A 45,983-nucleotide genomic window follows, 5' to 3' on the forward strand; every position below is an offset into this window, starting at 1 on the left:
CATCTAAGCATCGGATGACTGACCACTTAATTTCAACACGGTACTTTAACAGAGCTTTATTGTTAAAGAAATTATAAAATTTTATATTATACCTTAGCGAAAGATAGCTGCCATGAATGGACATATTCATCAAGTACTTTATGAAGGACTTCTCCTATCTTTGAGTAGGCTTCATCGCTAAGATTTGCTAGAGAAATTCTTATAGACCACTCAGGTCCATAGAAACCACTTCCGCTTAGAAGTACGATAGAAGATTCTTCTGCTAAGCGAAATAAAATATCAACAGGTTTATGATTTCTTTGAAGATATTCTGCAAATTCATCTCCATAGTAATGGCAGGCCCATTCTAATAAATCAAATTCAGTATAATAAGCAGCATCATATGGATCTTTTCTTAGTTCCAGACCTAATCCATCAAATAATAGTTTTTGTCTGCGATGACATATGTCAATTGTTTGCTTTTTATAGATATTATCTTTATCTAATAGAGCAAATATACAGAAAAATGCCATTTGAACCTGTTGAGGAGTAGAAAGCCCAGCAGTATGATTTAGCGCAACTTGACGACTGTCAGCAACAACTCTATCTATAAAAGGAATATTGTCAGGATCGGAAGATAAATCACCATATCTTAATCTAAGTTCCTCTTTAATAAACTCAGGCTGCATTCTAAGTAGTTTATCAAATAGATTTTTTTCATGAAGAGCTATGGTGCCTAATCGCCAGCCAGTTACACCAAAATATTTGGAGAAGGAATAGACTCCAATTGTGTTGTAAGGTAGATCCGCCATAATAGATCTAAAACCTGGAACAAAGGTACCATAAACATCGTCAGATATTATCATCAAGTTAGGATTATCATTTTCTACTATATTCATTATTACCTTAACTGAATCATTTCTCATGGCTACAGAAGGTGGATTGCTTGGGTTTACTACAAACAAAGCCTTAATTGATTTATCCTTTAGTTTTTCAAGTTCAGATACTGGATATTGCCATGTATGAGTTCCATCCTCAGTGAGTTCAGTAGCTCTTATCTTTATCACTTCAAAGTTATATCTAGGTAGAAGAGGAATCTCTAAATATGGGGTGAAAATTGGAGTCATAAGTGCTATCTTATCGCCTCTTGAAAGTAATTCGTTTGCGATTAGTGAGTCAAAAATGTAGCACATAGCTGCGGTGGCACCTTCGACAGCAAAAACATTAAATCTTCCTTCAGGAGGTTTGTTATAGCACATTTCTTGAACAAGATATTCATTGACTACCTGCTCTATATGAAAAAGCATTCTATCTGGACAAGGGTAATTGTCACCTATTATTCCATCAGCTAGCTCTTGAACCCATTCATCTCTATCAAAGCCTTTTTCTAATATTCCATAATCTATTATTCTTTTTAATAAATCTATACCTGGAGTGTTTTTATTATTTTCAATATAGTTATAAACTCTATTTGCGATACCTTTCTTTTTAGGCATCCCAGCTAAATCGCCTTCATTCCATGTACTTCTAGTTTCTTGAACAGCAAATAGCCCAAAGTTAAAAAAAGCCTCTCTTGGAGTAGCTGCAGTCCAGTTTGGATTTCCTCTACCTGCATCTAATAAAGTATGAGCACTTTTTTCTCTTTGTCCATTAGCTAAGCTAATTAACCTATTCTTAAATTCAAAAGGACTGATTTTTCCATAAATCTTTTCAAGTTCTTCTCTTTGAATATTGTAATTATCCATATTTTTCACCTCTCATGAAAATTAAGCTACAAGTTATATAAATTATGGCTATGTTAAACATAGTACTTTAACAGTGCAATAAAATCCTATGTCTTATAATTACCGATAACCATTGATATTATTAATTAAATTTATAATTTAAATTGAAGGGTTGAGATGAGTGGCCACTTAATTTTAAATGGCTATTTTAGTAGAGTATAAATTTTATTTATTTGTTCTTAGAATTTGGATAGATAAGATGACATATATTTTACTAAAGATGTACCTATCCAAGCTAAAAACTATTTTTAAAGCTCCTCAGGTTTGTGAGAGAAGAATTAAAAAATATAATTAAGCTTCCATATAGGAACTCTTTATATAGGACTTAGAAAAAATAAGAACTATTTAATTGTGAGGTGTTAAAATGAAACAGCATTTACTTGGAAGACAGTTAAAGGAAATTGAATATGAAGACAGGATAACTTTATTATCATTGGTTACAGGTTTAACAAGGGAATACCTTATGGATGAGTATACAAAGGATTGTAAAAATGAAGAGGAATTGCTTTTAAAATATGGATATGATGTTAAGGTTGGTGAGCTTATTGAAATAATTCAAGATTACACTGGCACATTTCCAGCACCAAGTATAAAAAATAAAAATTATGAAGTAATGGTAAGGGTTCAGGATAGTAAGGATTCAGACATTGAAATAAAATCAGGGGTTAAAGAAACTTATTGTGATGCTTTATATGAAATAGTAAAATTTCTTCTAAATAATGATTATATTGAACTGGTATAGTAATAATATGAAAATGTATATAAAAATTCGCTGAAATTTCTTCGGCGAATTTTTATAAGCTTAACACCATTAATATTGTTTTATAAATCCGAAATTGATATGCAAACAGGATTTGGTATGGTTAGTTCCTCATCTAGCTTAGTCAGCAAGCCAGTTTCAGAATTTACTTCATAGAATATAACAGAGTCAGTATTTTGGTTTGCAACAATTAAAAACTTTCCGCTTGGATCCAAGGAAAAGTCTCTTGGTCCCTTACCAAAGGTCGACACATGGTCAATAAAACTAATTAGACCTGTATGGTCGTCTATCTTAAAAATAGAGATGCTATCACTACCTCTGTTGGAGGTGTATAGGAATTTTCCGTTAGGAGAAATCCTTATTGCGGCTCCAAGATTAGCACCTGAAAAATCTTTAGGAAGAGTATTTACAGTTTGTAGCTTTTCTATGGTACAATCTTTTGGATTATAAGCATATGCTTCAACATCAGCACTAAGTTCATGGATAATATAGAAGTAGTTCAAGCTACAATGGAATACTAAATGTCTTGGTCCTGAGCCAGGTGCAGAAGGAATAATAATTTTATTATGTTTGTCCAAAGTTCCGGTAAGTTTGTTAAATGGATAGAATATTGTAGCATCTAATCCAAGATCTACAACTGCTAAAAACTTTTCATCTGGTGTTAATGCACAGTAATGTACATGAGGCTTTTCTTGACGATCAGCAACTACTCCAGAGCCTTTTCCTGTATGTGTTACAACTTCTGTAGGTTCAGATAAGCTGCCATCCTCACATATTCTCATTATAGTTATAGTTGCTTCATGGTAGTTCCCTGAGAAAACATAATTAAACTTTTTATCAAAGGAAAGGTGACAGGGAGATTTTCCTTCTGATAAGATTGTATTTATTTCACTAAGAGTGTTGTCGATATTTATCTTAAAGGCTCTTGTGCCTCCTAAATCTTCTTGTTTTATAACCGAATATAATAAGTTCTTTTCTCTACAGGTGGCAACGTAAGTTGGATTAATTAACTCTGCTACAAGCTGCAGATTACTTGTCTTACAAGTTTCGTGATTCAATTCAAAAGAGTATAAGCCCTTACTATCACCGTAGGTATAAGTTCCTACGTATACTAGGGAATTATTTCTATAATCATTCATAAATTTACCCTCCAATTTAATCTTCAATGTAATAATAAACTACCTAATAAAATTATAACTTAGTATAAATAGGTAGGTAAATGAAATCTTTACGCTACCTATTTTCTAAAATTGAAAATCTAGCCAAGAAACTCTGGCTTATCTTGATAATCAGAGCGAATAGCTTTTTGAATAATAGTAAACTCAACTTTATCACTTATATCCCCAACAGAAAATTCGTATATTGCCCCACAGTTCTTGCAGTGTAAAAAATCTTTTTCTTTAACTTTTTCTCTATTGTCAAACATAAAAGGAGTCTCTTCAGTTCTTTTTATTGCTTTTTCAGAATTTGAACTACTTATATCGTAAGTATAAACATAAGTGGCTTCACGTTTTATAACAAAATCTTCACTAGCGCATTTTTCGCATTTTAAGTTTCCATCTATAATCATAATAACGTCCCTTTCTTTTAATTCTAAAATATCTTATAGAAAAATTTTAACATTTTAATTTATATATATTATTGCTTTAAAAGAGTACTTTTAAACAAATTATATATTTTATATCTAAATGTATTTAAAGAATAATGCATATAATAATCGATGAAAGAAAAGGTTTTAATACGATTGATGATAAAATCCATATTTTCCAACTGTCCTTTATGGAATTATATGAGTGTTGAAAATATTTTACGAATAAGGTTTTGTTATATACGTAGATTTAGTATTGCAATTGTACAAATAATTTGGTAAATTGTTCAATATGAACAAAGGATAGATATTATTATATCTATGTGTAGGGGGAATTATGAAAAAATTATACTATTTACTTATTTTTATACCAATTTCATTTTTATCAAAAGATGTTTTTCACTTAAGCCCAATACTATCATTTATTTTTACTGCTCTAGCTATAGTTCCTTTAGCTGGACTTATGGGAGAAGCTACAGAAGAACTTTCAGTGTATTGTGGTTCAAGACTAGGGGGATTCTTGAATGCTACTTTTGGAAATGCTACAGAGCTAATACTGGCATTTTTCTCGTTAAAAGCTGGACTTCTTGAGGTAGTTAAGTCATCCCTTGCAGGATCTATAATAGGAAATATTTTGTTAGTACTAGGAGCAAGTATGTTTTTAGGTGGGACTAAATACAAGGTTCAAAAGTTTTCTAGAAATAGCATTAACTTTTCTCTAAGCATGCTTACTTTTGCTATAATAGGAGTAATGATACCAGCATTCTTTACAGATAATATATCTATTAAAGATGCCAATCCTGTTAATTATGAAAGCTTGAGCGTAATGATTGCTGTAATAATGCTACTAATATATTTAAGTAGCCTCTATTTCTCTTTCTTTACACATAAAGATATCTTTGGAACAGAGCATGAACCACTAACAGGTAAATGGAGTATGAAAAAAAGTATAATAGTTCTCGTACTGGCAACGATATTTGTAGCCTTTGAAAGTGAACTTTTAGTATCCAGTATAGAACCGATGACTGAGCAATTGCACTTAAGTAAGTTATTTGTGGGACTTATAATATTACCTATAATAGGCAATGCTGCTGAGCATTCAACTGCCATCGTTACTGCGTTAAAGAATAAGATGGATATAGCCGTTGAAATAGCTATAGGCTCTAGTCTTCAGATAATACTTTTTGTTACACCGGTTTTGGTACTGTTAAGTCTTTTCTTTACACCAATGGCTTTAATATTTAATAAATATGAGATGATTTCTCTGGTTTTGGCAGTTATAATTGCTAATAAGGTAGCCTATGATGGAGAGTCAAATTGGTTGGAAGGACTGCAACTAATAAGCGTCTATGTAATTCTTGCTGTTGCATGTTTTATAGTAGGGTAGGGCACATCTAAAGATGTACCACTTCAATCTGAAAACTATTTTCAGTTTTCCTCTGGTTTATGAGAATTAGTTTGAAAATATAAATTTTTAATGAAATGGTACGTCTATAAGTAAATCAATAGTTTATCTAAATATGTACCACAATAATTTTAATGCGATGTCTAAGACTAAGTTTGAAATTAAGTGGCACAGATAACAATATAAAATGAGGTGATAAACTTTGGCTAAGATAAATGCAAGAAATAATGATATTTTAAATACTGCAAAGAATAAGACTTCTCCAAAGATATATTCTATGTTGGTTGAGCTAATTAACAGCGGAGAGGATAGTTATGCAGAATTGGTTTTGAAGATTGACTATCTGCTGGAATATGCTAGCTCCTGTATAAAAGACAAGGATTGGGAAGAAGCAAGAGAAAGCTTGAGTAAAGCTAAAAGTAGAATAGAAACTTTAGAACAGAATAATATAGATACTGAATATCTTAGATATTTATATGAAGGAATACAAAATAAATGTAAAAGGTAAACTTCTTAATTGATGTTTTGATGGAATTATTATAGATTTTAGTACATATATATAAGTGATTAAAGTATTAAAGAATGCTTTTCTACCAGGAGGAGATAATATGCCTGATAAGGGAAAGAGTAAAAGTGGTTCATCAAAAAACAACGATAAGAAAAAAGATTCAAAAAAAGGTTCAAAGAAGAAATAAAAAAGCCAGCAGTTATGCCGGCTTTTTTCATTGCAAACAAACTTTAGGTATATTATAATACTTAACAAAACATTAAGGAAAGGTAGATATAAGGAAATGATAAAGGATCCTAAGGATACAAGAGTAGTGGTTGGTATGTCTGGTGGAGTAGATTCTTCAGTTTCAGCATTGCTTTTGAAGCAACAAGGCTATGAAGTTATAGGCGTTTTCATGAAGAACTGGGACGAAGAAGATGAAAGCGGAGTATGTACATCTGTGGATGACTATGATGATGTGAGAAGAGTGTGTCAAAAGCTTGACATACCATATTATACAGTGAATTTTGTTAAGGAATACTGGGATAGAGTATTTGAATATTTCTTATCAGAGTATAGAAAAGGAAGAACTCCTAATCCAGATGTAATGTGCAATAAAGAAATAAAATTTAAGGCTTTCTTGGAATTTGCAATGAAAGTAGGAGCGGATTATATTGCTATGGGGCATTATGCTCAGGTTGATTGTAAGGATGGAGAGTATAGACTTCTTAGAGGGAAGGATTCTAACAAAGATCAAACTTACTTCTTATGTGAATTGAATCAGTTTCAGCTTTCAAAGAGTATGTTTCCTATAGGACATCTTGAAAAGTCTAGGGTTAGAGAAATAGCCGCAGAGTACGGACTTTCTACTGCGAATAAAAAGGATAGTACTGGAGTTTGCTTTATAGGAGAACGTAATTTTGATAAGTTTTTAGATAATTATCTTCCAGCAAAGAAGGGGAAGATATTGACCTTGGACGGGGAACTAAAAGGTGAACATTTTGGACTAATGCATTATACTCTTGGACAAAGAAAAGGACTTGGAATAGGTGGAGAAGGTGAACCTTGGTTTGTAGCGGAGAAAGACCTTATAAACAACATACTATATGTAGCACAAGGTGAAAAAAATCCAAAGTTATACTCCTATGGATTAGTAGCTACTGAGATGAATTGGATTAGTGATAAAGAAATGTCCCAAAAGTTTAAATGTACTGCCAAGTTTAGGTATAGACAAAAAGATCAAAGTGTAACAGTTCATCTGAAGGAAGAAAATTCCTGTATAGTGGAATTTGATGAGCCTCAAAAGGCTATTACTCCAGGTCAGGTTGTAGTTTTTTATGATGGAGAAGTATGTTTAGGTGGAGGTATAATAGATACTTACTTCAAAAGTGAAGAACAATTAAAAAATATATTATAGTTAGTTAGATTTTTGCTAAAGAGTGGCTGTTAAAACAGTCACTCTTTATTTACGATTTAACATAAAAAGTGTTAATTATTTTTATATAACGTTAGGTTTTATCACTAATATTAAATAGAGGCGGTTTAATTAAGTAACAAGTTTGATTTTAACTTTAATTTGATTTTATTTACGACAAAAATACATAAATACTTGCAGTTTAAGTAACAAATAAGGTAAAATAAATGTATAATTATGTTGAAATATGATAAAAGGTGCAGAGGATAATCTTACAGCATTTGTAGGAGGGGTCTATATTAATAAAAGCATTTTTAAAAACACCATACAATTAATTGTTTTTATATTAGTAGTATCTATATTAGGTACTAAGGCTAAAGGCATTGAAAGCAACACAAAATTTAAAAGAGTAGAAATAGAAAAAGGATTGTCGCAAGCATCTGCACAGGTAATATTCCAGGACTCAAAGGGTTATATTTGGATAGGAACTTCTGACGGCGCTAATAGATATGATGGACAGCAATATAAAACCTATAAATATGAGCTTGATGACAGTAATAGTTTAACTTCTAATAATGTTGATGATATCGTACAAGATGACGATGGAGCTATATGGCTTGCAACTAGTAAGGGGTTAAATAGGCTGGATTCTAATACAGATAAAATTAAGAGGTATACAAGTAATTCAAATGATTCTAAGTCATTATCGGATAGCAATGTATGGGCATTGCTGAAAAGCAGAGATGGTAAGTTGTGGGTTGGAACAACTGCTGGCTTAGACTTATATGATAAAAATACCGATAGCTTCAATAGATATAATAACAATCCTTCAGATGATAATAGCTTGAGTAATGATTTTATAACCTGCTTGTTTGAGGATTTGGATGGAGTTATATGGATTGGAACAAAGAATGGTCTAAACTGTTATAATCCTAATACTAAGAAATTTACTCGTTATTATAGTAACCAATCTAATGATGCAGACCAGGATAGTAACTTTATTACAAAAATCTGTGAGGATAGTAGTGGAAACATATGGGTTGGTACTAACAGTAGCGGCATAAGAAAGTATAACAAGTACAAAGGAACTTATATAGAATATAAGAATAGTGAAGAGAAGAACTCTATACCTTCTAATAGTATCCAAGCTCTATTTAGAGATTCTCTTGGCAATATGTGGGTGGGGACTAAGAATGGATTGAGCAAATATGATAGCGTAACCAATAAATTCGCTAATTTCCAAAACAAGTATTATGATTCTACAAGCCTTGTTAATGATGATGTGGTAAGTATATATCAGGATAAGTCAGGACTTATTTGGATAGGTACTAACAAAGGAATAAGCACTTTTCAACCTCATATAAACTTTAAAAATTATACTAAGAATCCAGCTGAAGGCAATGGGTTAAGTGATGAAATGATTGGCGGGATATATGAAGATGAAGATAATATACTTTGGGTAGGAACCAACTCTGGTAAGCTAAACAGCATTAACAGAGACACTGGGGAAGTTAAATACTATAGTAGTCAATTAAATTCTAAGATAAACAGCTTAACTGGTGATAAGCAAGGGCACATATGGATTTCTACTATTGATGGACTTTATAAATTTGATAAAAATACATATCAATTTAAACTATATACAAAGACCTCAGATGAAAACTCCTTAACAGACAAAAATGTTAAGTATACTTATATAGGTAGGGATGGAGTTCTTTGGATTTGTACTAGGCAAGGGTTAGACTCCTTTAATGAGGTTACAGGTAAGTTTACTCATTATCAGGATATATTAAAAAAAAGCGGGGTATCAGATAATTTTATATCTTATGTTTTTGAAGATATGGATGGAATACTTTGGATAGGCTGTGGATTAGATGGTGGTCTAATAAAGTTTGACAAAACCACTAATAATATTAAGATATATAAAAGTAAAGATACTGACAACAATTCTCTTACATCAAATAGCATAAAGGCTATATCAGAAGATAAGCTTGGTAACTTGTGGATAGCAACAAATCACGGATTGAATAAGTTTAATAAAGAAAAAGAACAATTCGAAAGATATACTGAGAAAGACGGATTGGTTAATAATTATGTTTATGGAGTCCTATTGGACGACTATAATAATCCATGGGTAAGTACCAATGGGGGGATATCAAAGTTTGATGTAAATAAAGGTTCTTTTGTAAGCTATGATGAGTCAGATGGACTTCAAGGTAATGAGTTCAATGAATATTCCTTTTATAAAAGTAAGTCCGGAGAAATGTTTTTTGGAGGTATAAACGGTCTGAGCAGTTTTTATCCTTCTGAAATAATTGAAACAGGATATGTTCCGCAAACAATTATACAAAAACTTAAGGTTCTAAACAAAGAAGTAGAGATTTCCGATGAAATAAAGCTAAAATATAATGAAAATTATTTTAATTTTAATTTCTTCTTGGTTGACTATAAAAATACAGATAAAAATGAATATGCTTATATGCTTGAAGGTGTAGACAAGGATTGGGTATACTCCTCTAATAGAAATAGTGCGTCCTATACTAATATTGATAGTGGAACTTATGTATTCAAAGTTAAAGGGAAGAATAGTAGTGGAGTATGGAGTAAACCAGCAAGTATAAAGATTATAGTAAGTAAACCGCCATGGAGATCGGGATATGCTTATATGCTGTATTTTCTTGTCTTTGTTGTTATCGTGTACTTCATTTGGAATTACGTTAGTATACTTGAAAACTTAGTTAAGCAAAGAACTGTTGAGCTAAATAATAAGCTAAAGGAAAATGAAGTTCTATATGCTAAACTAATAGATAATGAGAAGATTAAGAATAACTATTTTGTTAATCTATCACATGAGCTAAAAACACCTTTAAATGTTATACTTTCTGCAGTTCAACTTATTAACAACTATGATGGTGACGAAAATAGGATAGGTAGAGAAAAGTTAAAAGATTACATGAATATTATTGATAGAAATTCTAATAGGCTTTTAAGGGTTATTAATGATATCATAGATTCCTCGAAAATAGAAGCTGGCCAATATAATATAAAAATAGAAGAGGTTGACATAGTTAATTTAGTGGAAGATACTGCACTTTCAATGAAAGAATATATAGAAAGTAATGGTATAGAGCTGATAATTGATCCTGAGGTTGAAGAAAAGAAAATTTTGTGTGATCCTAATGAAATAGAAAGATGTGTAGTTAATCTACTGTCCAATGCGACTAAATTTACAGATAAAGGTGGTAGGATAACGGTTTTACTAAATGATCTAGGAAATTCTGTTAGAATATCCGTTAAAGATACTGGTATTGGTATATCTGAAGAAAACCAACGCATCATATTTCAGCGCTTTGGACAAGTAGACAGTAAGAGTGTTAGAAATAAGATGGGTAGTGGCATAGGTCTTACTTTGGTGAAGCATTTAGCTGATTTACATAAAGGTACTGTAGAAGTGAAAAGTAAATTAAAACAAGGTAGTGAGTTTATAATAACTCTACCTGTAAATCCACAAGAGGATATATAGAAGACCTGTGAATATTCTAATAATAAGCACTTCAATGAAGAGTTGGAGTGCTTATTATATTTACTTCGATTTAAGCTGACGATGTTGTTAAAGGTGAATATAATTTGAATATAACAATAACAAATTTGAATTATAATAAATATAATATTATAATCAATTAAATCAGGGTGAGTTTGTTGGGGAAAAGAAGAAGCAATCAGATAAGTAGTGAATTTAGTAATATATATTACAATGAAAATAGAGTATTTGCTTTCTTGAGTGGTTATATCGCTAATGGTAATGCTATAGTGCCATTTGCAGCTTCAAACATACAAATAAGTTTAAGAAGTTTTTTAATTGGATTGGCTGTTCATTTAAAAGAAAATGATGGAGAACTTTTAGATTTTGATAATGATGTCATTACTGATGATCCTATAAATAGGTGCTTATTTCCTAGCGGAGGTCAAGATGAAAATAGATTTGTAGGAATATTATCAGTTTATAGTTCTAATGGTAATGCCATTGCACCAAGTCTCAACTACAACATACAGATAAGCTTAAAAACTTTTATAATAGTAATGTTGAGTTATTATAGAGAGGCAATTCCTCAGTTACACTTTAAGAATAATGACTATGTACTTCCGGAAAAAGTTAATAAGATACTTGAGAGATTATTTATAGTTGGATAGAAATTCTATTAGAAGTAGACTTTAAATAGTATAACTAAGGTTGATTATATTATTTCAAATTTTGTATAATGTATATATGATATTTTAAAGTATATTTTTTGTTAAGATATAAAGTTATAAATATGTAGGTAAATAAAAAACATAAGAATGTAGGATGGGTGATTTTGTGAAAGTTTCAACTAAAGGAAGATATGGACTAAAAGCATTGATAGATTTAGCTATTAACTCAGGTGAAGAAACAGTTACTATCAAAAGTATTTCTGAAAGACAAAATATATCAGAAGGTTATTTGGAGCAAATATTTTGTGTTTTGAGAAGAAGTGGTTTGGTTATAGGAAGAAAAGGGGCACAAGGAGGGTATTCTCTATCTAAGACTCCGGCAGATGTAACAATAGGTGAAATACTCAGAATATTGGAAGGAAGCTTAGTGTTAGTAGATATCAACCATGATAAGGATATTGATAGTTTGGACAAATGTATAAATGATAATCTTTGGGATATGATAAATAAGAAAATAAATAACTATTTTGATTCTATAACCCTTGAAGATTTGGTTAACAAATATAAGGATAGCACTGATAATATAGTGTATTTTATTTAAGATGAAAATTATTATGAGTTTTTGTAAAGGGCTTTATTTTAAAATAAAGCCCTTTAATTTTAAATGAAAAGTATAATAGTTCTTTGTTAAAGTATAATTGTAAACTATATTAAATGCGGTCTGCAATGAAAAAACAAGAGATGAAGTTATTTGGTAGGAGAAGATATGCTAAATATTTATATATGCGATAGTAACGAAAAGTCTAGAAAGAATACAGAAGAAGTTATTGATAGAATAATAAAAAAACATAATATAGAAGCAGTTATTGCTATTAGTACTGCTAAGCCTGAGGATATTATCAATAAAGCTTATCAAGCCAGAGAAAATAATGTGTATATAATTGACACTAAGCTTGAAGGCAATATGAATGGCTTTAGCTTAGGGAGAGAAATAAGAAATTTTGATGTTGAGGGATATATAATATTTCTTACAAGATACATTGAACTAATTATGCTAACTTTTGATTATAAATTAAGAGTATTGGACTATATAAATAAAGAAGACCCTGGGAAGGTTAGAACTAGATTGGAAGAGTGTTTAATAAAATGCAATTATGAAGTTATAAACATTAAAAAAAAGAGTGAAAGTAAAAATCTAAGAATAAAAGCTTTTAATAAAATTATAAATATTAGTCAATACGATATAGAATATATAGAAACTATTGATTCTAATCACAAGCTTAGAATAAGAACAGTAAGTAAGGAAATTGAAGCTTATGGGACTCTTAAGGATATACAAAAGCATTTAGATAATAATATTTTTGTTCGTTGTCACAGGTCCTATATAGTAAACATGAATCAAATTTTAGAAATAGACAAGAGTAAGCATGTGGTTATTACTAAAAGTGGTAGTTTATGTTATGTGTCTAAAAGTTTTATGAAAGATTTTATAGATAAGACAGAGGAGTTTTAAATATATATAATTATTTAGTGTTTTAATTATAGTTTTAATCATATTAATGTTTAGATTAAAATCAAATGTCTTGAAACAGCTTTATTTATACTTTATGCAAAAAATAATTTGAATTAAAGATGTAGAAAACCTTTACAAAGGTATACGGATGAAATTAATATTCATTACTGTGTTAATATTAAGAAAATAAATACGATATTAATAGTGTTGGATATTAAATTGAGGTGCTGAAATGAAAAAGGTAATGATTGTTGATGATTCAAGTTTTTTGAGATTAAGTTTAAAGAAACTATTAGAAAGTGCTGGTTTTGAGGTTGTTGCAGAGGCAGCAGATGGTCTGGAAGCCTTAGAAAAGTATAATACTTATAAACCAGATATAATGTCAATGGATATAACTATGCCTAACTTAAATGGTATAGACACTATAAAGGAACTTAAGGCAATAGATAAAAATGTAAAGATTATAGTGGTTTCTTCATTGGGTCATGAAGATCAAGTAAAGAAAGCTTTTTTAGCTGGTGCTGTCAATTTTGTTGTAAAGCCTTTTAAAGAAGAATTTATAAAAGAGGCCTTCAGTAAAGTCATATAACTGATTGGGGTGAATAGTTTAATGGGTGAGTCTTTTGATAAAGAAATAGTAGAGCTTTATATTTCTGAGACAAGCAGTCTTGTAGAGGGGCTAGAAAGAATATCTTTAGAAATAAGTGATTGTTCAGTGCTTTATGAGAATATTAATGAAATATTTAGAGTTATGCATACTATAAAAGGAAATTCAGCTATAATGAATTTTTCTGCAATAGCCAATTATGCTCATTCTTTAGAAGACTTGTTTGATAAATTGAGAAATCTAAAGTTAATGAATGTAGAGTGTTCAAAAATATCAGATTTTATATTGAGTTTTATAGACTATGTGTCTAGGCAATTAGAAGTTATTGAAAATGGAGATATGCCTTCTGAATCCTCAGAGGCATATGTCATTGATATAAAGGAGTATTTGGCTCTTTTATGCAACAATGTGTCAGAATATTCTGGAAAAGAGGCACCTTCCACATCTTCATTAACAATGGAGTTTAACATAAGCTTTTTAGAAGGATGTGGAATGGAGAATATTAGAGCTTTCACTATTGTTCACAACTTGAAAGATATGGGAAAGGTTTTAGAATATAAGCCTAAGGATATTGAAGAAAATGAAAAATCCATGGATGAGATAATAAAAGATGGATTTTATATTAAACTTCAATGTGAACATAGTGAAGAAAAGGTATTAGAAACCATAAATGAAATAGCTTTTATAAAAGAAATAAAAGTTATTAAAGACAAGGTTGATAATATAGATAATAGAAGTTCTAGTATTACAAAGGAAGTATTAGATAAAGAACAGAATAACAATAAGAATGAAGTTATAAGTACTGAAAGTTCAGTTGTTGAAAAAAATGTAGAGGATATAAAGACTGAAACGATTCCTTGTAAGTCTAATGAATGTAAGTCAGAAGAGCAAAAGAAGCACAAGGTAAAAAATGAAACATTAAGTGTGGATGTAGACAAGTTAGATTATTTATTTGATTTAGTAGGAGAAATAGCTATAGCTGAAGCTGCTGTAACAAAGAATAAATTAATTTCTGATATAGAGGCGGAAGAAGATGAAACTTTTAATAAAGCAGTTAGAAATTTAAGAAAGCTTATAGATAATATGCAGAATACTGTAATGGCTATAAGAATGGTTCCTCTTGCATCTACCTTTCAAAAGATGCATAGGTTAGTTAGGGACATGAGTAAAAAGCTTAATAAAGATGTAGAACTTGAAATAATTGGTGAAGAGACAGAAGTAGATAAAAGCGTCATAGAGCATATCTCCGATCCCTTAATGCATATTATTAGGAATTCAATGGATCATGGGGTAGAAGATCCAAAGGAAAGAGTTACAGCTAATAAATCACCAAAAGGAAAAATTACCTTAGAAGCTAAAAATATGGAGGGATATGTTTGGGTTGTTATAAAGGATGATGGAAAAGGACTGGATAAAAATAAGATATATGAGAAAGCAGTAGATAGAGGAATAACAAATAAAAATATAGAGGAGTTAAGTGATGAAGAAATATTCTCCTTCATATTTGCAGCAGGTCTGTCAACTAATGAAAACGTTACCGAGTATTCTGGAAGAGGGGTTGGAATGGATGTTGTAACTAAGAATATTGAAAAGGTAAGAGGAAAGGTAAGTGTTGAAAGCACACAGAATGTAGGTACCACTATATACATAAAGATACCTCTTACACTTGCAATAATACAAGGAATGTTTGTAAAAGTTGGACAAAGTCAATTTGTAATCCCAACCAATTTTATAAAAGAATGCTTTAGGGAGAGCACAAACGAAATAATTACTGACCATAATGGAAAAGAGATGGTCTATATAAGAGGAAAAACCTATGAACTTATAAGATTATCCAATTACTTTGCCATAAATGGTTTAAAGGGTAGGACTAAAGAAGGAATAGTTATAATGACCGAGTATGAATCGAAAGTAAAATGTATATTTGTAGATGAACTTTTAGGAGAACAGCAAATAGTAATAAAGCCATTACCTGAAATGTTTAAACATTTAAAATATATAACTGGCTGCACCATAATGGGAGATGGAACTATATCTTTAATTATTGATATGACTACAATTTAGCTATGGAGGTGGAAATATGAGTAACTATTTTGAAGAGCAAATAGAAGAAAATGATACTATTAGCGAAAAATATATAACTTTCTATATTGATAAAGAATTCTATGCTATAGAAATAAAATATGTTTTAGAGATAATAGGCATACAACCGATAACGGAAATACCTAAGACTCCAGAGTTTATAAAAGGAATAATCAATCTTAGAGGTAAGATAATACCGGTGATGGATGTGAGGACAAAGTTTAATAAAGAGTTTATTCAGTATCATGAAAGAACCTGCATAATCGTAGTTGAGGTGGATAGAATTCCTACAGGGCTTATAGTAGATGGAGTTTCAGAAGTGTTAAAAATAGAAGACCATATGATATCTGCTGTACCAAGTCAGGAGCATGAACATACCTATATAAAGGGAATAGGAAGAATTGGAGAAGATATAAGAATAATATTAGACTGTAAAGAATTAATAAATGGAATAGAAATATACTAAAGATAAAAAGGGGAAGGTAATTATGAAGTTTTTTAACAATCTTAGAATAGGTACAAAAATAATAGCTGGTTTCATAATTATAGCATTTTTAACAGCAATAATGGGAGTATTTACATATGTTAATTTCTCTAAGATAGATAAGGCTGATACTGAGCTTTATGAGAATAATACGAAAGCAATTTCAAGCTTAGGAAACGCAGAAGTGGCATATCAAAGAATGAGAGTAAATATAAGAGAATATTTGGACAACGATCAAGCTGGAAAAGAGAAGAACTTGACAAAGATAACAGAGTTAAAGGCAGAAGTAGAAAAGGATTTGACTGATTTTAAGAAGACAATAGATAATGAAAATAAGAATACACAACTAGAAGAACTTCAAAAAAGTATTAATAGTACATATGATTTGTGGAATAATGTTATAGCTATGGTTAAGGATAACAAAGTTGATCAAGCTAGACAAGAATTATTTGTAAATGGTAAGACTATTGCTTTAGCTACAGATGATCAATTCAATAAGATGGTTACTATTAATTTAAAAGAGGCTTCAAATAAATCTGATACAAATAGCGATACTGCATATAAGAGTAAACTTATAATAATAGTACTTTCTGTTTCAGTCAGTGCTATAGCATTGATATTAGGATGGGTTATATCAAGAAGTATAAGTAATCCAGTTAAGAAACTTACTGAAAATGCTAGAAAGCTTTCAAAAGGTGATATAGAAGTAGAGAAAGTTGTAATAGACGGAAAAGATGAAATAGCAGAACTGTTCAGAGCTTTCGAAAGTATGATAGAAAATATAAAAGATCAAGCACAGGTTACTGAGAAGTTAGCTAAAGGGGAATACTATGATAGCATAGAAACTAAGTCAGAAAAGGATGTGCTTGGCATTAGTTTAGGAAAGCTAAACACTAATATAAAAAATATATTAGCAGAGACTAATATGCTTATAGCGGCAGCTAAAGATGGACAACTTAGTAAAAGAGGAGATGGAACAAAGTTTAATGGTGGATGGAGCGTTCTTGTTACTGGAGTTAATGAATTGTTAGATGAAGTGTTAAAACCTATTAGCGAAGCCTCAGAGGTATTGAAACAAGTATCTAATGGAAACTTGAATGTGGCTGTCACAGGAGAATATAAAGGTGATCATGCTATAATAAAGAAGAATTTAAATACAACAATAATTAACCTAAGAGGTTATATTGAGGATATTAGCTATGCGCTAACAGAAATGTCTTCAGGAAATCTATCAATAAGCATTTCAAAAGAATACTTAGGAGACTTTAAACAAATAAAGGATTCTATAAACAACATAGTCCAATCTTTTAATGAAACTCTAAAAGAGATAAGTGATGTATCAGAACAGGTTGCTAGTGGTGCGGGTATGATCTCTAATTCAGCACAGTCTATGGCTTCAGCAGCTACAGAACAAGCCAGTGTTGTGGAAGAGATAACAGCTTCAATCACTGAAATAGCTTCACAAACTACAGAAAACTCTGCCAATGTAAATAGAGCTAATAGCATTGCTACAGAGGCTAGTGTAAATGCTATTAAAGGAAATGAACATATGAAGGAAATGCTTTTATCCATGGAAGATATAAATAGATCAGCTATAGATATATCTAAAATTATAAAGGTAATTGATGAAATAGCCTTCCAAACTAACATATTAGCATTAAATGCAGCAGTAGAAGCAGCAAGAGCAGGGCAACAAGGAAAAGGCTTTGCAGTAGTAGCTGATGAAGTTAGAAACCTAGCAGCAAGAAGTTCAAAGGCTGCAAAAGAAACTACTGAACTTATAGAGTCTTCTATATCAAAGGCGGAGTCTGGAAAGATTATAGCGAATGAAACTGCTAAGGTTTTAGATGAGATAGTAGGTAAGATTAGTTCTGTTGCTGAAATAATGGAACAAATATCAGAAGCTTCAAGTGAGCAGGCAACAGCAAGCTCACAAGTAAATCAAGCGATAGAAGAAGTGGCAGAGACTACTCAAGTTAACTCTACAAGCATTGAAGAAAGTGCATCTGCAAGTGAAGAACTGTCTCTTCAAGCTAATCTTCTTAAGGAAAAAGTTGCAAGATTTAAGTTTAAGAACTAGGTTAGTTTAAATATTATATTTATAAAAATTGCTAGTGGAACTTTCATTGGCAATTTTTTTTTTTTTTCTGTGTAAGAAGTTATAAAATTTTATATGTAGTGGTTTGTATAAAAAAAATGAATATAAGCCGAAAATATTTAATAGCATATTAAGTTATATTTGATATAATTATATAAAGATTATGAATTTACTAACATTTTAATGTAACTGAGTTAATGATAATTACTAAGTGCTGATACTTATAGGGCACAATCATATAAAATTAAGTTTTGAGAGGAGCTTTAATAAATGGATGATAAGATAGTGGATTTTAACGAGCTGAAGAATAAAGCAAAAGACAAGGATGTAGATAAGTTTGAAGAATACATGTATGGTTTATACTATTCTGTTGCAGAAGGCAAATTATCTATGGCTGACTTTACAAAGAATATTATGAAGTATATGGAAGATAATAATATTTCTCAAGAGAAGTTCTTCAATATGCAAAAAAAGCTTATGGAGAGATATGGATTTGATTCCAGTTTCTTAGAAAATCAAATGAAGGCCTTTGGTATTGATCCTAATTCTCTGGGCAATATTGGAGCAAATCAAAATTATGAAGTTATGAGAAAGACTATGAGTTTTACAGAAAAATATAATGGAAGAACAATTGCTAAAAATGTGGTTACCTATAGTATATTAAACGAAGTAAATGACTTAGAATTAATAATGGAAGGTAAAAATGTTTTACTTAAAAGCAGTAAAAAAATTGACTTGAAAGATGTAGAATTAAATGAGTTTTTATGTTCTTATAAGAAACTACAAGAAGATAATAATTTAAAGATATCTATTTGTGAAAATGTAGCTGAATATGATTATTAAAAGTTTTTGAAACACTGATGAATTTTCATTGGTGTTTCTTGCTGCTAAGATAATAATAAAATTTTTCTTATATAAAGATAGCGATAACAAGTAGTTATAGCAGCTTTTTAAGACTAATAGTAAAAGAAACTATGGAGTATGGCTCAATTTCTCATATGTATTTGAAAAGTCAGATGATAAAAAGAGCTAAGGAAAATAGTTTTAGAAAGTTTTCGATCTATACTTGGCTTTGTGAAAAAATATACAATTATATTGTAAATTTATAAAATTATCTTAGAAAACAGTATCAGAAACAATGATTTTTAGTTTATATTATAAATTTGAAAAAAAATATTAAAAATACAGACGAAATCAAGAATTTGTTATTGATATTTGCACTGTAATATGCTATATTTTTCTACAGTTATAAATCTATCCAGTTATGAATAATTATAACTACTGATGAATAAATATTTGTTTGTTTATTCCATCGCGTATTAAATAAAACTTCTTTTTTGGTGCAATGATGCCATTAAGGGGTTTTTCTTTTTTCTTAAACTTGTAAATTAAAAAAGAAGGAGTTGTTAAGGTGTGACAGAGGATGTTTTTCTTCAATTGTCAAATGTTAGTAAGAGCTTTGATCGAGGTGAAAATGTTATAAGTGATTTGAACCTTGATATTAGAAAAGGAGAGTTTCTAACTCTACTTGGTCCAAGTGGATGCGGTAAGACGACTACACTTAGAATGATTGCTGGTTTTGAGTCGCCAACTCACGGTGATATTACCATTGATGGAGATAATATGACTAATAAATCTCCGCATGAAAGATGTGTAAATACTGTATTTCAAAATTATGCATTATTTCCACATATGAATATTTTTGATAATATAGCCTTTGGGTTGAAAATGAAAAAAGTGCCTAAAAGTGAAATTAAGAGTAAAGTAGAAGAAATGCTAGTAATGGTCCAACTAGAAGGTTTTGAAAATAGAATGCCTTCGCAATTAAGTGGTGGACAGATGCAGCGTGTAGCTATAGCTAGGGCTGTTATAAATAACCCTAAGGTATTACTCTTAGATGAACCGCTAGGCGCATTGGATTTAAAGCTTAGAAAGCAGATGCAATTGGAACTTAAGCATCTTCAGAAGCAGCTTGGTATAACTTTTATATTTGTTACTCATGATCAAGAAGAAGCATTGACTATGTCTGACAGAATAGTGGTCATGAATAAAGGAAACATAGAACAGATAGGAACTCCAGAAGAATTGTACGAAACTCCAAAGACGAGATTTGTTGCTGACTTCTTAGGAGAAACTAATCTTTTGGATGGCGAAGCTATTAAGATTAAGGAGACAGAAGTTCTTCTTAACTTAGAAAAGGAAGAGGATATAATAAGAATTCCTAATAGGGATTATTCTTTAGGAGAGAAGTTTACAGTTTCAGTAAGACCAGAGAGAATAAAGATAAAGAATAAGCCTGAAGATAGTGACGTATGGCTTCAATGTAAATTTAAAGAGAGAATATACATAGGATCAAGTGTTAGAACTATAATGACTTTAAAAAATGGTAAAGAGATTGTTGTAAGTGAACAAATAGGATATGACTTTAAGTTTGAAGATCCAAAGAAAGATATTTTTGTGACTTGGAATCCTAAAAACACTGTTGTTATGAAGGCATAAAGAGGTGAAGAAAATGAAAAAGAAATTTTCGAAAAGTAACCTTTTAGGAGGAATAATAACTACAGCACCAGTAGCTTTATGGATGTTAGGTTTTTTCTTAATTCCATTGGTACTTATAGTTGTAGTAAGTTTTTGTACTAGAGGAGAGGTTGGAGATATAGTTTATGCTTTTACTCCAAGTAATTACACAAAGCTTGCAAACCCTCTTTATGTAACAATATTTTTTAAGTCTTTACTTATCGCAATACTAACTACTGTAACCTGCTTAGTATTTGGATATCCTTTTGCATTTATAATAGCAAGAGCTAACAAGAAATTAAAGCCAATACTTTTGCTTCTTATAGTACTTCCGTTTTGGACAAACTCTTTAGTTAGAACTTATGCTATGATCATTTTACTTCGTACAGAGGGGATTATAAATACGTTGCTACTAGATATGAAGCTAATAAGTACGCCTCTTCATCTTATGTACAACAATACTGCCGTGATAATTGGAATGCTTTATATGATGTTTCCATTTATGGTGTTGCCATTGTATTCTTCTATAGAAAAGTTGGATATTAGGGTGCTTGAGGCAGCGGATGATTTGGGTGCTGGACCTATAAACAAGTTTCTAAAAGTAACCTTGCCATTAACTAAAGGTGGAGTGCTTTCAGGCTCTTTGCTGGTTTTTGTTCCGACTTTAGGATTGTTTTTTATTACTGACTTAATGGGTGGAAGTAAAGTGGTTCTTATGAGTAACCTTATTAAAAATCAATTTTTGACAGCGAGAAATTGGCCTTTTGGAGCTGCAATTTCTGTAGTTCTTATAGTTATAATGATTATAATTATAGCCTTCTATACAAAGCTCGGTGGCAAGGTAGATAAAAGGGAGGTGCTATAATTATGAAAAAGAAAAAAGGTAATGTATTAAAGGTGTCTTATGCCTTTTTAATGTATATGTTTCTGTATGTGCCTATAATGGTTTTAATAGCATTTTCCTTCAATTCATCGAAGCTTAATGTTGTTTGGACTGGATTTACCTTTAAGTGGTATCAAAGTTTGATACACAATGTAGGTATCTTAGAGGCAGTTAAGAACTCCTTTATAATAGCAATAGTAAGTACGTTAATATCTGTAATAATTGGAACCCTAGCTGCAGTAGGATTATATAGATATGAGTTCAGAGGGAAAAAGTTTCTAGATACAGTTTTATATATACCTCTAGTTATTCCAGAGATAGTTATGGGTATTTCTCTACTTGCCTTCTTCTCTATAGTAAAGATGGACTTAGGAAAACTAACCCTTATAATAGCTCATGTTACTTTTAGTGTAGCTTATGTAGTTGCTGTAGTGAAGACAAGACTAGATGGCTTTGACAAATCCGTAGAAGAAGCTGCTATGGATTTAGGAGCAAGCGCTTTAAAAACTTTCTTTTATGTGACACTACCTATAATAATGCCTGGAGTTATAGCTGGGGGACTTTTAGCTTTTACATTGTCACTGGATGATGTTATCATAAGTTTCTTTGTAGCTGGGCCAGGAAGTGTAACTTTACCTCTAAAGATATTCTCTATGGTTAAGTTTGGTGTAACTCCTGAAATAAATGCACTGTCCACTATTATATTAGTTTTTACAGTTGTAATAATAATACTTTCTGTAATTATGAGAAATGTAAATTTGAGCATGAAAAAAGTTGGGACTATACTTACCGCTATTTTTGTATTGGTTGGAGGTTCCGGTTATGGGGTGTGGGCTTTTGCTAAGGCTAATGAAGCTCCAAAGCAAATACTTAATGTATTTAACTGGTCAGAGTATTTGCCTCAATCTGTTATCGATAAGTTTGAGCAAACCTACAATATAAAAGTAAATTATAGTACTTTCTCATCTAATGAAGAAATGCTTGCAAAGCTTATGGCTGGCGGTGGGCAGTATGATATAGCCGTGGCTAGTGACTTTATGGTGGAGATATTAAAGAAGCAACAGCTTATTGAACCAATGAATACAGCTAACTTACCTAATATGAAGAATATTGGCAGTCAGTTCTTAAATCTGCCTTTTGATGAAGGAAACAAATACAGTGTTCCTTATATGTGGCTAGCTGGAATAATTGCTTATGACAGCTCAAAGGTTTCGGAAGGAAGCATAACTAGTTATGCAGATTTATGGAAACCAGAGTTTAAAGGATCTCTAACAGTTTTAGATGATGAGAGAGTTATCATTGGTATGACCTTGAAAAGATTAGGTTATTCATTAAATGAAACAAGCCCTGAGGCTCTAAATAAAGCTAAGGAAGAGCTTAAAAAACTTCAGCCTAATATTAAGTCTTATGACAGTGATAGTCCAAAAACTAGCTTGATAAATGGGGAATCAAAAGCTATATTTGCTTGGGGAGCAGAAGCAAGTCTAGCTAGAAGAGATAATCCTAATGTCAAATATGTTATACCAAAGGAAGGGCTTTTCTTACAACAGGATAACTTTGTTATACCTAAGGGAGCGAAAAATGTAAAGGCCGCTGAGCAGTTTATTAATTTTATCATGGAACCTGAAATAAGTGCTGAAATATCTCAGTATTTCCCTTATGGAAATCCTAATACAGCTGCTTATCCATATATAGGAGACGAAATAATGAAGGATAAAGCTGTTTACCCTTCAGATACTGATCTTAAGAAGGGTGAGTACCTAAAGGATATAGGTGATCATGTAACTGAATTTGATAAGATATGGTCCGAGGTTAAGCAATAGCCTACAGTAGGTGTATTTTATTAGGCTAATAATAGTACTATGAATATAAAGTAATATCAGACTACAGATCATTATGATTACTAGGTCTGATATTACTTTTTGCTTTCCGTGAAGGTATATAATTTTTTTAGCTAAACCAAGTGGCTTCAAGAGCTTAGAAGTTTTTTTAATATAAAGTAAGGAAGTGAAAAATGTTCCATAAGAACTCTTTTTCAATATGGATTGGAAAAGGCAGATTCACAAAAAATCTTTAAAAATTAAGTAAAATATGTTTTCTTATAAGGAATTTTCATTTATTATATTATAGGTGGATGAATTTTATAATTGTATTATACAATATTTAGGTATTATAATACTTAAATAAATCTGGCCTATTTGTGGGCAAGTACAAATGAAAGGAAATGAGTTAATGAGCATTGGAGTATCTTTTATTTTTAGCATAATAGCATATTTGGCAGGTTCTATACCTACTGGATATATATTGATTAAGAAAATCAAGGGGATAGATATAAGAACTGTTGGAAGTGGAGGAACTGGCTCTACCAATGTTAGAAGAGTTGGAGGAACTTATATATCTCTTGCAACTCAAGTTGTGGATATCCTTAAAGGATTACTCCCAGTAGCTATTACAAGTTATTTGTTGAAAGATGGAATTATTAATATTGATTATAATAAAGATATTTTATTAGCTATTGTCGGTATTTCCGCTGTAGTTGGACATAATTACCCTGTATTCTTGAAGTTTAGAGGAGGAAAGGGTGTTAATACTACTGCAGGTGTGTTTTTGTTTTTAGCGCCAAAAGCAATAATAACAGCAGGGGTAGTATTTTTCTTGCTAAAATTATTGACCTCTATTGTGTCAATAAGGTCTATGATTCTTTCAGTTGTTTTAGTTATAGCAGCTATATTATTTGGTTATTCAACTCCTATAGTTGTTTGTACTGTATGCGCTGCAGCACTTTTAATCTTTAGACATAAGGGTAATATTAAAAGACTTATAAATGGAGAAGAAAAATAAAATACTAAATATATTTGTCTATGGAAGTTTTCTGGTATACATTTGGAAAATAACATAGGTACGAAAAAGCCACTGAAGAAATTTGCTTCAGTGGCTTTTTGTTTCATCTCCAAATAAATTATACACTAGATAAAGTAGTGGATAAGTATTCATAAGAAACTTAAATGGGAATGATAGGAAAAGAAGAAGATGTATAAATGTTATACTAATATTTATAAAATGACACAAAAATATTGTTAAAATTAACTTTTATATATAAAAAATGGTGATTGTTACAATAAAATGTTATATAATTATTATAAACATGATAACTGAGGGTGATATTACGTAAAGATGGAGGGGATTTAGTTGGATTTCTTAAACCCTAACGATAAGATAAGATTTATGAGGCATAGATTTAGGATCAACCAGGCTGATTTGGAAGATACAAATATGACTAGGGCTTTTATTAGTATGATGGAAAGCGGTAAGAGAAGGGTAAGCAAAACTAGTTCAGCTATATTAGCTAAAAAGTTTAACGCTATAGCTAATAAGATATCAGTGAAGCTTGATTTAGATGATGAATACTTCTATAGGTTTCCAAAGGAAGATGCAAAGTTTTATTGTGAGAAAGTTATATCCTCCAATATTTATAATCATGATGAAGTTGAGGAATTTATAGAAATAGGAAAAAAGTACGAATTAGATGACGTTTTAGCTAGGCTCTATAAAATAAATGGTGGTCTGTATTTCAAAGAAAACAACTTTATGAAAGCTTTTATTAATTTTAGTAATTCCTTAGGAAAGTATAAAGAACTTAATGAGCAGGAGTTTCAGCCGTATCTTTATAATGCCATAGGAGTATGTAAGATTGAAAGAAATGAAAATGAAGAAGCTGTATTTCATTTGCTTCGCGCAATAGACTATGCTAAAGAGCAGGAGAATAACTTATACTACATCAGAGCTAGCTATAACTTAGCATTAGCTTATTACAATATAAAAGATTTCGATAAATGCATAGAAATAATAAATAATAACGTACTGGTAACTGATATCAAAGAATACAATATGGATGACAATAATGCTAGAATAGTTAAGGCTAATGCAATGCTTATGGGTGGTAAAGAAGATGATGCAGTAGCTGAATATGAGGATATATTAATAAATCTTAAGGAAGATGACTTATGTAGAAGGGCTACCATTTACAACAATATTGGAGAGTTTTACTATAAAAAAGAACAGTATGAAAAGAGTCTAGAATATATAAATAAGGCTCAAAAAATTAAAGTAAAAGATAATAAAGATGATATAGCTACTAATGTGTTAGATTCAAAAGGAAAGCTGTTTTTTAAACAAGGACTGTACGATGAAAGTATAATGATATTTGAGCTTGCCATGAGTCTAGCAGAGCAAAATAATCAGTTTATTATTATTTTTGAAATATACAAGCACTTAACTAAGGTTTGTGAAGAAAAAGATGATTTGGAGAAATTAGAAGAAGTAACAAATAATTTTTTATCTATTTTAGAAGAAAACAATATAAGTAAGGGAAAGGACTACGCTATATATAAACTTGTGGAAATAGCTATGAAGCAAGGAAATAATGATGAAGCCATGAGGTTGTTAAAAAACTTAGGACAGGTTCTGGAGAACCTATAATTTGTATAACTTAAGCATATATAAGTTTTATTATTAAAAATAGGAGATGTTTAAATTGAAGAAAAAGTTATATGAAAAAATAGTAATCGGATTACTAGCAAGTATTTTTATATTACCAGTTGGACTAGCTACTAGCCATATTTCTAATAACATAGTGATGCTAACAGGGGTAGCTACTCCTCATCCAGAATTGTAAAAAATTAAGTTATTAATATTGTATTTTTTAATAAAGTAGTGTTATAATAAAAATAATTTAGTATACAAGGAGAATGTTTTATGAATGCTGAGGTTTCAAACTAAGTAAATTAAATAATGTCTAAATTTTGTTCAAGTTGCCTATTTTTTAGGTTTATTTGTTGTACGATTTTTAGGCTGACTTAGTGAAACATCATAAGCAGCATTCTTATATAAGGATATATAGCTGTGCTTGTGCACGGCTTTTTTTGTCTAGATATAACTGATTTATTTTTAGATTCTATACAAGATAATTTTGATTAAGTCATATATGTAGAGCATATTCTAAAATATCAGTTAAAAGCTTAATTATGTTGATGATAGTGGATTAGTTATTTTTAATGTCTGGGAAAGGCTAACTGAATCAGTTAACGCTTCAGCGACTTGTTTATAAAAAGAGTAACTTATTTACTTGTTAGTATTAAGCGTATATAGACTATGGGGAAAGTGAATTACTATCTATGATGAGAAATAGATATAATATACTACCTATATAAAAAAATATATCCAAAGATGCACCACTTCAATCTGGAAATATTAATTTTATTATGAAGTGATACATCTATATATGCAAATTTAGCTGTAAGTGAAACTTATGTTTCACTTACAGCTTTTTTTATTTTCTAGAAAGCATAAAGTTTTTTTGCTAGGCCTAGCAATACTACAGTTTCCTTGTGTAAGAACTTAAGGAGGAATTTAATATGGATTTTGTTATGAAAAGTATAGTTTCAAAGAAGAAGCAATGTATTAATTTTAAAAATATTGGAGGAATAAGAATTGAATAGTAAAGCCGTTGAAATATTAGAATTTAATAAAATAAAGGAATTGATGAAGGAATTTGCATTATCTGAATTAGGAAAGAAAAAAATTCAAGATCTAGAGCCGTATATGGATATAAACATTGTAAGAAGGCACATGAGGGAAACAACTGAAACAAGGCGCATAGTAAACAGAAGTTCAAGTGTTCCTTTACACAGTTTAAAAGGTGTAGATATCATAAAAGAAAAGTTGTCTAAAGGCATGATACTTTCAGCAGAGGAATTAGAATCTGTGGGAAACCTTTTAAAAGATATTAAAAGGCTTAAAAACTTTATGAAGACAAAGGAACAAATAGCTCCAACAGTTAGCTCTTACGCACTATCACTATTTGAGATGGAAGAGGTACAAATGGAGATAGAAAAATCAATTTCAAGAGGTATGGTTGATGATAGGGCTAGTAGTAAGCTTCAAAAGATAAGGAAAAAAATATTTATTTTAGAAGAAAGAATAAAAGCTAAATTAGACAATATCTTGAGAAATGATAAATATAAGAATTACATTCAAGATTCACTGGTAAGCCAAAGAAATGGAAGGTATGTTATTCCTATTAAGAGTGAGCATAAGAGAACTTTTGATGGTAATATCCATGATAGATCTCAAAGTGGGTCCACAGTATTCATAGAGCCTGCAGAAGTGAAGAAGTATCAAGATGAACTTGAACAAGAGCGTTTTGAAGAAGAAAAAGAAGTATATAGAATACTATCAGAACTTACTGCTACTGTAGCTTCTTATGAAAGAGAGTTGAGCTTAAATATTGAAGGCATGAGCTATTATGATTTTCTTTTTGCTAAAGCAAAATACAGTAAATCAATAGATGGCAATGAGGCTGTATTTAACAATAATAATGTTATAAAAATTAAGGATGGTAGGCATCCGTTACTAGGAAGTAAGGCTGTACCATTAGATTTTTCTATAGGTGAAGCTTATAAAGGACTTGTAATAACTGGACCAAATACTGGAGGAAAAACTGTAGCACTCAAAACCGTTGGACTGCTTAGTATGATGGCACAATCAGGACTTCATGTATCTGCTAGCAAGAATAGCGAGTTTACTATACTAGGAGATATTCTAGCAGATGTAGGAGATGGGCAGAGTATAGAACAAAGCTTGAGCACTTTTTCGTCCCATATAAAAAATATAATAGGTATTTTGGATATGGCAGATAAATATACCTTGGTCATATTAGATGAGATTGGATCAGGTACCGATCCAGGAGAAGGCATGGGCATAGCTGTGGCAGTATTAGAGAGGCTTTATGAAAAGGGGGCTATAATTTGTGCAACAACTCACTATAATGAGATTAAAGACTTTGCTAAGGAGCATGAAGGGTTTATAAATGGATCCATGGAGTTTGATATTAATACGCTGAAACCTAAATATAGACTTAATATAGGTAAGCCTGGGGAAAGTAACGCTTTTCTAATAGCTTTAAGGCTAGGAATGGATACGAGAATAATTGAAAGAGCTCACACTGTGACTTATAAAGAAAGTAAAGATTATACAAATATTATCTTTGAGCGAAAGGCTATAGAAGTAAGTTATAACAAAGATGAAAAAGCAAAACATTCAGAACAAGTTGTAAAGATAAAAGAATCCAATAAAATAAATAGAAATATAGAGAAGCAAAAGCAAAAACCATTGTTTGATATAGGAGATGCTGTATTTATAAGTTTTATGAACAGGACAGGAATAATCTGTGAAGAAGAGAATTCTAAAGGTGAATACGGTGTAATGGTAATGAAGAAGAAAATAAAGATAAGTAAAAAAAGACTTTCTAAATATATTAGCAAAGATGAGCTTTATCCGGAAGATTATGACTTTGATATAGTGTTTAAAAGTAAGAGATATAGAAAGGTTAATAAACTACTCAATAAGGGGAATACAGACGGTGTGGTACTTGAAGAAGAGTAACTAAGGTCAGTGTTGAAATTAAGTGGTTGGACAATAGGAATTATTATGGCTTCTGTGATTGGGGTGCTAATGGGAAGATATTTGTGTGAATAGAAATATTGATGAAAGACTTATAAGGACATTTTCTTTATAAGTCTTTTTTTACCAACATTATTTTAATACAGCTACATATAAACTAAAAATGTATGTTAATACTATATAGTAATATACAAATTATTTATGACAACTAGAATTAATTAATAGTTGAGTTATTATATATATAGGGTTCACGGCTCGAAGTTTAAGTTATAATCACCGTTAAAGTCTTGCAAAATCTATTGCAAGTAAAACTCATAACTTAAAGTTTGATCTTGTAACCATATAAGAAGAATACAATCTTAAAGTGAAATGCTATAATATATATAAATAGTGGCTCTGTAAAAATAATGTAGTGAAATTAAATATAACTTAAATTCTTTTAGCAGTTTAAAATAGGCGGAAACAGCCGTAATTATAGGGGTAAGTTTAGATGAAAAGAGCAGATGAGAGAAACTTTAGAAAAATAAAAAATCAAATTTCTCAAATTGACGAAATAGTAAGACATACTAAGACAAATGCTTTATGGGAGCACGAGGCTTCAGTGAGAAAGAAGCTAAAAGAGCTTAATCAATTTAGAAAGGAAGAAATAAGAGAGTATGATAAGGTCTATGATCAGTATGTAGAAATATTGAATTACATCTCCGAGAGACTTCTTGAAGATTATAACAGAAAGAATAACTCTTCTTTTGATTTTTATTCTATAGTAAGAAACAATTTTGAGAGCTATGTAAATTCAGGTATTATAAGTGTTCTTATAGCTGAACATATTCCTAAGATAATATCAAAGGAGTTTGATGAAGTATTTCCTAGAAATCCTAAGGATGAGTATAGAAGAGCAAGAGCAATAAAAAGAAAGATATTTTTACATCTTGGGGATACGAATACTGGAAAGACATATAATTCTATGGAAAGATTAAAGCAGTGCGATAAAGGAATATATCTTTCTCCGCTTAGAATACTAGCTTTAGAGAATTATGAGAGGCTCAATAAAGAGGGCGTTAAGTGTAATCTCATAACTGGAGAGGAAGAGATAATTCACGAGGATGCTAAGCACATATCATGTACTATAGAAAAACTTGATATAAATGAAGATTATGAAATTGCAATAATAGATGAGATTCAGATGATAGATGACGATCAAAGAGGTGCAGCTTGGACAAGAGCATTGCTGGGCCTAAGGTGTAGGGAAATACATGTTTGCGGTGCGAAAAATTCAAAGGAATTGCTAGTGGAAATATTAGAAGACTGCGAAGATGAATATGAAATTATAGAATATAAAAGACAAATTCCTCTCATTGTTGATGAAAAAGCTTTTACGTTAAAGGATATCAATCCAGGAGATGCTTTAGTAGTTTTCTCTAAGAAAAGAGTTTTGGAGCTTGGTATGCATTACTCAGCTTTAGGTATGAGGGCTAGTCTGATATATGGGGATTTACCACCAGAAGTTAGAAGAAAGCAGTATGAGAGCTTCATAAGTGGAAATAGCAAAATACTTATTTCTACAGACGCCATAGGTATGGGAGTCAATCTTCCTATAAAAAGAATTGTATTTATGGATATAAAAAAATTCGATGGCAATGAAGTTAGATTTTTAAAAAGCCAAGAAGTTAAGCAAATAGGTGGCAGAGCTGGAAGAAAGGGAATATATGAAGAAGGATTTGTTGCTTGTAGCGGCAGCAATCAAGGCTTTATTGAAGAAAACTTACTTATGGAAGATCAGCCAATTGAGGAGGCTGTTTTAGGACCAAGTGAAGAAATCTTAAAGATAAAGAGTTTATCTTTAAGAGAAAAACTGGCCTTGTGGAGTACAAAAAAAGAAAAACTTAGCTACTATAGAAAAATGGATGTTAGTGAATATCTAGTTATTCTGGATGCTATAAAAAGCTACAAGATAACAGAGGAAAAACAATGGAAGCTTATGAGGATTCCTATAGATATATCCAATGAAGATATTATGAAGGCCTTTATAAGTTACATAGATGAGCATTTTGTGGCTAAAAGTGATACGTTAACAAAACCAGGACTCAAATTTTATGATTTGAAAGAATTGGAAAATTATTATCAGAAGATAAATTTATATTATTCGTTTTCGAGAAATTTTAAGCTTCACTTTGATGAAGAATGGGTGTACGAAGAAAGAAAAAATGTAAGTGAAGAGATTAATAAAATACTTTTGAATTTATAATAAAAGCTGTGCATAATAAGGAAAATAAATATACTTATTTATGCACAGCTTTTTTACTTTATACAGCTTAAGTTAGAGTTTACTGCTAATACCCTGAAAGATTGTTTAGAAGGTATATAATCTACTATACTTATACTTCCATTTGGTATATCAAGTGCAGCTCTATTTTGAAGTGGAATTTGAAGAATTGTACATAAAATTACCTTTATTACAGCTCCGTGGGATACTAGAGCTATATCGCAATTACAATCCTCTAGGAGAGAACTTAAAGCTTTAAATACTCTTTCCTTAAGTTCTATATAGGACTCACCTTCAGGCGGTGCTGTGGCTGCTATATCTTTTGACCATATGTCTAAGAAATCCTTGTACTCGGATCTAATTTCTTCCCAAGTCTTGCCTTCCCATTGGCCAAGATTAATTTCCCTAAATTCATTTATTATTTCAGTATTTATATTAAGTTTTTTTGACAAAGGAGAGGCCGTTTTTATTGCTCTCTTCAAAGGACTTGAAAAAACTCTGCCTATATTACATTCTTTTAGTAAATCAGCTATAGCTTCAGATTGTTCTATTCCTACAGCATTTAACTCTTCATCTTTGCTTCCTTGATACCTAAAAGCTTGGTTCCATTCTGTTTGACCATGACGTATTAAATAAATAAGCAATAAGATTCACCTCGTTTCCAAGTACTAACAAATAGTGAAATACAATAAAATTAGTGCTTTTATATTTTAAAAACTTGAATTAAACCATAAAAATATAGTTTATTTTTAATTATATATTAAAAAAAGTTTTTTATATATATAATTTGTAAGATTACACAATACCTAAAAAAATACATTAGTTAATGATGGTAGCATTTTATATTAAAATAAGTAAGTAAGTGATACAGCTGTGTTAAATGTTTACAATAAAATTAAAAGTTCTTATATTTAATATTATGCGTTCAAAGTATCTAATTTATTTGTATGGAGTAATTAAAAAAGTAATAAGACAGATGTTAAATTTGGCTAAATTGAGAGGTTTTCGACTATAAATCGGTAATTATAATAAATAGCATCAGTTCTTCTTGATATATATTAATTTTTTATTAATTTAGAGCGATTTAATGAGTTTGAAGCTTGTCACACACACTGCTATAATACAAAATTGTTTCATTAATAATTTAGAAATATTTCGGGAGAGGATATTTTATGGAAAAGATAAAAAGAAAGGTCATTGGTGAGCCTTTAAAATCATCACAGATTAAACATGAAAAGTTTAGTATTTTTAGAGGACTACCGATCTTATCATCCGATGCAATCTCTTCAGTAGCCTATGCTTGTGAAGAAATACTTATAGTTCTTATTCCAGTAATGGGTATACTGTCCTATAAGTACTTGTTACACGTAACTTTTGCGATCATTGCATTGCTATGCATTTTGATTTTTTCTTATAGACAAACTATTGATAGTTACCCAAGTGGTGGCGGATCATATATAGTTTCCAGAGAGAATTTAGGGGTTATGCCTAGTTTACTTGCTGGAGCATCACTTACAACAGATTATATATTGACTGTTGCAGTAAGTTCTACAGCTGGTGTTGCTGCTATTACTTCAGCTTTTCCTTCGTTACTAGAATTTAGAGTTCTATTAACGATACTTATAATAATTATCATGACAGTTGGTAACTTAAGAGGAATTAGAGACTCAGCAAAGATATTTAGTATACCTACATATTTCTTCTTATTTATAACATTGCTAATGATAGGAGTTGGAATTATAAAATATCTTATATTTGGATATGTTCCAACAGAAGCGGTAAAAACTCAAATGGCAAGTACTGCTGGTGATATGACTCTTTTCTTATTTTTAAGAGCTTTTGCAGCTGGATGTACAGCACTTACTGGTATAGAAGCTGTTAGTGATGGTGTTGCAAACTTTAAAGCTCCAGCAACCAAGAATGCTAAAAGGGTATTAAGCTTATTGTTTGCTATAGTTGTTATAATATTTGGTGGGGTATCATACCTTTCAACTATATATCATACAACAGCAGGTGGAGATAGAACTGTAATATCACAAATTGCTGGACAAGTTTTTGGACAAAATAGTATTTTATTCTTTGTTATGCAATTTGCTACTACTTTGATACTTATAATGGCTGCAAATACTGCTTTTTCAGATTTCCCTCTTCTGCTTTCTTTTATAGCTAGAGATGGATTTGCTCCAAGACAGTTTGCTAAAAGAGGAGATAGATTAAGCTACTCTAATGGTATAATACTTCTTGCAGTTTCAGCATCCATATTAGTTATTATATTTAAAGGTGAAAATCATTTGATGCTACCTCTATATGCTATTGGTGTATTTATATCCTTTACTTTATCACAAAGTGGAATGGTAATGAGATGGGTACGTACAAAAGCTCCAGGATGGAGACATAAGGCCTTTATAAATGGATTTGGTGCTGCAATAACTTTTATAACACTAATTGTAATATCTATAGTTAAATTTGAGCATGGTGCATGGGTTGTTATAATACTTATTCCTACAGTAATGCTTGGAATGAAAAGAATAAAGAAACACTATACTAAGGTTGCTAGACAGCTTAGCTTAGATAATAACTACTTCCCAGTATTTAATAGTAATGCAGCTAAGAGATTTATAGTGCCAGTAGGATCACTAAATGAAGCTGTAATTAAAACAATAAATTATGCAAAATGTTTATCTGATGATATAACTGCTTTCCATGCTTCTACAGATGAAGAAGAGACTGCAAGACTTAAGGAAAAGTGGGATAAGTATGAAATGGGAATTCCACTAGTAATAAGAACTGTTGATTATAGAGAAGTTGTTAATCCTTTAGTTGAATTTATAGAAAATGGCAACTTTAGACAATCTAAAAAGGATATGGTAACAGTAGTTATTCCTCAATTTAATGCTGAAAAGTGGTGGGGAAATATACTACACAATCAAACAGCAATGTTCTTAAGAACAACTTTGCTTAAGAGAAGAAATATAGCTGTTATATCCGTTCCATTTATAATAGAAAATGACTATGCTTCAGGTAATATGGAGAAGGTAATGGAAGAATATACTGATAGGGATTGTTTTAAAGCTAAAAATAATTGTTGCGAAAAGGCAGATAAAACAGAGAAAACAAATAAGAATAATAACTAAGCAATGAAAAGCAAAAAAGAGTAAAGCAATAAAAAATGAAGATAATAGGAGTAAATCCTCGGTAATGCTGTTTGATTTTGCTCCTATTATCCTAATTGGATATTTGAACATATAAGTTTTTCTTGTATAATTATAGCAAACATAATTGAATATTTAGGTCTTTTATCAAGAATGGTGGAGGGACTGGCCCTTTGAAGCCTAGCAACAGCTAGCAGTCATTAGCTAGAATTGTGCTAAATCCTGCAGGAGATTTTCCTGAGAGATAACAGATACGCTAAACACATTTGAATTATTTAATTGCGATGTATAAAGCTATTTCTATATCTCTATAGTAATAGCTTTTATTTTTTTATAAAAATTATTACTATAGAGATATATACTATACTTAAATAAATGAAGAGGCTTTATAGCATGGGGAATAACATTTTATTATGATTCTCTATTATAAGCGCAAGATCATATACAATCAAAGCAGATTTATGTATGATTATTATTAAGATGATTTTAGTAATTATTATTTTTTGATAGAAGACTACCGATGGAGAATTTTCTCCATAAAAGGTAGTCTTTTTTGCTTTTAACAAAGTGAAAATTTTTTGCTACCTAAACCTAGTAATTTCAAGAGCTTAGAACAGCTGTTTAGGGGAGACAGTAAAAAAGATTATGTGCCTGCCAGAATATCTTCACATACATTCGTAAAAGGCATATGAACAAAAAAACAAGGAAGGTAAGAAAATCAGTATTTTATTTTAGGAGGATGACATGACGATATATTGTGGTAAAAAGATAGTTGGATTAGACTTAATGAAATATAACCCAAATATTTGTGCAGACGTTGCTAATGAGAACTTACCTAAAATAGGCGTTTTAAATCTAATGCCAAATAAATATGACACAGAAAAGCAGCTTTTGGAACTATTATCAAGGACTAAACTGGATTTAGAGGTTAGCTTTATAAGATTACTAACCCATAGATCTAAATCAGTTTCTAATGAATATTTAGAGGAAAACTATGAGGCTTTTGATGAACTTAAAGAAGATATTGATTGTTTAATAGTTACTGGAGCACCAGTAGAAAAATTAGAATTTAATCAGGTATCCTATATAGATGAATTGAATCAAATTATGGACTATATTAAATCAAAAGGTAAAAAATCGGTGTTTATATGCTGGGGAGCTCAGGCAGCACTTAATCACTATTATGGAATAAGAAAAGAACTTTGTGAGGAAAAGGTGTTTGGGATATTTAAGCATAAAAAGCTAGATGAGAACTTGTTGCTAGATGGAATAAGTGACAAATTTTATGCCCCCCATTCAAGACATACTAGATTAAGAAGTGAAGATATAAGAAAATATAATACTTTGACAACCTTGGCTTATTCAGACGAAGTTGGTGAGTACATTATAGTTGATGATAATTCGCTCTATATACTAGGGCACTGTGAATATCATAAGGAGACTTTGAAAAATGAATATTTTAGAGATCTAAAAAAAGGCCTTTCTATAAATATTCCTAAGAATTATTTTGTCAATGATGATCCTCATAATGACATAATTGAAAGCTGGCAGGAAGATGGGGTTAAGCTATATAAAAATTGGCTTAGGAGATCCTTAAAAATACAGTAAAGAGAAGATTAAGTGGAGGTATATATGAAAAGAATAGCTTTATTAGGATATGGTGTGGTTGGAACAGGGCTTATAGAGTTAATTGAAAAAAATAGAGATAAAGATGAAAAACTTAATATAGATGTAGAGGCAATTTTAGTAAAGCATAAGGAGAAGCATGAAAATAAAAAGCTTAATCAAATAATTACTGATGATTGTGAAGAGGTGTTTTCAAAGGATTGGGATATTCTTGTTGAAGTAATTGGTGGAATAAATCCGGCGTATGATTATGTTAAAAGAGCTTTAATGCTTGGAAAGAATGTTGTTACAGCCAATAAAGATCTAATAGCTGAGTATGGTGAAGAGCTTTTTCAAATAGCTAAAGAAAAAGGAGTTTCATTGAAATTCGAAGCCTCTGTGGCGGGAGGAATACCTATTATAAAACCTCTTACTGAGTCTTTGTCAGGTAATGATATAAAAAGTATAAAAGGTATAATAAATGGCACAACAAACTTTATACTATCAAAGATGTACGAGGAGGGAGTAGAGTATGAAGAGGCTCTTAAAGAGGCTCAGGATATGGGATTTGCTGAGGCCAATCCAGATGCAGATGTGCTTGGATATGATGCTGCTAGAAAGCTCGCAATACTTTCTACCTTAGCTTTTAAAAAGAGAGTTTTTTGGAAAGACATAAAGGTTGAGGGGATAACGTCAATTGATAGTAAGGACTTTGCTTATGCAAAGAAAGCTAATTGTAAGATTAAATTATTGTCCTATAGTAAAAAAGAAGAAAATAGGGTGTTTGCAACAGTAAAGCCTGTACTAATTGACAGTGAGTCGGATTTTTATAGAGTTAACAATGAGATTAACTCTGTGATTTTAAGTGGAGATGCAGTGGGTGAACTAGTCTTTAAAGGTAGTGGAGCAGGTATGCTTCCAACAGCTTCGGCTGTATATGGAGATATTGTTGATCTTGCATTTAATAAAAATAATATTGTGATAAACAGCTTTTCGGAAGAAAAACTAAGTGTAGAACACAGTTCCGAGGAGAAGCTACAAAGTCTAATAAGGATTGATACTGACAACAAGAAAGATCTTATTTTAGAACTTACCAATAGGTTCATTGCTGCGGAGCTGTTAGATTTGTTTGACAATGAAGTTGCTTTATTAGTGGATGGGTATACGGAAGTAGAGTTAGAGGATAATTTGACTGCTTTAAAGCAATTAGCTTATGTGAATAGAGTTAGAAAGATATCAAAAGTGAGCTGATTTAAGAAATATTTGGGGCAAAATACTTGTTGAACATAATATATGCTGCATTTAAATAATGTTAATATGTAAAATCATGTATACGAAAAACTAATATACATGATTTTTTTCTTTTATCAAACACAAAAATTTAAGTGAAGATAGTTTTGGCAAAGAGGTATACAGGTCTTGTTAGCTTTTAATATTTTTGCAAAACTGCTATTATATTTAATAGTTACTGATGAAAGTAGGGATAAATATATGTATGAAAAGATAAAACAAACATTAACTGAAGTCGAGAAGAATAATGGTATTAACATACTTTATGCAGCTGAATCTGGAAGCAGGGGCTGGGGCTTTGAATCCCTAGATTCTGACTATGACTGTAGATTTATATATATTAACAGTAAAGAGTTCTACCTTTCTATTGATGAAGGAAAAGACTACATAGAGTTGCCGGTGGATAAAGTTTACGATGTAAATGGATGGGATTTAAAAAAGGTATTGAAGGCCATAAGAAAATCTAATCCGACAGTAATTGAGTGGCTTAACTCACCAATAGTCTATACAGAGAAAGAAGATTTTAAAAAAGAAATAATGGAGCTTTGCAATGAATACTTTGATGAAACCTTAACTATATATCACTATCTTCATATAGCAAGAAAAAAGCTTGATGAGGTTAGTAATGAGCAATACAGTAAATTGAAAAAATACTTTTATATATTAAGACCTTTATTTGCATGCTGTTGGGTTATGGATAATAAATCTATACCTCCTATGGAGTTTGAGCCTTTATATAAAAATATGAAGCTTGATATTCAGCAAAAGGAAGAGATTGATAGATTGTTAGATTTAAAGAAAGTAAGTAATGAAAGTGAGCTTATACAAAGGAGTGAAGTTATAGTAGCATATGCCGAAGCACTTATCATAGATTGTGAGCAGTATTTGAAAGACAACAGAAAAGGAAGTAATAAGGATAGTGATAGGCTAAATAAATTTTTTATCAAATGGTTAGAGAGGAAATAAAATGGATGAAAAAATAATAAAAAAATTAAATTCATCTGCATATGATTTCTTAAGGGATGATCTTAAACTTAAAAATAATATTATTTATTTAGTAGTAAGTGGTTCTTATGGTTATGGAACTAACGGAGAAAATAGCGATATTGACCTTAGAGGTTTTTTAATAGAGGATGAAGAGGTGCTTTTTAAACTTGGATCTTTTGAACAATATGAAGATAGAACCAGTGATACTGTAATATATGGGTTAAAAAAGTACATTAATCTAGCATTAAGTGCTAATCCTCATGCACTTGAACTATTAGGAATTGAGGATGAATGTATTTATATGATGAACTCATATGGTAAGATGATTCGCGATAACTCAAATTTATTTCTTTCTAAAAGAGTTATAAATAGCTTTGGAAATTATGCTCTTGCTCAATTGCGGAGATTAGAGAACGCCCTCTCAAATAATTCCTTAGATTTAGTTGTGAAAAATAAACATTTACTAAATGCTCTAAATAAGCAGCTAATAAGCTTTAATCAAATGTATCATACTTTCGATAGTGGAAATATAAACTTATACATTAATGAATCACCCAAAAAAGATATATATATGGACATATGTTTAAGCAAATATCCATTAAGAGATTTTACAGCAATATATTCTAACATGAATAATATAGTTAAAAGTTATGAAAAGTTAAATCATAGAAATAATAAAAAAGAAGAAGTAAAGCTATATAAGCATGCTATGCATCTAGTTAGACTTTTAATTACGGGAAGATACATACTAGAGGGAAATGGAATTAAAACAAGACTAGAAAATTATATTCCTTTATTCCTAGATATAAGAAATGAGAAATATAATTTCGACCAAATATTTGAAATAGTAAATTCATGTGAAAAAGATTTTAACTATGCGGCTAAAGAAACGAATTTACCAGATATCCCTAACAAAGAACAAGTTGAGGATATGATGGAATTTATATATAAAGGCTTTTATAATATTAAGTAAGTTATAAGTCAATCTTATCCAACTAATCTGCTATGGAAAAGTAACCATAAAAGGTGTTATAATATTCTTTACTAAATATTATAACGAGGTGAACATATGAGTGGTATAGCTGGAAATGGATGCGAGATAGTAGTTCCATTTAATGAAAGAAAGTCACTTGATGAGATAGAAACAAGTCTAAGAAAGACTTATAAGAAGCATATATGGTCTAAGTTTGTAAGAGCAATTAAGGACTATAAGATGATAGAAGAGGGAGATAAGATTGCTGTAGCAATATCTGGCGGAAAAGACTCAATGCTCATGGCCAAGCTTTTTCAAGAGCTAAAGAGACATGGTCAAATGAATTTTGAGTTAGAATTTGTAGTAATGGATCCAGGATATCATCCTCAAGTAAAGGAATTACTTATAAGTAACTGCGAACACCTGAATATTCCAATTACTATTTTTGAATCAGGTATTTTTGATATAGTTGATAAGATAGCAAAGGATTATCCGTGTTATATGTGCGCAAGAATGAGAAGAGGTGCGCTTTATAACAGAGCTAAAGAACTAGGCTGTAACAAGCTTGCTCTAGGACATCATTATAATGATGTTATTGAGACTACTATGCTTAATGTGCTTTATGGTGGAAACTTTAAAACAATGCTGCCTAAATTAAAATCAGATAACTTTGAAGGCATAGAGCTTATAAGGCCACTGTATTATGTTGAAGAGGTACATATAAAAAGATTTATTCAAAATGCTGGAATATGGCCTCTAAACTGTGCATGCATGGTTGCGGCTAAGAAGATCGGTAATAAGAGATATGAAATAAAAGAAATGATTGAAAACATAAAGAAGGACTTTAGTGATGTAGAAAAATCTATATTCAATGCAGCTAGAAATGTTAATATGAATTCAATAATAGGTTGGGAAAAAGATGGAGTAAAGCACTCATTCTTAGATGAGTATGATGTTGAAGCAAATGTTGGAAACGACGAGAGCACTGAAGTTTAGTAATGCAATTAAGGTATACCAGGTCAAAATAAAGCTTTCCATGAGTCTACGAAGCTTTATTTTTATAGATTTAATTATGAAGTAGTATGTCTATAATATATAGTGGGATAATAATAGTGTTAAACTTATTAGTCTGCTAGATTTTCCTCATATACATTTGGAAAGGCAGATGTGCAAAAAATTACTGAAGAACGACCCTTTAGAAAATTTTTTATAAGGAGGACTATTATGGCTACTAGAAAAAATAAAGATAAAAGTAAACAAGTAGATGAGAGAATAAGTATGGAAATTCAATCCGATGTGGTTCATGAACATACATCTCATACAGATAATCAGCCAAAAGCTAAATATCAAAAGAAATAAAGTATATTTTGAAGAAGCCATTTTTTAGGCTTCTTTTTTTATTGTTAAGGAAAATGTAAATTTTTTTGTTATCTAGACCTAGCAATATCAATGGTTTATCACTCGCAATTATTGGAAAAGTTACTGGTGAATAAGTAGCTTTTCTATTGGATATAATTAGAATTGTATATTTTGAGAAGTACTTTGTATATATAGGATTTTGATGTTTAGTAAGGAAGCCATAAAGTACAAAAATATATATTTATATGCCATAACAAGAGTAACCCTCAAACCTGCTTAAGTACTATATATTTATATAAATTTATAATTATAACTTTATATAAATATAACAATTTAAGAATATAAAAAGCTTTAATTTTTATTATATTGTTATGAAATTAGGAGAGGCTTTATATGGAAAATAGAGTAGTAGCTACACAGCTGGAAAATAATAAAAGTTTTATTAAAAGTAAGCTTGGTAATAGTGGGGATGTTACCTTTAGAGATTTTTACATACCAATGTTCGGTGAGAAAAAGGCTTTTGTAGTTTATATAGACGGTCTTATTGGTTCTCCAGAGATAGAAGATGTTCTTCTTAGGCCTCTTATGTCAAGAAAAAATGAGTACGTAAATCCTCAGGATAGCAATGCTTTAGATCTACTAATAAGTAAAGGTATTATTTCAAAATCAGTTGAAAAATCAAGAGATCCTGACAAACTTTTAGATAGTTTATTGTCTGGAGACACTATAGTTTTTATAGATACTATGGATCAAGGATTGATTATATCGACCCGCGTGTTTCAAATGAGAAGTATAGCAGAGCCTATAAATGAAGCTAGCTTAAGAGGTCCTAAGGATAGTTTTATAGAAAATTTGAGATCAAATACGGCACTTATAAGAAGAAGAATTAGAGATTATGATCTTAGATTCGATTCTATAAAAGTTGGCAAAAGAACTAAGACAGATGTGGTTTTGGCCTACATAGATACTTTGGTGAATAAAGAAGTATTAAAAGAAGTCAATGAAAGGTTAAGCAGGATTGATATTGATGCGGTTCTTGATAGCGCTTATATTGAGGAAATGATTGAGGAATCTTCATATACCATTTTTCCACAAATTGAAATAACAGAAAGGCCAGATAAGGCTTGCGCCTCAATACTGGAGGGCAAAGTAGTAATTATAGTGGATAATAGTCCTGTTACTTTAATTCTTCCTACTGTTTTTTGGCAGTTTTTTCAGGCAGCAGGAGATTACTATGAAAGATTTCAAGTGGCAACTTTTTTGAGATGGCTTAGAGTAATAGCCTTATTTTTATCAATGACTCTGTCGTCTATATATGTAATGCTAGTATCTTTTCATCAAGAGATGCTTCCTACTCCTCTTGCGCTGAAGATAGCTGCCTCCAGAGAAGGAGTCCCTTTTCCATCTATTATGGAAGCTTTTTTTATGGAATTTATGTTTGAGCTTATGAGAGAGGCGGGACTACGTATGCCTAAGCCCATAGGGCAGGCGGTTGGAATAGTAGGAGCACTAGTAGTAGGCGAGGCTGCTGTAACTGCTGGCCTTGTTGGGCCTTTGCTTGTGATTTTGGTAGCTGGATCAGCTATAAGCTCTTTCGCAATTCCTGCATATAATACATCTTATTCTTTAAGGCTAACTAGATTTTTTATACTTTTCTGTACTGGTATGTTTGGAATACTAGGATTCTTAGGAGCAGGAATATTTATAACCCTTCATTTACTATCACTGAAATCTTTTGGGGTACAGTTTTTAGGACCTTTAGATCCTTTTATAGCTAGAGGAAAGAAAGATATGCTCTTTAAAGCACCACTTTGGAGTATGAAGGACAGATCTCCTTTATTTAAACCTCAAGATACTGATAGGCAGGCTAAGGATGGAAATAAGCCAGAGCCATAATAAAGCGAATTTTTATGTATTTGGAAAGTGGTGAAACATATGAAGAAAATTAAAGGTATTTGTATACTTTTAGAGATAGTTATATTTACATCAATATTCCAAGGTTGTTGGGATATGAGAGAGATAAATGAACTAGGATTAGTGATGGCAGTTGGAATTGATAAAAAGGGAGATAGTGAATTCTCAGTAACACTTCAGGTTGCGAAGCCTAATGAAGCAGGAAGCAGTAATCAGGGGTCAGGAAGTGAACCAACTTGGGTTGGTACAGCTGATGGAAAGACTATTTTTGATGCTATAAGAAATGTCGCCAAAATATCATCAAGAAGAATTATGTGGGCACATAATAATATTATAATAATTGGAGAAGATTTAGCTAAGGATGGTATAACCCCAATTATTGACTTCTTTACTCATAATGTTGAATTAAGGATGAAAACTTGGGTGGCTGTGGTTAATGGAGATGCTAGAAAGTATATTGAGGCCAAGACAGGAATGGAAAGTATACCTGCGCTAGCTTTAGCTAGGCTCTATAAATATAATGAACTTCCAGGAAAGAGTGTAAAGTCGGATATGTTAACTGTATTTAGAGACTATAAGAGTGATACTCAAGAGGTTATAATATCTCAGCTTAACATGGTGCCTAATGCATCAAAAACTGATGCTCAGGTGGAGCTGGCAGGAGCAGGAGTTTTTAAGCATGATAAACTTGTTGGTTTCTTAACTCCAGATGAAACAAGAGGCATTAACTTTGTTAGACATAAATTAAGAAATTCAATTATATCAGTAGCGTCTCCTTTGCTAGATGATAAGAGAGTTGCTGTTGAGCTTGGTAACATAGATACGGATATAAAAACAAAGATTATTGATGACCTTCCTCAAATAAATATAAAAATTTCTACAGATGGTAATATTGCAGAACAAGATAGGCCATCAAATATATCAACTGAAGTTTTTAAGAAAGAAATTGAAAACTTACTTCAAGCAAAGATAAAGGGTGATGTTGAAGATGCTCTACGAAAGTTACAGACAGATTTTAATAGCGATGTGGTTGCATTTGGAAGAATAGTACACATGCAAAATAAAAATGCTTGGAATAAAAACTTACAGTATAAGTGGGGCGAAACCTTTAAAAAAGTGCCAGTAAAAGTAGAAGTTAAAGTAGATATAAGATCTAGTTCATTGTTCCAGATTCCAATGCAAGATGAAAAAATTAGCGAAGGTGGGCAAAAAATTGAAGGCAAAGATAAGTAAGTTGCAGTATTTTTTCTTGATACCAAACCTTATGTATGGAAAGGCTATAGGTATAACGTCAGGTATAGTGGTACGAAAGATGGGAGCAGACGCGTGGACTTCCATGCTTATAGGTTTTATAATAGGAGCATTGTTTGTTATGTTATCTAGTGTAATAGCCATAAGGTTTATGGAAAAAAATATAGTTGAGTTTACAAGAGAACTTATAGGGCCAAGAACTTCCTTTTTTTTAGGGGTTGTTCTTAGCCTGTATTTCATTATATCATTCACTGTATCATGTAATGTGTTAACCTTGCATTTGAAGGAATATTTACTTCCTCAAACCCCTTTTATTGTGCTATGCGCGGTATACATAGCCTTGTGTGCTTATGGTGCTTTTCTTGGTATTGAACCTATAATAAGATTCTCGTTTTTTGGTTTTATAATGACTATGTTGATTAATATAACAATGATTGCAGGCACTATCAACGATTTTAGATTAGAAAACTTGAGACCAATCATGGATAGAGGTGTTTTGGCAAATATCATGGCGAGTCCATATATATTTTTAGATGTATCAATGGTAATATTATCGATATTTATAATATATCCAATGATATCAGATAAGAAGTCTATGAATAAGATAACCTTTTGGGGGCTAATTTTGGGGATAGCAAGTGTAATAATATGGCCGATTTTTGAAACAGGAGTTCTTGGTGCTGATGTTATGAAGCAATTTGTAGTTGTATGTATGCAGCAGGTAAGAAGTGCTGAACTTACTCAATATTTGCCTAGATATGAGCTAATTATGGTTAGTTTTTTTGTATGGGGATTGTTTGTGCAATCTGTTGTAATGCTATATTGCTCTATGTATACTATCAAACAAGTTACAAAGACAAAAAATAATTTATTAATATTAATTCCGCTGACCCTTGTTTCAGTTGTCATAACCTACTATCAAGGAAGAGATCATAATGTATATATAAGTTTTTTAAGCAACCTATGGGCTCCTATATCATTTGTTCTGGCTATACTTGTACCATTGCTTTTATTTGTATGTATGATTTTTAGAAAAAATCGTATTAACAGATAAATAATATTAAATATATACCTATACTAACTATAAAGTATTGCACATTGTATAATTATATTATTAGAGCTAAATAAAATTTTATCCTTATTATTAATCAGTTTCATAAAGGTAAAAGGCCCAGATAATGTTAGAATTTATCTGGGCTAAAATATTTTATATAATTTTTTTCATTTATTAGGTGCTAAGATTATTTAAAATTAGTGAAGCTGATACTGAATTTATAGAATAAAGTATTATTGGATTTTCTGAGTTGTTTATTAACTCTACAGTCTGTGAAGTTGCTAATGGAATTATTGCTTGACCCATTACTAGATTCGTAGGTGTAGGGTGGCTATAAACACTTACATCCACAATTTGAGTTCCATTGAGCCTAAGGGCTATACTTTCAAGGTTTGTGTCTGAAGCTATAACTATAAATCTAGCTTCATACAAACCAGGAGTTACTATAGTTACAAAGGTTGATATAGGAGTAAATCCAAAACCGTTTTGTACTGCGCCATTAAAAGGAACAGGAGAACCTGGGTTTACTACACCACCTATATTGTTATAGAAATATCCGTAAGCACTTAAACCTGCACCAGTAGGACCAGTAGCACCAGTAGGGCCAGTAGGACCAGTAGCACCAGTAGGGCCAGTAGGACCAGTAGGTCCGGTAGGACCAGTAGCGCCAGTAACACCAGTAGCACCAGTAGGTCCGGTAGATCCAGTAGGACCAGTAGGACCAGTAGGGCCAGTAGGGCCAGTAGGACCAGTAGGTCCGGTAGCACCAGTAGGTCCGGTAGGACCAGTAGGACCAGTAGGACCAGTAGGTCCGGTAACACCAGTAGCACCAGTAGGTCCGGTAGGACCAGTAGGACCAGTAGGACCAGTAGGTCCGGT

The 45,983-nt window shown here is 31.2% G+C and carries 37 protein-coding genes and 1 riboswitch; of the genes, 32 read left to right on the plus strand and 5 right to left on the minus strand.

What is annotated here, in order from left to right; all coding sequences use genetic code 11:
- Positions 1-86 precede the first annotated feature (86 nt).
- A complete protein-coding gene (gene aspD, locus GXK57_RS19235) occupies positions 87-1,724 on the minus strand; it encodes an aspartate 4-decarboxylase (RefSeq protein WP_160679454.1) in 1,638 nt (545 codons plus the stop codon).
- A 403-nt stretch (positions 1,725-2,127) separates the two neighbouring features.
- On the opposite strand from aspD, the gene GXK57_RS19240 reads away from it, so the two are divergent.
- A complete protein-coding gene (locus GXK57_RS19240; RefSeq protein ID WP_160679456.1) occupies positions 2,128-2,505 on the plus strand; it encodes a hypothetical protein in 378 nt (125 codons plus the stop codon).
- Positions 2,506-2,585: 80 nt separating this feature from the next.
- On the opposite strand, the gene GXK57_RS19245 is transcribed toward GXK57_RS19240, so the two are convergent.
- Positions 2,586-3,662 carry a lactonase family protein gene (locus GXK57_RS19245; RefSeq protein WP_160679462.1) on the minus strand — a complete coding sequence of 359 codons (1,077 nt, stop codon included), beginning with the start codon at positions 3,660-3,662 and terminating at the stop codon, positions 2,586-2,588.
- A 119-nt stretch (positions 3,663-3,781) separates the two neighbouring features.
- A complete protein-coding gene (locus GXK57_RS19250; protein WP_160679464.1) occupies positions 3,782-4,093 on the minus strand; it encodes a hypothetical protein in 312 nt (103 codons plus the stop codon).
- Positions 4,094-4,448: 355 nt separating this feature from the next.
- Here GXK57_RS19250 and cax point away from each other — a divergent pair, with 355 nt between their 5' ends.
- From cax to GXK57_RS19350, 21 genes are all read left to right on the plus strand, one after another.
- Entirely contained in the window at positions 4,449-5,498 is a 1,050-nt protein-coding gene (gene cax / locus GXK57_RS19255) for a calcium/proton exchanger (RefSeq protein ID WP_160679466.1), read from the plus strand.
- Positions 5,499-5,718: 220 nt separating this feature from the next.
- The gene (locus GXK57_RS19260) at positions 5,719-6,024 is read left to right on the plus strand and encodes a hypothetical protein (RefSeq protein WP_160679468.1); all 306 of its coding nucleotides are present in this window, start codon (positions 5,719-5,721) and stop codon (positions 6,022-6,024) included.
- A gap of 55 nt (positions 6,025-6,079) precedes the next feature.
- Entirely contained in the window at positions 6,080-6,211 is a 132-nt protein-coding gene (locus tag GXK57_RS26920; RefSeq protein ID WP_279285519.1) for a hypothetical protein, read from the plus strand.
- 96 nt (positions 6,212-6,307) lie between these two features.
- Positions 6,308-7,423 carry a tRNA 2-thiouridine(34) synthase MnmA gene (gene mnmA, locus GXK57_RS19265; RefSeq protein WP_160679470.1) on the plus strand — a complete coding sequence of 372 codons (1,116 nt, stop codon included), beginning with the start codon at positions 6,308-6,310 and terminating at the stop codon, positions 7,421-7,423.
- Between the two features lie 244 nt (positions 7,424-7,667).
- Positions 7,668-10,943 carry a sensor histidine kinase gene (locus GXK57_RS19270; RefSeq protein WP_160679472.1) on the plus strand — a complete coding sequence of 1,092 codons (3,276 nt, stop codon included), beginning with the start codon at positions 7,668-7,670 and terminating at the stop codon, positions 10,941-10,943.
- A 176-nt stretch (positions 10,944-11,119) separates the two neighbouring features.
- Positions 11,120-11,611 (plus strand): hypothetical protein, encoded by a 492-nt coding sequence (locus GXK57_RS19275; RefSeq protein ID WP_160679474.1) that lies wholly within the window; start codon positions 11,120-11,122, stop codon positions 11,609-11,611.
- A gap of 166 nt (positions 11,612-11,777) precedes the next feature.
- Positions 11,778-12,212: an Rrf2 family transcriptional regulator gene (locus tag GXK57_RS19280; RefSeq protein ID WP_160679476.1), complete on the plus strand. Its 435-nt coding sequence runs from the start codon at positions 11,778-11,780 to the stop codon at positions 12,210-12,212.
- Between the two features lie 165 nt (positions 12,213-12,377).
- Positions 12,378-13,124 carry a LytTR family DNA-binding domain-containing protein gene (locus tag GXK57_RS19285; protein ID WP_160679478.1) on the plus strand — a complete coding sequence of 249 codons (747 nt, stop codon included), beginning with the start codon at positions 12,378-12,380 and terminating at the stop codon, positions 13,122-13,124.
- Positions 13,125-13,356: 232 nt separating this feature from the next.
- Positions 13,357-13,713, plus strand: coding sequence for a response regulator (locus tag GXK57_RS19290; protein WP_160679480.1), 357 nt, complete (start codon positions 13,357-13,359; stop codon positions 13,711-13,713).
- A 21-nt stretch (positions 13,714-13,734) separates the two neighbouring features.
- Positions 13,735-15,795 carry a chemotaxis protein CheA gene (locus GXK57_RS19295; RefSeq protein WP_160679482.1) on the plus strand — a complete coding sequence of 687 codons (2,061 nt, stop codon included), beginning with the start codon at positions 13,735-13,737 and terminating at the stop codon, positions 15,793-15,795.
- 16 nt (positions 15,796-15,811) lie between these two features.
- Positions 15,812-16,279, plus strand: a complete 468-nt coding sequence (locus GXK57_RS19300) for a chemotaxis protein CheW (protein WP_160679484.1) — start codon at positions 15,812-15,814, stop codon at positions 16,277-16,279.
- Positions 16,280-16,301: 22 nt separating this feature from the next.
- Positions 16,302-18,377, plus strand: coding sequence for a methyl-accepting chemotaxis protein (locus GXK57_RS19305; RefSeq protein WP_160679486.1), 2,076 nt, complete (start codon positions 16,302-16,304; stop codon positions 18,375-18,377).
- Between the two features lie 288 nt (positions 18,378-18,665).
- Complete coding sequence (locus tag GXK57_RS19310; RefSeq protein ID WP_160679488.1) at positions 18,666-19,238, plus strand: DUF3867 domain-containing protein; 573 nt, start codon at positions 18,666-18,668, stop codon at positions 19,236-19,238.
- Positions 19,239-19,808: 570 nt separating this feature from the next.
- Positions 19,809-20,894: a polyamine ABC transporter ATP-binding protein gene (gene potA / locus GXK57_RS19315; RefSeq protein WP_160679490.1), complete on the plus strand. Its 1,086-nt coding sequence runs from the start codon at positions 19,809-19,811 to the stop codon at positions 20,892-20,894.
- 13 nt (positions 20,895-20,907) lie between these two features.
- Positions 20,908-21,777 carry an ABC transporter permease subunit gene (locus tag GXK57_RS19320; protein ID WP_160679492.1) on the plus strand — a complete coding sequence of 290 codons (870 nt, stop codon included), beginning with the start codon at positions 20,908-20,910 and terminating at the stop codon, positions 21,775-21,777.
- Positions 21,778-21,779: 2 nt separating this feature from the next.
- Positions 21,780-23,618 carry an extracellular solute-binding protein gene (locus GXK57_RS19325; RefSeq protein ID WP_160679494.1) on the plus strand — a complete coding sequence of 613 codons (1,839 nt, stop codon included), beginning with the start codon at positions 21,780-21,782 and terminating at the stop codon, positions 23,616-23,618.
- Between the two features lie 391 nt (positions 23,619-24,009).
- Entirely contained in the window at positions 24,010-24,636 is a 627-nt protein-coding gene (plsY, locus tag GXK57_RS19330; protein ID WP_243156474.1) for a glycerol-3-phosphate 1-O-acyltransferase PlsY, read from the plus strand.
- A gap of 348 nt (positions 24,637-24,984) precedes the next feature.
- Complete coding sequence (locus GXK57_RS19335; protein ID WP_160679496.1) at positions 24,985-26,274, plus strand: tetratricopeptide repeat protein; 1,290 nt, start codon at positions 24,985-24,987, stop codon at positions 26,272-26,274.
- Positions 26,275-26,329: 55 nt separating this feature from the next.
- Positions 26,330-26,470 carry a hypothetical protein gene (locus tag GXK57_RS19340; protein WP_160679498.1) on the plus strand — a complete coding sequence of 47 codons (141 nt, stop codon included), beginning with the start codon at positions 26,330-26,332 and terminating at the stop codon, positions 26,468-26,470.
- An 815-nt stretch (positions 26,471-27,285) separates the two neighbouring features.
- Positions 27,286-29,238: an endonuclease MutS2 gene (locus tag GXK57_RS19345; protein WP_160679500.1), complete on the plus strand. Its 1,953-nt coding sequence runs from the start codon at positions 27,286-27,288 to the stop codon at positions 29,236-29,238.
- Between the two features lie 508 nt (positions 29,239-29,746).
- Entirely contained in the window at positions 29,747-31,501 is a 1,755-nt protein-coding gene (locus GXK57_RS19350; protein WP_160679502.1) for a helicase-related protein, read from the plus strand.
- Between the two features lie 53 nt (positions 31,502-31,554).
- Here the strand turns inward: GXK57_RS19350 and cobC are convergent, their stop codons facing one another.
- Positions 31,555-32,163: an alpha-ribazole phosphatase gene (cobC, locus tag GXK57_RS19355; RefSeq protein ID WP_160679504.1), complete on the minus strand. Its 609-nt coding sequence runs from the start codon at positions 32,161-32,163 to the stop codon at positions 31,555-31,557.
- Positions 32,164-32,691: 528 nt separating this feature from the next.
- Here cobC and GXK57_RS19360 point away from each other — a divergent pair.
- The 10 genes from GXK57_RS19360 to GXK57_RS19400 all read left to right on the plus strand — a co-directional run bounded on the left by GXK57_RS19360 (position 32,692) and on the right by GXK57_RS19400 (position 45,104).
- On the plus strand, positions 32,692-34,653 hold the full coding sequence (locus tag GXK57_RS19360) for an APC family permease (protein ID WP_160679506.1): 1,962 nt from the start codon (positions 32,692-32,694) through the stop codon (positions 34,651-34,653).
- A gap of 159 nt (positions 34,654-34,812) precedes the next feature.
- Positions 34,813-34,922, plus strand: a riboswitch (SAM riboswitch).
- A gap of 493 nt (positions 34,923-35,415) precedes the next feature.
- On the plus strand, positions 35,416-36,279 hold the full coding sequence (locus tag GXK57_RS19365; protein WP_160679508.1) for a homoserine O-succinyltransferase: 864 nt from the start codon (positions 35,416-35,418) through the stop codon (positions 36,277-36,279).
- A 24-nt stretch (positions 36,280-36,303) separates the two neighbouring features.
- The gene (locus GXK57_RS19370) at positions 36,304-37,527 is read left to right on the plus strand and encodes a homoserine dehydrogenase (RefSeq protein WP_160679509.1); all 1,224 of its coding nucleotides are present in this window, start codon (positions 36,304-36,306) and stop codon (positions 37,525-37,527) included.
- Positions 37,528-37,695: 168 nt separating this feature from the next.
- Positions 37,696-38,532: a nucleotidyltransferase domain-containing protein gene (locus GXK57_RS19375; protein WP_207710238.1), complete on the plus strand. Its 837-nt coding sequence runs from the start codon at positions 37,696-37,698 to the stop codon at positions 38,530-38,532.
- Between the two features lies 1 nt (position 38,533).
- Complete coding sequence (locus GXK57_RS19380; protein ID WP_160679511.1) at positions 38,534-39,526, plus strand: nucleotidyltransferase domain-containing protein; 993 nt, start codon at positions 38,534-38,536, stop codon at positions 39,524-39,526.
- A 96-nt stretch (positions 39,527-39,622) separates the two neighbouring features.
- Positions 39,623-40,522 (plus strand): ATP-binding protein, encoded by a 900-nt coding sequence (locus GXK57_RS19385; protein ID WP_160679512.1) that lies wholly within the window; start codon positions 39,623-39,625, stop codon positions 40,520-40,522.
- A gap of 228 nt (positions 40,523-40,750) precedes the next feature.
- Positions 40,751-40,885 carry a hypothetical protein gene (locus GXK57_RS26925; protein WP_275051635.1) on the plus strand — a complete coding sequence of 45 codons (135 nt, stop codon included), beginning with the start codon at positions 40,751-40,753 and terminating at the stop codon, positions 40,883-40,885.
- Between the two features lie 393 nt (positions 40,886-41,278).
- On the plus strand, positions 41,279-42,781 hold the full coding sequence (locus GXK57_RS19390) for a spore germination protein (RefSeq protein WP_160679513.1): 1,503 nt from the start codon (positions 41,279-41,281) through the stop codon (positions 42,779-42,781).
- 39 nt (positions 42,782-42,820) lie between these two features.
- The gene (locus GXK57_RS19395; RefSeq protein ID WP_160679514.1) at positions 42,821-44,032 is read left to right on the plus strand and encodes a Ger(x)C family spore germination protein; all 1,212 of its coding nucleotides are present in this window, start codon (positions 42,821-42,823) and stop codon (positions 44,030-44,032) included.
- Positions 44,013-45,104, plus strand: coding sequence for an endospore germination permease (locus GXK57_RS19400; RefSeq protein ID WP_160679515.1), 1,092 nt, complete (start codon positions 44,013-44,015; stop codon positions 45,102-45,104). The genes GXK57_RS19395 and GXK57_RS19400 overlap by 20 nt, the downstream gene beginning before the upstream one ends.
- A 174-nt stretch (positions 45,105-45,278) precedes the next feature.
- Here GXK57_RS19400 and GXK57_RS26380 read toward each other — a convergent pair.
- Positions 45,279-45,983, minus strand: a 705-nt coding sequence (locus GXK57_RS26380) for a hypothetical protein (protein WP_202127751.1), incomplete at its 5' end; no start/stop codon positions are given.

It is taken from the genome of Clostridium sp. C8-1-8 (assembly GCF_009928445.1).
GTDB lineage: Bacteria > Bacillota > Clostridia > Clostridiales > Clostridiaceae > Clostridium_AR.

Excerpts from the sequence above, each read along its gene's own strand:
- aspD (WP_160679454.1), bottom strand. The coding sequence starts at position 1,724 with ATGGATAATTACAATATTCAAAGAGAAGAACTTGAAAAGATTTATGGA.
- GXK57_RS19240 (WP_160679456.1), top strand. The coding sequence starts at position 2,128 with ATGAAACAGCATTTACTTGGAAGACAGTTAAAGGAAATTGAATATGAA.
- GXK57_RS19245 (WP_160679462.1), bottom strand. The coding sequence starts at position 3,662 with ATGAATGATTATAGAAATAATTCCCTAGTATACGTAGGAACTTATACC.
- GXK57_RS19250 (WP_160679464.1), bottom strand. The coding sequence starts at position 4,093 with ATGATTATAGATGGAAACTTAAAATGCGAAAAATGCGCTAGTGAAGAT.
- cax (WP_160679466.1), top strand. The coding sequence starts at position 4,449 with ATGAAAAAATTATACTATTTACTTATTTTTATACCAATTTCATTTTTA.
- mnmA (WP_160679470.1), top strand. The coding sequence starts at position 6,308 with ATGATAAAGGATCCTAAGGATACAAGAGTAGTGGTTGGTATGTCTGGT.
- GXK57_RS19270 (WP_160679472.1), top strand. The coding sequence starts at position 7,668 with ATGATAAAAGGTGCAGAGGATAATCTTACAGCATTTGTAGGAGGGGTC.
- GXK57_RS19285 (WP_160679478.1), top strand. The coding sequence starts at position 12,378 with ATGCTAAATATTTATATATGCGATAGTAACGAAAAGTCTAGAAAGAAT.
- GXK57_RS19290 (WP_160679480.1), top strand. The coding sequence starts at position 13,357 with ATGAAAAAGGTAATGATTGTTGATGATTCAAGTTTTTTGAGATTAAGT.
- GXK57_RS19295 (WP_160679482.1), top strand. The coding sequence starts at position 13,735 with ATGGGTGAGTCTTTTGATAAAGAAATAGTAGAGCTTTATATTTCTGAG.
- GXK57_RS19300 (WP_160679484.1), top strand. The coding sequence starts at position 15,812 with ATGAGTAACTATTTTGAAGAGCAAATAGAAGAAAATGATACTATTAGC.
- GXK57_RS19305 (WP_160679486.1), top strand. The coding sequence starts at position 16,302 with ATGAAGTTTTTTAACAATCTTAGAATAGGTACAAAAATAATAGCTGGT.
- GXK57_RS19310 (WP_160679488.1), top strand. The coding sequence starts at position 18,666 with ATGGATGATAAGATAGTGGATTTTAACGAGCTGAAGAATAAAGCAAAA.
- GXK57_RS19320 (WP_160679492.1), top strand. The coding sequence starts at position 20,908 with ATGAAAAAGAAATTTTCGAAAAGTAACCTTTTAGGAGGAATAATAACT.
- GXK57_RS19325 (WP_160679494.1), top strand. The coding sequence starts at position 21,780 with ATGAAAAAGAAAAAAGGTAATGTATTAAAGGTGTCTTATGCCTTTTTA.
- plsY (WP_243156474.1), top strand. The coding sequence starts at position 24,010 with ATGAAAGGAAATGAGTTAATGAGCATTGGAGTATCTTTTATTTTTAGC.
- GXK57_RS19350 (WP_160679502.1), top strand. The coding sequence starts at position 29,747 with ATGAAAAGAGCAGATGAGAGAAACTTTAGAAAAATAAAAAATCAAATT.
- GXK57_RS19360 (WP_160679506.1), top strand. The coding sequence starts at position 32,692 with ATGGAAAAGATAAAAAGAAAGGTCATTGGTGAGCCTTTAAAATCATCA.
- GXK57_RS19365 (WP_160679508.1), top strand. The coding sequence starts at position 35,416 with ATGACGATATATTGTGGTAAAAAGATAGTTGGATTAGACTTAATGAAA.
- GXK57_RS19370 (WP_160679509.1), top strand. The coding sequence starts at position 36,304 with ATGAAAAGAATAGCTTTATTAGGATATGGTGTGGTTGGAACAGGGCTT.
- GXK57_RS19380 (WP_160679511.1), top strand. The coding sequence starts at position 38,534 with ATGGATGAAAAAATAATAAAAAAATTAAATTCATCTGCATATGATTTC.
- GXK57_RS19385 (WP_160679512.1), top strand. The coding sequence starts at position 39,623 with ATGAGTGGTATAGCTGGAAATGGATGCGAGATAGTAGTTCCATTTAAT.
- GXK57_RS26925 (WP_275051635.1), top strand. The coding sequence starts at position 40,751 with ATGGCTACTAGAAAAAATAAAGATAAAAGTAAACAAGTAGATGAGAGA.
- GXK57_RS19390 (WP_160679513.1), top strand. The coding sequence starts at position 41,279 with ATGGAAAATAGAGTAGTAGCTACACAGCTGGAAAATAATAAAAGTTTT.
- GXK57_RS19395 (WP_160679514.1), top strand. The coding sequence starts at position 42,821 with ATGAAGAAAATTAAAGGTATTTGTATACTTTTAGAGATAGTTATATTT.